At 71.3% G+C, this 57,671-nt stretch carries 47 protein-coding genes and 2 pseudogenes (1 of these 49 running past the window's edge); 28 read left to right on the top strand and 21 right to left on the bottom strand.

Features of this window, described 5'->3' with window-relative positions:
- The 3 genes from AB0G35_RS24405 to AB0G35_RS24415 form a co-directional block, all read right to left on the bottom strand.
- Positions 1-806: antibiotic biosynthesis monooxygenase (locus AB0G35_RS24405; RefSeq protein ID WP_360953248.1), on the bottom strand; the 806-nt coding region annotated here is incomplete at its 3' end.
- 155 nt (positions 807-961) lie between these two features.
- Entirely contained in the window at positions 962-3,337 is a 2,376-nt protein-coding gene (locus tag AB0G35_RS24410) for a collagenase (protein ID WP_360953251.1), read from the bottom strand.
- 192 nt (positions 3,338-3,529) lie between these two features.
- On the bottom strand, positions 3,530-4,495 hold the full coding sequence (locus tag AB0G35_RS24415; protein ID WP_360953254.1) for a LysR family transcriptional regulator: 966 nt from the start codon (positions 4,493-4,495) through the stop codon (positions 3,530-3,532).
- Positions 4,496-4,597: 102 nt separating this feature from the next.
- Here AB0G35_RS24415 and AB0G35_RS24420 point away from each other — a divergent pair, with 102 nt between their 5' ends.
- Positions 4,598-5,806: a M6 family metalloprotease domain-containing protein gene (locus AB0G35_RS24420; protein WP_360953257.1), complete on the top strand. Its 1,209-nt coding sequence runs from the start codon at positions 4,598-4,600 to the stop codon at positions 5,804-5,806.
- 76 nt (positions 5,807-5,882) lie between these two features.
- On the opposite strand, the gene AB0G35_RS24425 is transcribed toward AB0G35_RS24420, so the two are convergent.
- Genes AB0G35_RS24425 through AB0G35_RS24445 form a run of 5 tightly spaced genes read right to left on the bottom strand, consistent with a single transcriptional unit; the run spans position 5,883 to position 11,671 of the window.
- On the bottom strand, positions 5,883-6,911 hold the full coding sequence (locus AB0G35_RS24425; protein ID WP_360953260.1) for an ABC transporter ATP-binding protein: 1,029 nt from the start codon (positions 6,909-6,911) through the stop codon (positions 5,883-5,885).
- Positions 6,908-7,972: an ABC transporter ATP-binding protein gene (locus AB0G35_RS24430; RefSeq protein ID WP_360953263.1), complete on the bottom strand. Its 1,065-nt coding sequence runs from the start codon at positions 7,970-7,972 to the stop codon at positions 6,908-6,910. Before AB0G35_RS24430 ends, AB0G35_RS24425 begins: the two co-directional genes overlap by 4 nt.
- The gene (locus AB0G35_RS24435) at positions 7,972-8,958 is read right to left on the bottom strand and encodes an ABC transporter permease (protein ID WP_360953266.1); all 987 of its coding nucleotides are present in this window, start codon (positions 8,956-8,958) and stop codon (positions 7,972-7,974) included. Before AB0G35_RS24435 ends, AB0G35_RS24430 begins: the two co-directional genes overlap by 1 nt.
- Entirely contained in the window at positions 8,955-9,908 is a 954-nt protein-coding gene (locus AB0G35_RS24440) for an ABC transporter permease (protein ID WP_360953269.1), read from the bottom strand. The genes AB0G35_RS24435 and AB0G35_RS24440 overlap by 4 nt, the downstream gene beginning before the upstream one ends.
- 17 nt (positions 9,909-9,925) lie before the next feature.
- Complete coding sequence (locus AB0G35_RS24445; protein ID WP_360953272.1) at positions 9,926-11,671, bottom strand: ABC transporter substrate-binding protein; 1,746 nt, start codon at positions 11,669-11,671, stop codon at positions 9,926-9,928.
- Between the two features lie 185 nt (positions 11,672-11,856).
- Here AB0G35_RS24445 and AB0G35_RS24450 point away from each other — a divergent pair, with 185 nt between their 5' ends.
- From AB0G35_RS24450 to AB0G35_RS24495, 10 genes are all read left to right on the top strand, one after another.
- Entirely contained in the window at positions 11,857-13,227 is a 1,371-nt protein-coding gene (locus AB0G35_RS24450; protein ID WP_360953275.1) for an aminopeptidase P family protein, read from the top strand.
- A 102-nt stretch (positions 13,228-13,329) separates the two neighbouring features.
- Positions 13,330-14,487 (top strand): FAD-binding oxidoreductase, encoded by a 1,158-nt coding sequence (locus AB0G35_RS24455; RefSeq protein ID WP_360953278.1) that lies wholly within the window; start codon positions 13,330-13,332, stop codon positions 14,485-14,487.
- Positions 14,488-14,547: 60 nt separating this feature from the next.
- Complete coding sequence (locus AB0G35_RS24460; RefSeq protein ID WP_360953281.1) at positions 14,548-14,868, top strand: (2Fe-2S)-binding protein; 321 nt, start codon at positions 14,548-14,550, stop codon at positions 14,866-14,868.
- The gene (locus tag AB0G35_RS24465; RefSeq protein WP_360953284.1) at positions 14,849-16,354 is read left to right on the top strand and encodes an NAD(P)/FAD-dependent oxidoreductase; all 1,506 of its coding nucleotides are present in this window, start codon (positions 14,849-14,851) and stop codon (positions 16,352-16,354) included. The genes AB0G35_RS24460 and AB0G35_RS24465 overlap by 20 nt, the downstream gene beginning before the upstream one ends.
- An 89-nt stretch (positions 16,355-16,443) precedes the next feature.
- Positions 16,444-17,364 carry a dihydrodipicolinate synthase family protein gene (locus AB0G35_RS24470; protein WP_360953287.1) on the top strand — a complete coding sequence of 307 codons (921 nt, stop codon included), beginning with the start codon at positions 16,444-16,446 and terminating at the stop codon, positions 17,362-17,364.
- Positions 17,365-17,377: 13 nt separating this feature from the next.
- On the top strand, positions 17,378-18,382 hold the full coding sequence (locus AB0G35_RS24475; protein WP_360953290.1) for a proline racemase family protein: 1,005 nt from the start codon (positions 17,378-17,380) through the stop codon (positions 18,380-18,382).
- Positions 18,379-19,761 carry an aldehyde dehydrogenase family protein gene (locus AB0G35_RS24480; RefSeq protein ID WP_360953293.1) on the top strand — a complete coding sequence of 461 codons (1,383 nt, stop codon included), beginning with the start codon at positions 18,379-18,381 and terminating at the stop codon, positions 19,759-19,761. Before AB0G35_RS24475 ends, AB0G35_RS24480 begins: the two co-directional genes overlap by 4 nt.
- 83 nt (positions 19,762-19,844) lie before the next feature.
- Entirely contained in the window at positions 19,845-20,561 is a 717-nt protein-coding gene (locus AB0G35_RS24485; protein ID WP_360953296.1) for a GntR family transcriptional regulator, read from the top strand.
- 139 nt (positions 20,562-20,700) lie between these two features.
- The gene (locus AB0G35_RS24490; protein ID WP_360953299.1) at positions 20,701-21,966 is read left to right on the top strand and encodes an alpha/beta fold hydrolase; all 1,266 of its coding nucleotides are present in this window, start codon (positions 20,701-20,703) and stop codon (positions 21,964-21,966) included.
- Positions 21,967-22,135: 169 nt separating this feature from the next.
- On the top strand, positions 22,136-23,341 hold the full coding sequence (locus AB0G35_RS24495) for a hypothetical protein (protein ID WP_360953302.1): 1,206 nt from the start codon (positions 22,136-22,138) through the stop codon (positions 23,339-23,341).
- Here the strand turns inward: AB0G35_RS24495 and AB0G35_RS24500 are convergent.
- Positions 23,325-24,141: pseudogene (locus tag AB0G35_RS24500) on the bottom strand (sigma factor). The gene AB0G35_RS24495 and the pseudogene AB0G35_RS24500 overlap by 17 nt on opposite strands.
- A 222-nt stretch (positions 24,142-24,363) precedes the next feature.
- Here AB0G35_RS24500 and AB0G35_RS24505 point away from each other — a divergent pair.
- Positions 24,364-24,695: pseudogene (locus tag AB0G35_RS24505) on the top strand (NAD(P)H-dependent oxidoreductase); the annotation flags it as partial.
- 153 nt (positions 24,696-24,848) lie between these two features.
- On the opposite strand, the gene AB0G35_RS24510 reads toward AB0G35_RS24505, so the two are convergent.
- Positions 24,849-25,307, bottom strand: a complete 459-nt coding sequence (locus AB0G35_RS24510; RefSeq protein WP_360953305.1) for a nucleoside deaminase — start codon at positions 25,305-25,307, stop codon at positions 24,849-24,851.
- An 89-nt stretch (positions 25,308-25,396) separates the two neighbouring features.
- Here AB0G35_RS24510 and AB0G35_RS24515 point away from each other — a divergent pair, with 89 nt between their 5' ends.
- The 3 genes from AB0G35_RS24515 (at position 25,397) to AB0G35_RS24525 (ending at position 28,422) form a co-directional block, all read left to right on the top strand.
- Positions 25,397-25,849: a hypothetical protein gene (locus tag AB0G35_RS24515; protein WP_360953308.1), complete on the top strand. Its 453-nt coding sequence runs from the start codon at positions 25,397-25,399 to the stop codon at positions 25,847-25,849.
- 204 nt (positions 25,850-26,053) lie between these two features.
- Positions 26,054-26,629 carry a TIGR03086 family metal-binding protein gene (locus AB0G35_RS24520; protein WP_360953311.1) on the top strand — a complete coding sequence of 192 codons (576 nt, stop codon included), beginning with the start codon at positions 26,054-26,056 and terminating at the stop codon, positions 26,627-26,629.
- A gap of 242 nt (positions 26,630-26,871) precedes the next feature.
- Positions 26,872-28,422, top strand: a complete 1,551-nt coding sequence (locus AB0G35_RS24525; RefSeq protein WP_360953314.1) for a serine/threonine-protein kinase — start codon at positions 26,872-26,874, stop codon at positions 28,420-28,422.
- A 61-nt stretch (positions 28,423-28,483) separates the two neighbouring features.
- Here the strand turns inward: AB0G35_RS24525 and AB0G35_RS24530 are convergent, their stop codons facing one another.
- The 8 genes from AB0G35_RS24530 to AB0G35_RS24565 are packed head-to-tail and all read right to left on the bottom strand — an operon-like array spanning position 28,484 to position 37,311.
- Complete coding sequence (locus AB0G35_RS24530; RefSeq protein WP_360953317.1) at positions 28,484-29,932, bottom strand: amino acid adenylation domain-containing protein; 1,449 nt, start codon at positions 29,930-29,932, stop codon at positions 28,484-28,486.
- Positions 29,929-31,056 carry an acyl-CoA dehydrogenase family protein gene (locus AB0G35_RS24535; protein WP_360953320.1) on the bottom strand — a complete coding sequence of 376 codons (1,128 nt, stop codon included), beginning with the start codon at positions 31,054-31,056 and terminating at the stop codon, positions 29,929-29,931. The genes AB0G35_RS24530 and AB0G35_RS24535 overlap by 4 nt, the downstream gene beginning before the upstream one ends.
- Before the next feature lie 33 nt (positions 31,057-31,089).
- Positions 31,090-32,334, bottom strand: a complete 1,245-nt coding sequence (locus AB0G35_RS24540; protein ID WP_360953323.1) for an LLM class flavin-dependent oxidoreductase — start codon at positions 32,332-32,334, stop codon at positions 31,090-31,092.
- A gap of 36 nt (positions 32,335-32,370) precedes the next feature.
- Positions 32,371-33,783, bottom strand: coding sequence for an aldehyde dehydrogenase family protein (locus AB0G35_RS24545; protein ID WP_360953326.1), 1,413 nt, complete (start codon positions 33,781-33,783; stop codon positions 32,371-32,373).
- Positions 33,784-33,785: 2 nt separating this feature from the next.
- Positions 33,786-34,901, bottom strand: coding sequence for a phenazine biosynthesis protein (locus AB0G35_RS24550; protein ID WP_360953329.1), 1,116 nt, complete (start codon positions 34,899-34,901; stop codon positions 33,786-33,788).
- A 10-nt stretch (positions 34,902-34,911) separates the two neighbouring features.
- Complete coding sequence (locus AB0G35_RS24555) at positions 34,912-35,718, bottom strand: alpha/beta fold hydrolase (protein ID WP_360953332.1); 807 nt, start codon at positions 35,716-35,718, stop codon at positions 34,912-34,914.
- Positions 35,718-37,034 (bottom strand): NAD(P)/FAD-dependent oxidoreductase, encoded by a 1,317-nt coding sequence (locus AB0G35_RS24560; RefSeq protein ID WP_360953334.1) that lies wholly within the window; start codon positions 37,032-37,034, stop codon positions 35,718-35,720. The genes AB0G35_RS24555 and AB0G35_RS24560 overlap by 1 nt, the downstream gene beginning before the upstream one ends.
- 10 nt (positions 37,035-37,044) lie before the next feature.
- Positions 37,045-37,311: a phosphopantetheine-binding protein gene (locus tag AB0G35_RS24565; protein WP_360953337.1), complete on the bottom strand. Its 267-nt coding sequence runs from the start codon at positions 37,309-37,311 to the stop codon at positions 37,045-37,047.
- Between the two features lie 236 nt (positions 37,312-37,547).
- On the opposite strand from AB0G35_RS24565, the gene AB0G35_RS24570 reads away from it, so the two are divergent.
- The 12 genes from AB0G35_RS24570 to AB0G35_RS24625 all read left to right on the top strand — a co-directional run bounded on the left by AB0G35_RS24570 (position 37,548) and on the right by AB0G35_RS24625 (position 52,288).
- Complete coding sequence (locus tag AB0G35_RS24570) at positions 37,548-38,897, top strand: NAD(P)/FAD-dependent oxidoreductase (protein ID WP_360953340.1); 1,350 nt, start codon at positions 37,548-37,550, stop codon at positions 38,895-38,897.
- Positions 38,898-38,923: 26 nt separating this feature from the next.
- Complete coding sequence (locus tag AB0G35_RS24575; RefSeq protein ID WP_360953343.1) at positions 38,924-40,576, top strand: MFS transporter; 1,653 nt, start codon at positions 38,924-38,926, stop codon at positions 40,574-40,576.
- A 228-nt stretch (positions 40,577-40,804) separates the two neighbouring features.
- Positions 40,805-41,002, top strand: a complete 198-nt coding sequence (locus AB0G35_RS24580) for a 4-oxalocrotonate tautomerase family protein (RefSeq protein ID WP_030413313.1) — start codon at positions 40,805-40,807, stop codon at positions 41,000-41,002.
- A 140-nt stretch (positions 41,003-41,142) separates the two neighbouring features.
- On the top strand, positions 41,143-42,582 hold the full coding sequence (locus tag AB0G35_RS24585; RefSeq protein WP_360953347.1) for an FAD-binding protein: 1,440 nt from the start codon (positions 41,143-41,145) through the stop codon (positions 42,580-42,582).
- Positions 42,583-42,621: 39 nt separating this feature from the next.
- Complete coding sequence (locus AB0G35_RS24590; protein WP_360953350.1) at positions 42,622-43,938, top strand: multidrug effflux MFS transporter; 1,317 nt, start codon at positions 42,622-42,624, stop codon at positions 43,936-43,938.
- A 186-nt stretch (positions 43,939-44,124) separates the two neighbouring features.
- Positions 44,125-45,063 (top strand): LysR family transcriptional regulator, encoded by a 939-nt coding sequence (locus tag AB0G35_RS24595; protein ID WP_360953353.1) that lies wholly within the window; start codon positions 44,125-44,127, stop codon positions 45,061-45,063.
- Positions 45,064-45,412: 349 nt separating this feature from the next.
- Positions 45,413-46,345 (top strand): hypothetical protein, encoded by a 933-nt coding sequence (locus tag AB0G35_RS24600; protein ID WP_360953356.1) that lies wholly within the window; start codon positions 45,413-45,415, stop codon positions 46,343-46,345.
- A gap of 26 nt (positions 46,346-46,371) precedes the next feature.
- Positions 46,372-47,208 (top strand): alpha/beta hydrolase, encoded by an 837-nt coding sequence (locus AB0G35_RS24605; protein ID WP_360953359.1) that lies wholly within the window; start codon positions 46,372-46,374, stop codon positions 47,206-47,208.
- A complete protein-coding gene (locus AB0G35_RS24610) occupies positions 47,205-49,418 on the top strand; it encodes an isocitrate/isopropylmalate family dehydrogenase (RefSeq protein WP_360953362.1) in 2,214 nt (737 codons plus the stop codon). The genes AB0G35_RS24605 and AB0G35_RS24610 overlap by 4 nt, the downstream gene beginning before the upstream one ends.
- Positions 49,415-50,107 (top strand): RraA family protein, encoded by a 693-nt coding sequence (locus tag AB0G35_RS24615; protein ID WP_360953365.1) that lies wholly within the window; start codon positions 49,415-49,417, stop codon positions 50,105-50,107. The genes AB0G35_RS24610 and AB0G35_RS24615 overlap by 4 nt, the downstream gene beginning before the upstream one ends.
- Entirely contained in the window at positions 50,094-50,981 is an 888-nt protein-coding gene (locus AB0G35_RS24620; protein ID WP_360953368.1) for a DUF6282 family protein, read from the top strand. The genes AB0G35_RS24615 and AB0G35_RS24620 overlap by 14 nt, the downstream gene beginning before the upstream one ends.
- A complete protein-coding gene (locus tag AB0G35_RS24625) occupies positions 50,978-52,288 on the top strand; it encodes a cation:proton antiporter (protein WP_360953371.1) in 1,311 nt (436 codons plus the stop codon). The genes AB0G35_RS24620 and AB0G35_RS24625 overlap by 4 nt, the downstream gene beginning before the upstream one ends.
- Before the next feature lie 51 nt (positions 52,289-52,339).
- On the opposite strand, the gene AB0G35_RS24630 is transcribed toward AB0G35_RS24625, so the two are convergent.
- Both AB0G35_RS24630 and AB0G35_RS24635 read right to left on the bottom strand, forming a co-directional pair.
- Complete coding sequence (locus AB0G35_RS24630) at positions 52,340-52,666, bottom strand: hypothetical protein (RefSeq protein ID WP_360953374.1); 327 nt, start codon at positions 52,664-52,666, stop codon at positions 52,340-52,342.
- Between the two features lie 623 nt (positions 52,667-53,289).
- Positions 53,290-53,823: a DUF1648 domain-containing protein gene (locus AB0G35_RS24635; RefSeq protein WP_360953377.1), complete on the bottom strand. Its 534-nt coding sequence runs from the start codon at positions 53,821-53,823 to the stop codon at positions 53,290-53,292.
- Between the two features lie 1,137 nt (positions 53,824-54,960).
- On the opposite strand from AB0G35_RS24635, the gene AB0G35_RS24640 reads away from it, so the two are divergent.
- Positions 54,961-56,178: a hypothetical protein gene (locus AB0G35_RS24640; RefSeq protein WP_360953380.1), complete on the top strand. Its 1,218-nt coding sequence runs from the start codon at positions 54,961-54,963 to the stop codon at positions 56,176-56,178.
- Positions 56,179-56,357: 179 nt separating this feature from the next.
- Here the strand turns inward: AB0G35_RS24640 and AB0G35_RS24645 are convergent, their stop codons facing one another.
- Positions 56,358-57,671, bottom strand: partial view of a tetratricopeptide repeat protein gene (locus AB0G35_RS24645; RefSeq protein ID WP_360953383.1) — the 3' portion only. 2,895 nt of this gene lie beyond the right edge of the window; 1,314 of the gene's 4,209 nt are visible here — the last part of the coding sequence; the start codon falls outside the window, past its right edge — the gene reads right to left on this strand; the stop codon is at positions 56,358-56,360.

The raw sequence follows: 57,671 nt of genomic DNA on the forward strand, positions 1-57,671 counted from the left end.
ATGTTTCCGATGAACAGGCCGAGGTAGCCCGGTACGCCGAGGCCGGTGAGCTCGTCCCCGATCGTCAGGTTGAGCACCATCACCGTCGGATAGAGCGCCAGGAGCACGGTCATGGCCTGTTTCCAGTTGGGCGGGGCGCCGCCCTGTGCACCCCGGTCGAACTGGAACCAACCGCTGAACGCCGAGCTGACCTTGCGCACGTCGTACGAGGAGAAGTAGGCGTCTCCCTCCTCCAACAGCTTTTTGCGCTGATCGGATCCGAGCCAGTCGTCGAGGTGTTCCCGGGAGTCGAACCGGAAGACGACCACCCAGTGCTCCTGGACGCCCTCCACCGGCCGGAACAGCTCGGAACCCATGAAGCCCGGCGCCTTCTCCTGCGCTTTGAGCGTCTTCTCCTGCCAGTTCAGAAATCCCTGCTCGCATCCGGGCTTCACGTCGTGGGAGATGACGGCGGTGACCATCTCCGGGGTCACCTGGGCGGTCGTGCCGCCCCGGAGCACCTCCTGTGTGGGGGGCCCGTCGAAGAGCCCGCGGGCTTCGTCGAGCAGGTCCCGGCGCCGGTCCGAAGCCAGCCAGGTGGTGAGGTGGTCCATACCGGAGAAGCGGAATACGGCCACCCATTCGTTCTTCTCGCCTGCGCCGGGCGGGTAGACCTCGGCGCCCACGAAACCCTCGAAGCCGCGAGCGGCCTGGTTCGTCCGGTCCTGCCAGCGCCGGTACTCGTCGGTGCGGCCCGCACGCACCTTCTGCGAGGTCACGACGGTGGCAGTGTCGGCCGCGGCACCGCGGCTTGCACGGGCGCTCACCTGGAATAGCCTAGTAATAAGCGATTTACCGGGCAAATGGGGCTTGGCTGCCGGGATGCTTGCCGGGCAGGGCCGCCCGTGCGCGCCCGGGCTGGGGAGGGGCGCGCACGGACGGCATCACGGGTGCGGGTGCGGGTGCGGGTGCCGCGGCCGGGTCAGCTACGCAGGGGGCCTTCGCAGTGGAAGTCGGACGTGCCCGCGCGCCGGTCGGACCAGATGTCGACCTCGCCGAAGGTGCAGTTCATGTCGGTGAGGTTGTTGTCGCCGCCCGCGGCCCGGTCGAGCAGGAAGTAGTCGACCGTCTCGGACATGTCCTTGAAGATGCGGCCCGGGTCGTTCGCGTCGTTCAGGCGCGCGGTGATGCGCCCCGCACAGCTGAACCGAGGCCGCTCCTGCCCGCCCGTGGCGCGGCAGTCGGGCGCGGCCCCGGTCGTGGCCTTGAAGGAGTCGCGCACCTGCTCGGCGGTGCCGTCGCGCAGCTCGCCGAGGGCCACGTACCGGGTGTCGGGCACGAACAGGTCGTCGACGTGGGCGATCTGCCGGTCCAGGAAGGCGTCGTACGCCTGCTGCAGGCCGCCGTCCCGGCCGAGCCGGTCGCGCCAGGCGTCGAAGGCGGCCGGGTCGTCGGCCCGCAGGTGCCGGTACATCTCCCGTAGCAGTGCCGGGCGTTCGGTCCACAGGAACTCGAAGAAGGTGCCCGCGTAGTTGTAGAAGCGGAAGCCGTCGCCGTCGTAGGTGGCGTGCAGCAGTTGGTACACGCTCATGCGGGGGCCGCCGTTCGCGGTGTCCGCGATGATGCCCTTCACGAGCGACTTGCGGACCTTGATGCCGTCGTCCCGGGTGGCGCCGTCGAAGAACTCCGCGGTGCCCTCGTCCATCGCCGTCGTCCGGTCGCCCTCGTACCACCGGCCCTCGCCGAAGGAGCCGGGTACCGCCCAGCGGCCGTTGAGGTAGTGCGTGTACTCGTGCCGGAAGAGCTCCTCCAGCGTCAGCGTGGAGTCCTGGGGAACGCGGCGCTGGTAGGTGTAGAAGGTCGCGCCCTTCTCGATGTAGATGCCGCCGTTGCTGGTGCTCAGGCCGGTCAGCAGCGGCTGGAAGTTCTCGTAGTCGGCGCGGGAGGCGTACAGGACGATGTGCAGGGTGGAGTTGGTGTCTCCCGCCAGCGGCTCTTCGGTGCCGACGACCCGGTGGAACTGCGCCTTGACCTGCTTGCTCGCGTAGTAGAGCTGGTCCACGGTGCCCCGCGCGAGCGCCGTGCGCACGTGCATGCCGTCCTGCGCGCCGTCCTTGTCGTACGTGTAGGTGTTCGGGAAGAGCCGGCGCTCGATGTCCTCGCGGCACACCTTGTACGGGGCGCAGGCGTCGAACTCCACCAGCCAGGTCGCGGCCTTGGCCCACGGCGCGCTGCGGTCGCCGAACGTGCGGGCGGTGGTGTTCAGGAGTGCGCCGAGACCGCGGACGACCTCGTCGCGCAGCGCGTCGATCTGCCCGAAGCGGCCGTACTCGCTGACCGCGTCGCGCGCCACCCACGCGTTCGGTCCGTCCTTGAGGTGGGCGTACGCGCCGAACGCCTTGAAGGCGGCGCGGTAGCCGGGGTTCGCGGCGGCCGCGGCGCGGAAGGCGGTGTCCTGGTTGCCGGGGTAGATGCCCAGGTAGTTGAGGGAGAGGGCGGCGAGGGCCGCGCCGCCCCAGGAGGCGTCCTGGGCGGTGTTCGTGTGCCGGGCGTCCATGGCCGTCAACACCTTCTGCACCAGCGGGAGTTGATGCTGGCGCAGACCCGGTGCGCTCGCCGCGTACAGCGCCTCGCGCAGGGTCTCGGCGTTGCTGCGGGTCGCCTCGAAGGTGTGGGCGGCCGAGCCGAAGGTGTCGACGGCCCGGCGCACGGCGTCCAGCGTCGCCGGGTCGGCGAGGTCGACCTCCCGGTGGGAGAAGGCCTGGTACGCGACCGCGTGGAGGTAGGTGAACATCTCCAGCAGGTGGGTGCCGTTCCGGCCGTCGTGCGCGGCGGCGAGTTGCTGGATGCGGTGCGCGACGGCCTGGATGTGGTTCTTCGACATGACGGGCGCGAGGCGCTGGTCCCAGGTCCAGATCAGGGTGCGCAGACAGCCGTCGGCGGTGACCTCGGGGGCGGCGAGGAACTCGGCGAACCGGTCCGGGGAAAGGCCCGTGACGCCGTCGAGGGTGCAGGGCACGGTGGTCTTGCCGATCGTGGCGTGCGGTGTCCGGGCCTTCGTCCCCGCCTTCGCCTTGGGCGTGTGCGGGCCGGGAACACGGGAGTTGCCGAGCCCGCCGGGGCCCGGTATCCGGGCGGCCGAGGGCTTGGGTGCCCGGGCCAGGTGGTCGACCCGGTCGTGCGGGGTGGGCGGGGGAGCCGTCGCGCCGGAGAAGGCGGCCGCATGCGGGGCCGCGGCGGTGGTGCGCGGGGCGGAGGAGGGGGTGGCCGGGTATCCGGTCCCGGCCGCCGTGACGCAGAGCGTCACCGCTGTCGCGGCCGTGAGCAGGGATCTGTGAAGGGTTCTGGAAGGGAACACGGAAGCTCTCCTGTGTGGGGGCTGAGGCGTGCGCACGGAGCCGCGGTGCTCGCGGGCCCTGATGCCCTGCCGGGTGCCGACCGTGAGAGGCATGCGCACGTCATGTGATGCGTAACGTAGTAATGTGAAATTGCACTGACAACCCCTTTGCCGGGATGTATTCCAGCGAAATCCCCTTTTCTGCCGGGAAGTTCAGACCAAGGGGTGCGCCGCGCCCGGGTGCCGTTGCCGCCAGCGCGCGTACGCCGGACTGTCGGCGCAGGCGCTCAGGTAGCCGTCGCGCACCCGTCGCAGGATCGCCTCGCCGTGCCGGGCGAGCGGGCCGTCGCGGTGCCAGGCCAGCACATGGCGGTACCACAGGGGACTGCCGGCCAGCGGACGCACGGCCACCCCCGGCACCTCGATGAAGGTGGCCTGGCAGAGGCTCACCGCCAGGCCGGCGCGGACGATCTCGATCAACTGCCGGCCCTCCGCCTCGTACGGCACCCGGGGCTGACGGTCGGTCAGCGCGAAGACGGACGACCAGTACTCACGGGTGCGGTCGCTGTCCGGGCGGGGCGCCGCCCAGTCCTCCGCGGCAAGCCCGGAAAGACTCACCTCCTCCTGGTCCGCAAGGGGGTGGCCGGCCGGCAGCAGGGCGAAGACCGGTTCCGTGACGAGCGGGTGCAGCAGCACGCCCTCGCGGGGCGGCGGCTCCTGGCCGGGATGGTCGCCGAGGACAGCGGCCTCCAGGCGGCCGGCGCAGAGGTCGTCCAGCAGCGGGGCGGGCGCGTACTGGCCGCGCGCGGTCACCTCCGCGGCCGGCAGCAACTCCCGCACCGCCAGCAGGAGATGGCCGAGCAGCGGGGCACCCACCGAGCCGACGCGGATCCGGGCGGGCGCCGCGGCGCGCCGGGTGGCCCGGTCGGTGTCGGCGAGGAGCTGGTCGACGCCCGGCAGGATCGCGCGGGCGCGGGCCAGCACCAGGTCGCCCAGCGGGGTGGGCGCCGAGCCCGCCCGCCGGCGCTCGAACAGTGCGCCGCCCAGGAGGGTTTCGATGCGCCGCAGCTGGGCGCTCAGGCCCGGCTGGGTCATCCCCAGCGACGCGGCGGCCCGGGTGAGGCTGCCGGCCTCGGCGATCGCGCACACCACCCGTAGATGCCGTATCTCCAGATCCATGGCGCGGATGTTATGGAGCGGCGGGAGCTTCCCGACAGGGTGCGCCGGCCCTCACTCTCATGTGACATCGCACACCACACCCCCATGGAAAGGTGCCCGATCATGAAGGCGCTGCACCCTGCCCGCCGGAGGCCCGCACCGCTGCTCGCGGCAGCGCTCGCCGGGCTCCTCCTGCCCCTCACCGGAGCCCCGCACGCCGAGGCGTCCCCCGCGCGCCACCCGGCGGCCGGCGCCCGTGACTGCGCGCTGCCGGGCACCACCGGATGGACGGACGAAGGGCATGACACCGACCGCTCCGTGTTCCAGCGCCCCACCGGGACCCGCAAGGTCGGCATGATCTTCGTGGACTTCCCGGACGCCCCCGCCACCGAGTCCCCGGCCGATGACGCGGCCCGGATCACGCCCGGCGCGGACTGGCTGTGGCAGGCGTCGTACGGCAAGGCGTGGCTCGCCGTCTCCCAGCACCGGCACTGGGTACGGATGCCCCGCAACTCCACCGACTACGGTTTCGCGCGCGGCCTCAGCCACGAGGCGCACGAGGCCTACATCAAGGACGCCGTCACCGCCGCCGACCCGGACGTGGACTTCGCCGCGTACGACATGGTGTACGTCGTCCCGACGAAGAACGCCTCGGCCATCTCCTTCACCCCCACCTATGTGTACGAGCCGGGCACGGCCGGTGTCGTCGCCGACGGAAAGCGCCTCAAGTGGGCCGTCACCTTCGGCCAGGACATGTGGCACTGGGGGCCCGAACTGGTCGGCCACGAAACCGCGCACACCTTCGGACTGCCCGACCTGTACGCCTTCGACCCCGGCGACGACGGCCACCGCTTCGTGGGTGGCTGGGACGTCATGGGCCTGATCAGCGGGGCCGGACCGCAGTACTTCGCCTGGCAGTCGTGGAAGCTCGGCTGGACCGCCGACAGCCAGGTGGTCTGCCGGGCCACGGCGGGCAGCGACACCGTCCGCCTCACCGCCGCCGAGTACGGCAGCGGCACGAAGATGGCCGTCGTCCGCACCGGCCCGACGTCGGCCTACGTGGTCGAGTCCCGGCGGGCGGCCCGCGCGGACACCGGGCTGTGTGCGACCGGCGCGCTCGTCTACAAGGTCGACTCCTCCGTCGAGACCGGCAAGGGCCCCGTCCAGGTCATCGACGCCAAGCCCGATGCCACCCCCGCGCAAGGCTGCCGGCCCTTGGACGACGCACCGTACGGACCCGGCGAGTCGTTCACCGACCCGGCCGCGGGGGTGCGGATCGACGTGCGGGAGGCGGGCGCCTACGGGGACACGGTGCGCCTCACCAAGTCGTAAGTGCCCCCACAACGAAGGGAAGCCGGGCCCTGGCGCGCCGGAGCGGGCGCCAGGGCCCGGCCGTGCCTGCGGACGGTCAGACCGCCTCGGGGAAGTGGCAGGCGACCCGGCGCGCCGTCCCGGACCGCTCCGGACCGCCGAGGACCGGGGCCTCGGTCCGGCAGACCGCCTGCGCCTTGGGGCAGCGCGGATGGAAGGTGCAGCCGGGCGGGGGCGCCGCCGGGCTCGGAGAGTCGCCGAGCAGGGTGATGCGCTCCCGGGCCCGTTCGGCGACCGGGTCGGGCAGCGGTACGGCGGACAGCAGGGCCCGCGTGTAGGGGTGCGCGGGAGCCGAGTAGACCTGCTCCTTGGGGCCGATCTCGACGATGCGGCCCAGGTACATCACGGCGACCCGGTCGCAGACCCGTTTGACCACGGACAGGTCGTGCGCGATGAAGAGGTAGGCGAGTCCGAGTTCGCGCTGGAGGCGGTCCATGAGGTTGACGATCTGCGCCTGTACGGAGACGTCGAGGGCCGAGACCGGTTCGTCCGCGACGACCAGGCGGGGGCCGGTGGCCAACGCCCGGGCGATGCCGATGCGTTGGGCCTGGCCGCCGGAGAACTCGTGCGGATACCGGTCGAGGTGCTCGGGGATGAGCCCGACCAGCTGCAGCAGATCGGTGGCCCGGTGCCGGGCGTCGACCGCCGAACCGCCCTGCGCCAGCAGGGGTTCGGCGATGATCCTGGCCACGGTCTGGCGCGGGTTGAGGGAGGCGTGCGGGTCCTGGAAGACCATCTGGAAGTGGCGGCGCAGCGGGTGCAGCTCCCGCTGGCCGAGGTGGCTGATGTCGCGGCCGTCGAACGTGATCGAGCCGCTCGTAGGCTCCAGGAGCCGCACGATCATCCGGCCGGTGGTGGACTTGCCGCACCCCGACTCCCCGACCAGACCGAGGGTTTCGCCCGCCGCCACATCGAAGCTGACGCCGTCGACGGCCCGGACGGGAGCCCTGCGGCCGCCCCGCTTCCCGGGGAAGGTCCTTGTCACCTCGCGTACGGACAGCAGCGGGGTCACGGCCTGGGAGGGGGAGCCGGCGGCCGGGGGCGGGAACGTGCGGGGCGTCGTCATGACGTGACCTTTCGGATCTGGTCCGGGCCCTCGGGCCGCGGGCTTCCGGTGACGCCGGGCGGGGTGGCCGGGCCGAGCGGCAGATGGCAGGCCACCGCGTGTCCGCCCGAGGAGACCAGCCGGGGCCGGTGCCGGGTGCAGCGCTCCCGGCCCGTCCGGTCGGCCGCCGCCGCCCGCGGGCAGCGGGGCGCGAACGCACAGCCCGGCGTGGGGGCGAGCAGCGAGGGCGGGCTGCCGGGGATCGCGCGCAACGGGGCGTCGTCGGCGTCGTCGAGCCGGGGGAGGGAATCGAGCAGACCGCGCGTGTAGGGGTGGGCCGGGGCGGCGAACAGCGCCTCCACCGGCGCCTGTTCGGCCGCCTGCCCGCCGTACATGACCAGCACCTCGTGGGCCACGCGGGCGACGACCCCGAGGTCATGGGTGATCAGGACGACGGCGAGCGCGCGTTCCTCCTGGAGCCGGGCGAGCAGCTCCAGGATCTGGGCCTGGACGGTGACGTCCAGGGCGGTGGTGGGCTCGTCCGCGATGAGCAGGTCGGGTTCGCAGACGAGGGCCATGGCGATCATCACCCGCTGCCGCATGCCGCCGGAGAACTGGTGCGGGTACTCGCCCGCCCGGCGCTCCGGCTCCGGTATCCCGACCTCGGCGAGCATCTCCACGGCCCGCCGTCGGGCGGCGGCGCGGCGGGAGCCGAAGTGCACCCGGTGGTGCTCGGCTATCTGCTCGCCGACCGTGTAGTACGGGTGGAGGCTGGAGAGCGGGTCCTGGAAGACCATCGCCATCCGGCGGCCGCGGAGCCGGCTCAGCTCGCGCTCGGGGAGCCCGACCAGCTCCCGGCCCTCCAGGGCGATCGAACCGCTGACCTCGGCGCCGGTGTGCAGGCCCAGCACGGCCAGCGAGGTGACCGACTTGCCGGAGCCGGACTCGCCGACGATGCCGAGGGTACGGCCGCGGTGGACGTCGAAGGACAGCGAGTCGACGGCACGTACGGGGCCGTCCTTGGTGGCGAAGGTCACCGCCAAGTCCCTTACGGACAGCAGGGGTTCGGTGGCGGTGGCCATCACAGCCTCACTCGGGGGTCGACGACGGCGTACAGGAGGTCGACGGCCAGGTTGGCGACGACGATGAAGGTGGCGGCGAGCAGGGTCACGCCGAGGATCACCGGCTGGTCACCGGTGGTCAGGGCGCCGTAGAAGAGCCGTCCGATGCCGGGGAGGCCGAAGAGCGACTCGGTGATCACCGCGCCGGCGAGCAGCCCGCCCAGGTCCATCCCGAAGAGGGTGAGCAGAGGCGTCATCCCCGCCCGCAGTCCGTGCTTGACGACCACGGAGCGGCGCGGCAGGCCCTTGGCGCGGGCCGTGCGGATGTACGGCTCCGCCATCGTCTCGATCATCGAACTGCGGCTCTGGCGTGCGTACATGGCGGCATACAGGACGGCGAGCGCCAGCCAGGGCAGCAGCAGGTTCGACGCCCAGCGCGCGGGGTCGTCGGCGAAGGAGACGTAGCGGGGGTACGGGAGCAGGCCGGCCACCCGGATGAGGCCGTAGATCAGCATCATCGACGTGAAGTAGACCGGCAGCGAGGCGGCGCCGGCCGCCCCGACCATCAGGGCGCGGTCGACGAGCGTGTCCTTGCGGAGGGCCGCGACCACCCCGGCGCTCAGGCCGAGCACCAGCCACAGCACGGCCGCACCCACGGCGAGGGACGCGGACACCGGCAGCCGGTCCACGAGGAGGTCCCAGACGGCCTCGCTGTTCTCGTACGAGTAGCCCAGGCAGGGGAAGTCGCAGTGCAGGGTGTACCGGCCGCTGCCCATCGTGCGGCCGGTGAAGATCCCGGAGACGAAGTCCCAGAACTGCCGCCATACGGGCTCGTCGAGCCCCATGTGCGCGCGGATCGCCTCCAGGCGCTCGGTGCTGCACGACTTGCCGCAGGCCGCGGCGGCCGGGTCGGAGGGCAGGACGTAGAAGAGGGTGAAGGTGACCGCGGCGACGGCGACCAGCACTCCCACGACGGCGGCCAGGCGCCGCAGCGTGTAGAGGATCATGTGCGGCTTCCCCTCGGGTCGAGGACGTCGCGCAGGGCGTCGCCGAGCAGTGTGAACGCCAGGACGGTCAGGAACAGACAGGCGCTCGGGATGACGAAGTACATGGGGTCGGTGTCGTAGAAGGAGACGCTCTCGGCGATCATCTGGCCCCAGGAGGGGGTGGGCGGGCGCACCCCCACGCCGAGGTAACTCAGGGCCGCCTCGGTGGCGATCATCCCCGGGACGATGAGGGTGGTGTACGCGATGACGGGCCCGGCGACGCCCGGGAGGACGTCGCGGGTGAGGATCCGCCAGGAGCCGGAGCCGCCGACGCGGGCGGCGTCGACGTACTCGCGGTGCTTGAGGGAGAGGGTCTGACCGCGCACCACGCGGGCGATGCCGGGCCAGCCGAAGAGGCCGATGACGGCCGTCATCAGCAGGATCCGGTTGACGTCCTTGGCGACCGACATCATCGCGATCATGAAGATGAGGGAGGGAAAGGACATGGTGAGGTCGATCAGGCGGGAGAGCAGGGCGTCGGTACGGCCGCCGAAGTAGCCGGCCGCGATCCCGGCCGCCGTCCCGGTGACCACGACGATCGCGGTGGCCGTGAGGGCGATCAGCAGCGAGACCCGGGCGCCGTGCACGACCCGGGCGAACAGGTCCCGCCCGGTGACCGGTTCGACGCCCAGCCAGTGCTCGGCGGAGATCCCGCCGAGCGGTCCGAGGGGCGTGCCGCCGAGGTACGGATCCACGGCGGACTTGTCGAACGCGTCGGGCGGCCAGCCGCCGAGCGCGCTCAGCAGCGGGGCCGCGGCCGCCATGACCAGGAACAGGCCGATGATGACGAGGGAGACCTTCACGGAGGCGCGGCGCCGCAGTGCGCGACGGACCAGCTGACCGGGGCGGCCGGTCGCGGCGGACAGGGCGGCCGCCTCCGGGGCGAGCGGCTCGGGTGCGGGGGAGGACATGAGGGGCTCGCTCCTCCTCAAGCCCGGCTCTTGGCGGGGTCTTTGAGGCCGACGGAGGCGTAGTCCAGCTGGCCGCCGAAGGAGGTCTGGCCGTAGGCGCCGGCGATGTTGCCGCCGAGCACCAGGGGCCAGCGGCGCACCAGGACCGGGACGGCGGGGGCCTTCTTGAGGATCTCGCCGTCGAGGTGCCGCCACGCCCGGTCGGCCCGTCGGGCGTCGGTCATCGCGGCGATCTCGTCCATCCGCCGCATGGTCGGCCGGTCGCGGAAGAGCGAGTGGTTGCCGGAGTTGCCCTTCTCCTTGATGTACCGGCCGTCGAACACGAACGGCAGGAACGTCGAGCCGGAGGGGTAGTCGGGGCACCATCCGGTCAGGACCAGATCGGTGCGGTTCTTGGTGTCGCCGATGGTGGCGTAGAACGCGGACGGGTCGACGGTGTTGACGGCGACCTTGATGCCGGCCTTGGCCAGGGACTGCTGGACGGCCTCGGCCCGTCCCTTGTCGCCGGAGGACACGGTGATCTCCGTCGAGAAGCCGTCGGGCTTGCCCGCCTCCTTCAGCAGCGCCCTGGCCTTCGCGAGGTCTCCGGTGGCGGGGATCTTGAGGGTGTCGGGCTGCTTGCCGCCGAAGAGGGAGGCCGGCATGTAGGCGGTGGACAGGTCGTTGAAGGCCGGGCCGCCGGACGCGGTCAGCACCGAGTCCCTGTCGAGGGCGTACTGCACCGCCTGACGCACCCGCACATCGGTGAAGGGCGCCCGCCCGGTGTGCATCTGCACCATGTCCGTGCAGTTCGTGGACTCGGCCAGCAGGCGCGCTCTGACGTCGGCGCGCGGCAGCACCTTGGCCGCGCTCTCCGGGCGCAGTGCGGACCAGGGGACGGCGGAGGCGTCCGGGCCCCACCCGGCGATGAGCCGGTCGTCGATCTGGTTGGCCTTCAGGCCCATCTCCACGACCAGCCGGTCCGGATACGCCTTGCGCACCGGGTCGGTCTTCGCGTCCCAGTGCGGATTGCGGACCAGCACGAGCCGCTTGCCCCGCCCGTACGACTCGATCTTGTACGGCCCCGAGGAGAACGGCCGGTTGTCGTAGCGCGGTCCGTTGTCGCGGGTCCGGGGGACGGGTGCGAAGGTCGGCATCACGGTGACATCGGGGAACTCCGCGAAGGGCTTGCGCAGTTCGAAGACGATGGTGTGGTCGTCCGGCGTCTTCACGGAGGCGAGGTGCTTGCCGTCCGCGGGTCCGTTGTAGCCCTGGGCGCCGGCGAGGTAGCGGGCCGCGTAGTCGGCGCCGCCGGGCAGGTCGGGGGAGAAGGACCGCTCCACGTCGTACTTGATGTCCTGTGCGGTGACGGGTGTGCCGTCCTCGTATTTGACGCCCTTTTTGAGGTGGAAGGTCCAGGTCCTGGCGCCGTGGGACGGGGTGCCGAGGTCGGTGGCGAGGTCGGGGACGAGGGTGCCGCCCGCGGGGCCGGGCGCCGCCCGGTAGGTCACCAGGGTGCGGTAGAGCAGGCGGGTTCCGAAGTCCATGTCGTTCATGACCCAGTTGCGGGCCGGGTCGAGATGGGTGAAGTCCTGGTTGGACAGGACGGTGAGGGTGCCGCCGCGCTTCGGGGTGCCGCCGACGACCTTGCCCTGGTTGGCGAGGGCGGGGTTCTTGCCGCGGCCCCTGCCGTCCGCGGAGTCCTGGCCGCCGGCGCAGCCGGCCGTGCCGAGGGTGAGGGCCGTCGCCAGGGAGAGGGCGGCGGCTCGGGTGCGCTTGTTCATCAGTGGTCACCACTCCGTGAACAGTCGGACAGCCGTCAGGCTGGAAGGTGACCCGTAAAATAGTAATGTGAAATTGCACTGACAAGGTGTCGGCCGCCCCGTTACCCAGCTGTGCCCGAGGCGAACTGCCCCCAGGGGCGGCGCGTTTGCTCTGCCACTCGTTCTGCGACCGAGGAGGAGAACCCATGACGGAAGCTGTTCCCACCGCCCCGCGCACCGTCAGCCATGACCTGCCCGTCACGCCGGAGTTGGAACGGTTCCTGGCGAGCGGCTGGGCGGCGACGCCGCTGCCGGACGCCCTCCGGCTGCCCGCCGCCGAGGTCACCCCCGCCCGCCGGCAGCGCCTCTCCGCCCGCTTCCCCGGCGAACGGCTGATCGTCCCGGCTGGTGAACTCACGGTCCGTTCCAACGACTGCGACCACCGCTTCCGCCCGCACAGCGCCTACGCCTGGCTCACCGGCCTGACCGGCGAGGACCAGGCCGGGCACGTGTTGGTCCTGGAGCCGGACGGACCGCACCGGCACGAAGCGGTGCTCTACCTCCGGCCCCGCTCCCCGCGCACCGACAGCGGCTTCTGCCGGGACCGGCGCTACGGCGAGTTCTGGGTCGGCCGCCGCCCCGACCTCGCAGAGGCCGAGCGCATGACCGGCGTCCGCTGCGTCCACCTGGACGGCCTCGGTGCCCTGCCGCCGGGCCGCAACGCCGCCACGGACCGCCAACTCGCCTCCGTACTCAGCGAGTTGCGGCTCATCAAGGACGCCTGGGAGGTCGCGCAGCTGCAGCTCGCCGTCGACCACACGACCGCCGGGTTCGAGGACGTCGTCCGCAGCCTGCCGCGCGCCCTCGCCCATCCGCGCGGCGAGCGCTGGATCGAGGGGGTCTTCGGGCTGCGGGCCCGCGCCGAGGGCAACGGCACGGGGTACGAGACGATCGCGGCCAGTGGCGCCCACGCCTGCGTCCTGCACTGGATACGCAACGACGGCCCCCTGGACGCCCGCCAGTTGCTCCTGCTGGACGCCGGCGTGGAGACCGACACCCTCTACACCGCCGACATCACCCGCACCCTGCCGCTCTCCGGGCGCTTCTCCCCGGTGCAGCGGCAGGTGTACGAGCTGGTCCTCGCGGCCCAGGAGGCGGGCATCGCCGCCCTGAGGCCGGGGGCGCGGTTCCGTGACTTCCACCACGCGGCGATGCGGGTGATCGCGGAGGGGCTCACCGAATGGGGTGTCCTGAAGAGCCCGGAAGGGGACTTCCATCGCCGCTACACCCTCTGCAGCAGCGGGCACATGCTCGGGCTCGACGTGCACGACTGCGCCCAGGCCCGGGCCGAGGCCTATCTCGACGGAGTGCTGGCGGAAGGGCAGGTGCTGACGGTCGAGCCGGGGCTCTACCTCCAGCCGGACGACGAGACGCTCCCGCCCGGCCTGCGCGGCATCGGCGTACGGATCGAGGACGACCTGGTGATCACGGCGGACGGGGCCCGGTTGATGTCGGGCGCCCTGCCGCGGACGCCGGAGGCCGTGGAGACCTGGATGGGGGAGCTGGCGGAGGGCTGAGGTCACCGGCCGCGCGAGGGCGTTACGGGCCGCGGACAGGGGAATTGACGCGAGGACGGGAGATCTCTTGGCAACGCTGGTGCAATGTGAAATATTACTGACGTGCCCACGAGAAACTCTCCGGATCTCATCGTCATCGGTGCGGGCGTGGTCGGCGCCGCCTGCGCCTACTACGCGGCCCGGCGGGGTCTGAGCGTCACCGTGCTCGACCGCGGCTCCGTCGCCGGCGGCACCACGGGCGCCGGCGAAGGCAACCTCCTGGTCTCCGACAAGGAACCCGGCCCCGAGCTCGAACTCGCCCTGTATTCCACGCAGTTGTGGCGGGAACTGGCCGAGATGCTCCCGGCGCGGGTCGAGTACGAGGCCAAGGGCGGCCTCGTCGTCGCCTCCGCCGAGACGGGCCTGGCCGCGCTGCGGGAATTCGCCGCACGGCAGGCGGCGGCCGGGGTCACGACGGAAGTCGTGCCGGGCGGGCGGCTCCGCGAGCTGGAGCCGCACCTCGCCCCCGGCCTCGCCGGCGGCGTCCACTACCCGCAGGACGCCCAGGTGCAGCCCGCCCTCGCCGCCGCCCACCTGCTGCGCGCGGCCGGCGACCGGGTGTGCCTCCGACTCGGCGAGGAGGTCACCGCGATCCTCACCGGTGCCCACGGTGAGGTGCGGGGAGTACGGACGCCTTCCGGCGAGCTCCGGGCCCCCTACGTCGTGAACGCGGCGGGGACATGGGGCGGCGAGGTGGCCCGGCTCGCCGGCGTGGCGCTGCCGGTGCGGCCCCGGCGCGGCTTTGTGCTGGTCACCGAGCCGCTGCCGCGCCTGGTGCGGCGCAAGGTGTACGCCGCGGACTACGTCGCCGACGTCGCCAGTGACTCGGCGGCCCTGCAGACCTCCGCCGTCGTCGAGGGCACCCCCGCGGGCCCGGTGCTGATCGGCGCGAGCCGGGAGCGGGTGGGATTCGACCGCTCGCTGTCCGTGGCGGCACTGCGCCGCCTCGCCGGGCAGGCCGTACGGCTCTTCCCGGCCCTCGCCGCCGTACGGGCCGTGCGGACCTACGCGGGCTTCCGCCCCTACCTGCCCGACCACCTGCCCGCGATCGGACCCGACCCGCGCCGGCCGGGACTGCTGCACGCCTGCGGCCACGAAGGAGCGGGCATCGGCCTCGCCCCGGCCACCGGACGGATCATCGCGGAGGCCCTGGCGGACGGCGAACTCCCGGTGGACATCACACCGTTCAGGCCCGACCGGTTCGACGGGGGAGAGGCCTGATGACCGCTTCCCCCGCCCCTCGCCGACCCCGCACCGACCTCCCGCGAAAGGAGCCGCGCCATGGCGCGTGACCGCAGCCCCGCCGAGCTCGTCGGCGCGGTGCCCGACACCGCCTTCGAGATCACCTTCGACGGCCGCCCGATCACCGCGCTGCCCGGCCAGTCCCTGGCCGCCGCGCTGTGGGCCGCCGGCATCCTCGCCTGGCGCACCACCCGCGTCGGCGGCCGGCCGCGCGGCGCCTTCTGCGGCATCGGGCACTGCTTCGACTGCCTGGCCACCGTCAACGGGGAACCCAACCGCCGGGCCTGCCTGGTCCCGGCGCGGCCCGGCGACGCCGTCACGACCCAGGAGGGACACGGCCGTGCCGAACTCGCCGTCTGAGGACCCGGAGTACGACCTCGCGGTGATCGGGGCCGGCGCCGCGGGCCTCGCCGGTGCCGTCACCGCCGCCGAACTCGGCCTGTCCGTCGCCCTCTTGGACACGGCCTCGGACCCGGGCGGACAGTTCTACCGGCACCCCGCCCCGGCCCTCGGCGCCACCCGCCCCGAGGCCTTGCACCACGACTGGTCCACCTTCACCGGTCTGCGCCGCCGCCTGGCCGACAGCGGCGCGACCCCGCTCGCCGGTCACCACGTCTGGACCGTCGTCCGCGCCGAGCCCGAGGGCCTGTGGGACGTGCACGCCGTCACCGGAGCGGACGGCAACGGCGAGCGCCCGGTCCGGGTCCGGGCCCGTGCGGTGCTGCTCGCGACCGGTGCCTACGAGCGTCAACTGCCCTTCCCCGGCTGGACGTTGCCGGGCGTGGTGGGTGCCGGGGGAGCGCAGGCGATGCTGAAGTCCGGCCTGGTGCTGCCCGGGCGGCATGTCGTGGTGGCGGGCAGCGGTCCGCTGCTGCTGGCCGTCGCCGCCTCGCTCGCCAAGGCGGGGGCCCGCGTCCCGGCGGTGATCGAGGCGTCCGGCTACCTCGGCTACGCCCGCCACCCCCGCGTCCTCGCCGCCAACGCACCCAAGATGGCCGAGGCGGCGGTGCACGGCACGGCCCTGCTGCGGCACGGGGTGCGGCTGCGCACCCGCAGCGCGGTGACCCAGGTGCACGGGGCCGACCGGGTGGAGGCCGTCACGGTCTCCCGGCTCGACCGCGACTGGCGGCCCGTACGGGGGTCCGGTCGCCGGATCGTGTGCGATGCCCTCGCGGTCGGCTTCGGCCTCGTCCCGCAACTGGAACTCGCCACCGGCCTGGGCTGTGCCACCCGGCGCACCCGGGACGGCAGCCACGCCCTCGACCTCGACGCACAGCAGGAGACCTCGGTCCCCGGCATCTGGGCGGCGGGCGAGACGGGCGGCATCGGCGGCGTTCAACTCGCCTGCGTGGAGGGCGAGATGGCGGGCATCGCGATCGCGGCCCGGCTGGGCGGGCGGCCCGCGCTCACCGCGAGCGGGCGGGTCCGTGCACTGCGCCGCCGGCGCGACCGGATGCGCGCCTTCGCTTCCGTGATGGCCGCGGCACACGCGCCCGGCGCCGGATGGAGCCGGTGGCTCGACGACAGCACGGACGTGTGCCGCTGCGAGGAGGTCCCCGCCGGCCGCATCCGGGAGGCGGTCACCGACTACGGCGCCCGGGACGCCCGCACCGTCAAACTGCTCACCCGCGCCGGTATGGGCTGGTGCCAGGGCCGGATGTGCGGGACCGCCGTGGCCTGCCTGGCCGCGGAGGGACCGGGGGCAGAGCCGCCACCGTCGCCGGAGCGCCGGCCGCTGGCCGTACCGGTCCGGCTGGACGTGCTCGGCGCCCTCGCCGAGACGGCCGTATCGGAGGCCGGCGGGCCGGAGGAGAGCGACGATCCGGAGGAGGGCGCCGGTGCCTGACGGACGCCCCGACCCCACGGGCACCACCCACCGCTTCATGCAATGTCACACGCCACGGTAAGTACCGTATGTCACAGAAGGGTTCGTTCATGACCGCCACCTCCACCGCCACGACCTGGAGCGCCGAACGCCCCTGGCGCGGCATCATGGTCGCCACCGCCCTCCCCCTGCGCGCGGACCGCTCCGTCGACCACGACGCCTACGCCGACCACGTCCGCCGGCTCCTCGACAACGGCTGCGACGGCGTCGTCCCCAACGGCTCCCTGGGCGAGTACCAGACCCTGACCGACGAGGAACGAGCCCGGGTGGTGCGCACCGCCGTCGCGGCCGCCGGCGACGGCGCGCGCGTGATGCCCGGAGTGTCCGCGTACGGCAGCGCCGAGGCGCGCCGCTGGGCCGAGCAGGCCGCCGAAGAGGGCTGCGGCAGCGTCCTGCTGCTGCCGCCCAACGCCTACCGCGCCGACGAGTCCGCCGTACGGGCCCACTACGCCGAAGTGGCCCGGGCCGGCCTGCCGATCGTGGGCTACAACAACCCCATCGACACCAAGGTCGACCTGACCCCCGCGCTCCTCGCCCGCCTCCACGGCGAGGGCAGCATCGTGGCGGTCAAGGAGTTCACCGGCGATGTGCGCCGCGCCTACGAGCTGGCGGAACTCGCCCCCGATCTGGACCTGTTGATCGGCGCGGACGACGTACTCCTGGAGCTCGCGCTGGCCGGCGCGGTCGGCTGGATCGCCGGATACCCCAACGCCTTCCCCGCCGCCTGCGCCGAGCTCTACCGCGCCGCCGTGGCCCACGACCTGGACACCGCGCTGCCGCTGTACCGGTCCCTGCACGCCCTGCTGCGGTGGGACTCCAGGACCGAGTTCGTCCAGGCCATCAAGCTGTCCATGGACATCGTCGGCCGCCACGGAGGCCCCACCCGGCCGCCCCGCCTGCCGCTGTCCGGCGCCGTCGAGGCCGAGGTGCGGGCGGCCACCGAGAAGGCCGTCGCCGCCGGCCACCGCTGACCAGGAGGAGACCATGCGCACCCGCCACGTCTTCCACGCCGTCGACTCCCACACCGAAGGCATGCCCACCCGTGTGATCACCGGCGGCGTCGGGGTGATCCCCGGCACCACCATGGCCGAGCGCCGGCTGCACTTCATCGAGCACCTGGACCACCTGCGCACCCTGCTCATGTACGAGCCGCGGGGCCACGCCTCCATGAGCGGCGCCGTCCTCCAGCCCCCGACCCGGCCGGACGCCGACTACGGCGTGCTGTTCATCGAGGTCTCCGGCCTCCTGCCGATGTGCGGACACGGCACCATCGGGGTCGCCACCGTCCTCGTCGAGACCGGCATGGTCGAGGTCACCGAGCCCGTGACCACCGTCCGCCTCGACACCCCGGCCGGCTTGGTCAGCGTCGACGTGCAGGTCGAGGACGGACGGGCCAAGGCCGTCACCCTCACCAACGTGCCCGCCTTCAGCGTCGGCCTCGACCTCACCGCGGACGTCCCGGGCCACGGCACGGTGACGTACGACCTCGCCTTCGGCGGGAACTTCTACGCCTTCGTCGACCTCGACGCGCTGGGCCTGCCGTTCGACCGCGCCCGCAAGGACGACCTGCTCGCCGCCGGGCTCGCCCTCATGGACGCGATCAACGCCTCGCCCGACCGGCCCGTCCACCCGGTCCGGCCGGAGATCGCGGGCGTCAAGCACGTCTACCTCGCCGCCCCGGGCTCGGACGCCCGGCACTCCCGGCACGCCATGGCCATCCACCCCGGCTGGTTCGACCGCTCGCCGTGCGGCACCGGCACCAGCGCCAGGATGGCCCAGCTGCACGCCCGCGGTGCCCTGCCCCTGCACCGCGACTTCGTCAACGAGTCCTTCATCGGCACCCGCTTCACCGGACGGCTGGTCGAAGAGACGGAGACCGGCGGAGTGCCCGCCGTCGTACCGCGCATCACCGGGCGGGCCTGGATCACCGGCACCGCCCAGTACTTCCTGGACCCCGACGACCCCTTCCCCGGAGGTTTCCTCCTGTGAGCACCGCCCTGGCCCCGGTTGTCTCCCGCAACCCGGCCGACCCCTCCGACGTGGTCGTGGAGACCGCCGCGCCCGGCGCGTTCGCCGCCGCCGACGCCGTCGAACGCGCCCGCACCGCACAGCCCGGCTGGCTGCTCGGCGGCGCGGCCGCCCGCTCGGCGGCCCTCGGCGCGATCGCCGTCGCCGTCGAGGCGGCCGCGGACGAACTGACCGCGCTCGCCGTACGCGAGGCGGGCAAACCCGTCACCGAAGCCCGCGCCGAGGTGGCCCGCGCCGCCGCGATCTGGCGCTACTACGCCCAGGCCCCGTACGACCCCGCCGGCGCCGTCCACGAGACGGCCGGCGGCCCCGGGCTGCTGCTCACCCGCCGCCGTCCGCACGGCGTCGCCGGCCTGATCACCCCCTGGAACTTCCCGTTCGCGATCCCCACCTGGAAGGCGGCCCCCGCGCTCGCGGCCGGCAATGCCGTCGTCCTCAAACCCGCCCCCGAAGCCACCGCCTGTGCGCTGCGCCTGGCCGAGATCGTGCAACAGGCCCTGCCGCCCGGGGTGTTCACGGTGCTGCCCGGCGGTGCCACCGAGGGGGACGCCGTCGTTTCGGCCGCCGACGTCATCTCCTTCACCGGCTCCACCGCGGTCGGCCGGGCCGTCGCACGGACCGCCACCGCCCGGGGCGTCCCCGTACAGGTGGAGATGGGCGGGCTGAACGCGGCGATCGTCCTGCCGGACGCCGACATCGACACCGCGGCCGCCCACATCGCCGCCGCGATCGCCGGATACGCCGGCCAGAAGTGCACCGCCACCAGCCGCGTGATCGCGGTCGGCGCGGCCCTCGCGCCGCTGCGCGAGGCGCTGGCCGCACACCTGCGGGCCCTGCCGGTGGGCGCCCCCACCGACCCCGCCACCGTCTGCGGCCCCCTCATCGACGAGCAGGCCCGCAACCGGGTCGTCGAGGCCCGCCGGGGACTGCCCGCCCTCGTGGGCACCCCCGCGCCCGTCCCGAGTGACGGCTGGTACGCGGCGCCGGCCCTGCTGGAGAACGTCCCCCCGGACCACCCGCTCCTGCGGGAAGAAACCTTCGGCCCGATCGCCGTACTGCTCCCCGCCGACGACCTGGACGGGGCGGTGCGAATGACCAACTCCGTGCCGTACGGCCTGGTCACCTCGGTGCACACGGCGTCCCTCGACACGGCACTGCACGGACTCGACCGGCTCGACACCGGCATGATCCGGATCAACGCCCCTTCCACCGGCGTCGACTTCCACCTGCCGTTCGGCGGCACCAAGGCATCCAGCCACGGACCACGCGAACAGGGCCGCGCCGCCCTGGACTTCTACACCTCGGCCCGCACCTACACCCTCGCCCCCGCACACCGGTAGCCACCTGCGAAAACAACGTGACATTGTACGCTGGTGATCCGCTCGGCCACGAGGGACAAGGGCACGAAGGGAAACACCACGACATGGGCCACCTCACGCAGCGCAATCTCAACACCACCAGGGAGCGCCTGCGCGACCAGGTCGCCCACCACCTGCGGGCGGCCCTGATCTCGGGCGAACTCCGACCCGGCGAGGTCTACTCGGCACCCGGCCTCGCGGAGGACTTCGGCATCTCCGCGACGCCGGTGCGCGAGGCGATGCTCGACCTGGCCCGCGAAGGCCTGGTCGAGCCCGTCCGCAACAAGGGGTTCCGGGTCACCGAGGTCAACGAGCGCGACCTCGACCAGTACACCGAGATCCGCACCCTCATCGAGGTCCCCATGATCGGCCGCATCACGCGCAGCGCGTCCCGCGAGGAGCTGGAGGCGCTGCGCCCGGTCGCCGAGGAGATCGTGCGTGCCGCCCGCGAGCACGACCTCATCGGCTACCTCGACGCCGACCGCCAGTTCCACCTCTCCCTCCTCGCGCTGGCCGGCAACGACCGGCTCGTGGAGACCGTCAGCGACCTGCGCAAGCGGTCCCGCCTGTACGGCCTGACCGCCCTGGACGAACGCGACCAGCTGCTCCCCTCGGCCGAGGAACACATCGAACTCCTCGACCTGATGGTGGCCGGGAACGCCAAGGCCGCAGAGAAGTGCATGGCCCGCCACCTGGGCCATGTGCGGTCCCTGTGGGCGGAGAGCGGACAGCGGCGCGTGCCCGCCCGGCGCGGCGGTGCCGTCCGCCCGAACTCCCGCTGACGGACGGACGACGCCCGGGGCGGGCGGGGCGTGCACAACACGGCGTTATGGCCGAGCGGGAGTTCCCCCGGCGCGGCGGTGACCACAGACTGTCCCACGCCGGTAACACCACACCTCACCCACGCGCCCCGGAAGGCCCATGAACCCCGCGTACGCCACCGTCGACCACACCTTCACGGTCCCCCTGGACCACGCCGCCCCCGGTGGCGAGACCCTCCGCATATTCGCCCGCGAGATCACCGACCGCTCCCGCACCGGCGAGGAACTGCCCTGGCTGCTGTACCTGCAGGGCGGCCCGGGCGGCAAGTCACCCCGCCCGTCGGGGAGTTCGCCCGGCTGGCTGGCCCACGCGCTGACCACGCACCGCGTCCTCCTCCTCGACCAGAGGGGCACCGGCCGCTCCACCCCGGTCACCGCACGGTCCGCCGCGCGCTTCCGCGATCCGGCCCGACTCGCCGCCTACCTGGGCCACTTCAGAGCGGACTCGATCGTCGCCGACGCCGAGCTGATCCGCCGCACGCTCGGCGGTGGACGCCCCTGGGAGACACTCGGCCAGAGCTACGGCGGCTTCCTCACCCTCACCTACCTCTCCCAGGCCCCGGAAGGACTCCGGGCCTGCTACGTCGCCGGCGGCCTCCCCGGCCTCACGGCCACCGCCGACGACGTGTACGCCCGCACCTACCCGCGGGTGCGCGACCGGGTCCACGAGTTCTACGCCCGCTATCCGGACGACGCCCGATGCCTGCGCCAGGTGGCCGATCTGCTCACCGCGCAGGACGTACGGCTGCCCGACGGGGACCGGCTCACCGTCCGCCGGCTGCGCACCCTCGGCCTGGTGCTCGGCATGGGCGACGGATTCGAGCGCCTGCACTGGCTGCTCGACGAAGCGCTGGACGATCACGGCGGACTGAGCGACACCTTCCGCTACCAGGTGATGGGCCTCACCGGCTTCACCGACAACCCGCTCTTCGCCGTCCTCCAGGAAACCCTCTACGGCCAGGGCGCCGGCCCCACCGGCTGGGCGGCCTCCCGCGCCCTCACCGCCTTCCCCGAATTCACCGAGGCCGCTGACCCCCTGCTGTTCACCGGCGAAATGATCTACCCCTGGATGTTCGACGACATCCGCGGTCTGCGCCCCTTCGCGCAGGCCGCCGACCTTCTCGCCCGGCGTACCGACTGGCCGCCCCTGTACGACCCGGACCGCCTCGCCGCCAACCAGGTCCCGCTCGCCGCGGTCGTCTACCACGACGACATGTACGTGGACGCGGGACTGTCCCTGGACACCGCCCGCACGATCGGCGCCGCGCGCGCCTGGGTCACCAACGAGTGGGAACACGACGGGCTCGCCGCCTCCGGAGACCGGGTCCTCGCCCGCCTGATGGACCTGGCCGCGGGCCGCGCCTGAGACGAGCCCTTCGCGGGCCCCGGCGAGGACGCAGGCGGACGACCCTGCGTCGATGCTCCGGCCACTCTGCGAAGTTCCACCGCTGTGACGGAACCGTGGCGTTGATCAGCTCATCTCACAGGACGTCCCGATAGAGGACTTCTGGGTAGTAAACGCGATTGGTTCAGTTATGCGGGAATTCAGCCGAAGGGGCGTACTCGGACTCGGTGCAGGCGCGGCAGCGGCGCTGTCCGTCGCGGGCTGCTCCACCTCCGGGTCGTCGGACTCCGACAAGGTCGGGACCAAGCCCGGAAAGGGGCCGCAGGCCAAGCCGATAGGCGACGGCTCGACCGCCTACACCGGAAAACAGCCCCATCAGCCGCCCAGGCCGGAGCGGCTGGAGCCGGGGCAGAAGCCGCCGCAGTTCGTGGTGTTCTCCTGGGACGGTGCGGGGGAGGTCGGCAACGGTCTCTTCCCGCGGTTCCGCAAACTCGCCCGCGACCACAACGCGTCGATGACCTTCTTCCTCTCCGGGATCTATGTGCTGCCGGAGGCGAAGCGACGCCTGTACCGGCCGCCGAACAACCCGGTCGGCGCGTCCGACATCGACTTCCTCACCGAGGACCACATCCGGGCGACGCTGAAGAACCTGCGCGCGGCCTGGCTGGAGGGCCACGAGATAGGCACCCATTTCAACGGGCACTTCGGCGGTGAGGGCCGGGGCTCGGTCAAGTACTGGACGCCCGCGCAGTGGGAGTCCGAGATCGAGCAGGCCATGTCCTTCGTCACCAAGTGGCGCACCAACACCGGCTTCACCGACCTCGAACCGCTCCCGTTCGACTATGCCAAGGAGCTCGTCGGCAGCCGCACCCCTCAACTGCTCGGCCAGGAGAACCTGCTGCCCACCGCCCGCAAGCTCGGCTGGCGCTACGACGCCAGCTCGCCCGGCGGCCTCCAGATCTGGCCCACCAAAAAGCAGGGGCTGTGGGACTTCCCGCTGCAGCAGATGCCGTTCCCCGGACACTCCTTCCCCGTCCTGTCGATGGACTACAACATCGCGGCCAACCAGTCGCCGAAGAACGTCACCCACGGCCCGCCGGCCAACTACCCGGGCTGGCGCAAGCAGGCCACCGAGGCCTACATCGCCGGCTTCCGGCGGGCCTACGAGACCAACCGGGCGCCCTTCTTCATCGGCAACCACTTCGAGCAGTGGAACGGCGGCATCTACATGGACGCCGTCGAGGAGGCGCTCAAGCACATGGCCGACGACAAGCACAAGGACGTCCGGCTGGTCTCCTTCCGCCAGCTCTGCGACTGGCTCGACGCCCAGGACCCCAAGATCCTCGCCGACCTGCGCCGACTCGGGGTCGGCCAGCCGTTCACCGGACGCGGCTGACGAAGCGGTCACCGATCGCCCACCACGACGGGCCGGGGTCGTCGGCGCTGCTCGCACCCTCGTCGAGCGGCTGTCGGCCCGTCGTCCAGGACCGCAGCTTCTCGGGGTTGAGCACTGCCCAGATGCGGCTGATCCGGTCGCCCGTGACGTCGAACGCCATCACCGATACGGTGGCGCCCGCCAGTTGAGCCACCAGTCCGGGCTGCCCGTTGACCGTACGCTCCACGAGCGTCACGGCGGCCGCCCCGTCGGCCCGGTCGGCGAAGAAACGAGCGACCTGCTCGGCGCCGCGGACCGGGTCGAGCGCGGCGGTGACGAGTCCGCCGCCGTCGCCGGTCGCCGTGGCGTCGGGGGCCAGCAGACCGAGGAGGGCGTCGATGTCCTTGGCCTCCCAGGCCTGCTTGAAGGCCCTGACGACGACGGCGCGCCGGGCCGCCGGGACCGCGTCGGCCTGCGACGCCACGTCGGGCGCCGATCCACTCCGTACGGTCGGGCAGCGGCTCAGGGATCCATTCGCCCACGTAGCGCTCGCGCCTGGCCCGCGCCGACCCGAGCTGGTCGAGGCAGATCCGGCTGGCGACGGTCGTCAGCCAGGCACCGGGGGAGTCGATGGCCGCCTGCTGTGGTGGGGACATGGCGTACCAGCGGGCGTAGGTCTCCTGAACGACGTCCTCGGCATCGGCCAGTGAGCCCAGCAGCCGGTACGCGAGGTTGGTCAGCTGACGACGCTCGTTCATGACCGCGCTCAGGCCCGGATCGGGCCGGCCCTGTCCCGGTGTGGACTCGGACGGGTGGTTCATCGGTGTCACCGGCTCCCTTGGACGCTTGGCCTCACCCCTTACGACGAGGCGGGGCGGCGAACTGTGAGGCCGGAACGTCACCTCACATCCCGCGGGGCTGTCTCGTCGTACCGATCGGACCGCATCCGATCAGGCCGCGCCCGATCAGTCCGACCTGATCGGACCGGCGCCGAGCGGACCGGCACGCGACCAGACCCACCCCGCACACGAAGGAAACCGCTCATGGAACCCGTGAACGTGGCGATCATCTACTACAGCTCCACCGCACCGTACATACCTTGGCGCAAGCCGCCGTCGAGGGCGCGGAGAAGGCCGGCGCCACCGTGCGCCTGCGCAAGGTCGCCGAAACGGCCCCACCGGAGGCGGCCGGCGCCAGGCCGGAGTGGGCGCGGCACCTGGAGGACACCGCCGACGTCGCCGAGGCCGGTCACGACGACCTGGAGTGGGCCGACGCGGTGCTGTTCGGCACGCCCACCCGCTTCGGCAACCCGGCCAGCCAGCTCCGGGCGTTCATCGACACCACCGGCCCCCTGTGGTTCCAGGGCAAGCTCGCGGGGGCGGCATCATCGTGCCCCCGCTCTGGCATGCGGCAAGGCTAGGGGCAGGGCCGAGGTGCGTCAGACCTCCGCCTTCGCCGTCGCCTGTGAGAAGGCGGGCGCCGCTTCCACCGGCTCCCGCTTGACGGGCCGGCACCTTTGCGAGGACCTCTAAGGCCCCGACTCCCCGATGTCCTCCAGCCAGAGTTCCGGTCTGGCCGTGACGAAGTCGCGCATCAGCTCCACGCATTCGGCGTCGTCGAGCACCACGATCCGCACACCGTGCTCCGCGAGCCATGCCTGACCGCCCTCGAAGGACCGGGCCTCCCCGATCACCACACGCGAGATGCCGAACTGACGCACGAGTCCGGAGCAGTACCAGCAGGGGGCGAGCGTCGTGACCATGGTCGTCCCGCGGTACGTACGCTGCCGTCCGGCTGCCCGGAAAGCGGCCGTCTCGGCGTGCATGGAGGGATCACCGTCCTGCACGCGCCGGTTTCGCCCCCTCCCGAGCAGGGTGCCGTCCGCGCCGTACAGCGCGGCCCCGATCGGGACGCCGCCCTCTTCCAGACCGGCGCGGGCCTCCTCCAAAGCGACGTCGAGCAGGGCCCGTTCCCGAATGAGATCCATGCCCCCATTGTGCTCTTCGAGAGTTTCGTGCTCAATGGAGCCAGCTGCTGAAGGGGGACAGCGCTGTGCGATACCCGAGCGGACGTCTGATGTCCTGGCTCTTCCAAGGCACTTACCGGGGCCACCATCTGCCCCTGCACCTCGCCGCCATCCGGCGGCTCGAACCACGCAAGGAAGAGGTCTACGAGCATGAGTACCTGTACTCATGCCTCAGCGTCCTCGACGCCAAGGCCCAGGTCCTGCTCGGCTATGACGCGCTCCTCATGGCCGCCGCCTCCATCGTGCTCTCCGTCGTCCCGGACGGGACGTCCACCGGCAAGGCGCTGATCGTCGCGGCGCTCGCGACGAGTGGCGCGTCTTCCGTGCTCTGCCTCCCGGTCGTCTGGGTTCAGTGGACGGACACGGACGAGTTCGAACGGGCGGAGGACTCCTTCAAGCGCCTGCTCATGACCAGGAATCGGCGCACGATCTGCTACCGGCTGGCCTGGGTGATAGCCCACCTCGCCGCCGTGCTCCTGATCGTGGGGACGCCGCTCCAGTAGCCGCACGCGTGCGGACGGAGCCCTCCGGCCTGGGGAATCGCCGTCGCGGCAGGGCCCCGCGGGCCGGCAGGAGCACCCGGATGGACGGCAGCCGCGCCGCTTTCGTACCGCACCCGCGAAAACTTGACGGTAGATGTCAGGTATCCCCCGCAGAGTGTCCCCATCGGCCCGCACGCCGTCCGGGCCCGTACGAGAGGTGCGTCCATGAACGCGTTCGACCCCCGCCCCCAGTTCCTCCACGCCCTGGACCAGTTGGAGAAGCTGGTGAGCGGCCTCGACCCCGCCCTGCTCGGCCGTCCGACCCCCTGTGACGCCTACGACCTGCGGGCACTGCTGAGCCACACCGTCGGCGCGATCCACCGGATCGCCTACATCGGCGAGGGCGGCCGCGGAGGGGACGTGCCCGCGACGGCCGGAGTCATCGCCGACACCGACTGGGCCGGCGCACTCGGCCGGGCCCGCGCCCGCGCGGCAGCGGCTTGGGCGGACGACGACAAGCTCGACCGGGAGGTCGAGGTTCCGTGGGGTGCGGCCACGGGCCGGAACGCCCTGAGCGGCTATGTGATGGAGACCGTCACCCACACCTGGGACATCGCCCAGGTCATCGCCCCCGACGCGGAGTTGGACCAGGAGCTGGGCCACCTGGCCTTCAGCATCGCCCAGAAAGTCCTGCCCGCCGAACCGCGCGGTGGTGAGATGCCCTTCGCCGCGGTCCGTCCCGTCCCGGACGACGCCGAAATCCACCGCCGCCTGGCCGGCTGGCTCGGCCGCGCCGTCTGACCCTCCCGGTCCGGCACCGGACGAAGGGAGGCCGCGATGCGGCGACGCACCGTCGCCGCATCGCACCACCTCACCCGCACTCGACTTCTCCCGCCCCGCGGCCTGCCGGTGGGCACCGATCGCCGTGCCGAGGCACGAAAGGTCGCTGGCATGGCCATGCGATTCGCTACGCGGAGTACGCGCTAGGGTGCTTCCGCAATCTGTTCGGTGTGCTCAGGCGTGCGGGAAAAGAAGGTCTTACGGTGTCCGAGCTGGGGCGTCTCATAGCCGGTCGGTACCGGCTGGTGGAGCGGGTGGGCCGCGGGGGCATGGGCACCGTGTGGCGGGCCGAGGACCAACTGCTCGCGCGGCACGTCGCCCTGAAGAAGCTGCACGTTCCGCCGCATCTGCACGACGACGAGATCCAGCGGCTGTACGAGCGCACCCGCCGCGAGGCCCGCAGCGCCGCCCGGATCGCCCACCCCAATGTGATCGTGGTGCACGACGTCGTCGACGACGAGGGGCTCCCCTGCATCGTCATGGAGTACATCCCGTCGGTCACGCTGAGTGACGTCCTGAAGCGGGAGGGCGCGCTGCCACCCGACGAGGCGGCCCGGATCGGCAGCAGCATGGCCGCCGCCCTGCGCGCCGCGCACGACGCCGGAGTGCTGCACCGGGACGTCAAACCCGCCAACGTGCTGCTGGGAAACGACGGACGCATCGTCCTCACCGACTTCGGGATCGCCGTGGAGTCGGGGACGCCCTCGCTGACCAGGACCGGTGAGCTGGTCGGGTCGATCCAGTACCTCGCGCCGGAACGCCTCCGGAGCGGGATCGCCGAGCCCGGCCCCGCCTGCGACCTCTGGTCCCTCGGCGTGACCCTGTACCTGGCGGTCGAAGGGCGCCACCCCTTCCACCGCGAGACCGCGATCGAGACGGCGTACGCCATTGCCGCCGACACCTACGAACCCCCGCACCGGGCCGGGGACCTGACCCCGGTGATCGAGGGGCTGCTGGTGAAGCAACCCGGCCAGCGCATGGACGCACACGAGGCCGCACGCCTCCTGAGCCGAGCTGCCCGGGCCGGGACCGTCCCCCTCACGTCACCCACGCGGCCGGAGCACGAGCAGGCAGGCGAGGCCGTGGGCGACGCCGCGACGCCCGCACGAGAGGACCGGCCCGGCCGGCGCGGCCGCCGCACGGCGCAGTGGGTCGTCGCGACGGTGGCGGTCGTCGCCACCGTGACCGCCGGCGTACTGCTGTGGCCGAAGTCCACCTCCAAGGCTTCCGCAAGCGCCCAGCCCTCCACGACCGACGCCCGCAGTCGTCCTGGGGGCCACCCGAGCCCCAGCCCCTCCGCGCCGCCACCACTGCCCGCCGGATACCACCTGGCCAAGGCAGGGCAGGGCTTCTCGGTCCCCATACGGAACGGCTGGACCCCCAAGAACGTACCCGGCGGCGAAATCGCCTACGTCGACCCGACCGGGATGGTCGGCCTGCGGGTCGACGTCGTCGAGTTCGCGGGCACCGATCCGCTCCAGCACTGGCGCGATACCGAAGAGGCCCAGACCCGGCGCGACAACCCGGGCTATGAGCGGGTCCGGATGTCCCCCACGACGTTCCGCGGACGGCGCGCGGCGTACTGGGAGTTCACCTTCAACGGCCGGCTGCGGGAGTTCCGGGCGGTGGAGCTGGCCTTCAGCGGCACCGACGGCACGCAGTACGTGGTCTACCTCTCCGCGCCGAACGCGCAGTGGAGCCAGTACCGTCCGGTCTTCGACACCGCCGTCAAGGGAATCCGCCTCCGCGCATAGCCCCCGGACCGGCACCCCCCATCCCGCACCCCCCGTCCCGCACCCCGGATCGCTCGGGGAGTCAGCTCGTCAGGCGTTGGCGCAGTTGGTGGCGGTCGAGTTTGCCACGGGTGTTGCGCGGAAGGGCGGGGAGGGAGTGGACGGCGTCGACGGTGATCGAGCGGGGGAGCCGGGTGGCGCAGTGGCGCTTGAGGGCGAGGAGGGAGGGCGGGGTGGGGCCCGCCGCGACGACGAAGGCGGTCAGACGGGTGTCGAGAGCATCGCCGGTGGTGACGGCCGCCGCCTCCCACACCTGGGGATGGGTGGTGAGGGCTGCTTCGATCTCGGCGAGGTGCATCCGGATGCCGTGGATCTTGACCGTGTCGTCGAGCCGGCCGAGGTAGTGGAGGTTGCCCTCCTCGTCGAGGCGTACGCGGTCGCCGGTGCGGTACCAGCCGTGGTGCGGGGGGCGGTTCCAGTAGCCGAGCATGACGGTGGGGCCCGCGATGGCGAGTTCGTCGTCGGGGGAGAGGATCGCGAAGGTGTTGGCGGAGGTGGGGCGCCCGATGGGTACGGGGCCGGGCGGGGTGCCGTCGTACGGGGGGAGCTCGTACGCCGTGCAGGCGTTGGTTTCGGTGGGCCCGTAGAGGTTGAGGAAGCGTTTGCCGGGCCAGTGGCGGCGCAGGCGGTGGAGGTGGTCGGGCGGGAAGACCTCGCCGGCGAAGAGGACCGCGCGCAAGTGGGGGAGCGGGCGGTCCAGGAGCCCGCCGTCGCGCATCATCAGCATCAGGGCGGAGGGCACCGAGTACCAGATGGTGAGGCGCCGGTCGGCGAGCAGGGACGCCAGTGTCCGGGGGGAGTAGGAGAGGTCCGGCGGGATGAGGTGGACCGAGGCACCGGCGGCGAAGGCGGTGTAGAGATCCAGGACGGACAGGTCGAAGTTGAGCGGGGCGTGGTTGGCGAACCGGTCGGCAGGCGTGGGAACGAGGGTTTCGGTCGCCCAGTCGATGAATGCCAGGGCGTTGCGGTGGCTGAGGCAGACGCCCTTGGGGCGGCCGGTGGAGCCTGAGGTGTAGAGGACGTACGCGGGGGACTGGGGCGTAAGGCGCGGGCGAGGGTAGGCGTCCGGCGTGCCGCGGGAGGCCCGCGGGCCGTCCAGGAGCAGGGGAGTGGACAGGTGGGCGAGGGCCGGTGCGCGGTCAGGGGTGGTGATGAGCGCGGCGGGGTCGCAGTCCTGGATGATCTGCTCGGCGCGACGGGCGGGGTTGTGCGGATCGATGGGGACGTAGACGGCGCCGAGCCGGAGGGCGGCCTGGGTGGCGGCGACGGCGCGTACGGTTTTGTCGGTCCAGAGGGCGACACGATCGCCCGCGGTGACGCCGAGGGCGGCGAGGTCGCCCGCCCACGCGTCTGCCAGCGCGTCGAGTGCGGCGTAGGTGAGGGTGGTGGCGGCGTCGGCGACCGCGGGGGCGTCGGGGGTCCGGCGGGCCGCTTCGGTCACCAGGTCGTGGAGGAGAAGGGGGCGCCTCACAGTCCCAGCCCCTTGGCGATCAGCTCGCGTTGGATGTCGGAGGTGCCGGAGAAGGTGCGGGCCGGCACCGCGTCGCTGAGCGCGCGCTCGATGTCCGTACGGGTCGAGAAGGCGGCGCCGCCGAAGAGCTGAGCGGCGTCCAGGGCGGTCTGGAGGGCGCTTTCGGCGGTGTGGAGCTTGGCGAGCGCGATGTCGAGCGGAGTGTCCTCGCCGCGGTCCATGAGCCAGCAGGTGCGGTAGAGGAGGAGACGGGCGGTCTCCAGCCGGAGCTTCATCTCGGCGATGCGGTGGGAGACGGCTTGGTTGGCGGCGAGTGGCGCGTTGAACTGCCGTCTGCTGCTGGCATGTTGGACGGACGTGTCGAGGAGGCGGGACATCTGTCCCAGGTACGCGGCGAAAAGGCAGCTGCGTTCCCAGCGCATGGACGACTGGAAGATGGCGGCGCCCTGTCCGGGCTTCCCGACGACACGGGTGGCGGGTACCACCGCGTCGGTGAAGGTGACGGTCCCTGCCGGGCAGCTGGTCAGTGCCGGTTTGGCGAAGGGAGCGCCGATGGTGACGCCGGGGGTGTCGCGGTCCACGGCGAAGCAGGTGACGCCGAGGAAGCCGAAGGCCGGGTCGGTGACCGCGTAGACGAGGAGGAGGTCGGCGACCGGGGCGTTGCTGACGAAGGACTTGGTGCCGTTGAGGACGTAGGAGTGGGAGTCACGCCGCCGGGCGGTGGTGGTGAGCGCGGTGACGTCCGAACCGGCCCCCTCCTCCGTGATCGCGTTGGCTCCGATCAGCTCGCCGGCGGCCAGCCGCGGGAGCAGTTCCGTGCGCAGGGCGGCATCGGCGTGTTCGGCGAGCGGCATGGCCGTGGCGAAGAGGTGGGCGAGGACGGAGAAGAGCAGGCCCATGTCGGCACAGCCGTGACCGGCCGCCTCGACGGCGCGGGCGGTGGTCACGGCGTCGTAGCCCTGCCCGCCCAGTTCCTCCGGGATCGACAGGCCGGTGAGGCCCAGGCCGGCGCACGCCCGCCAGCGGTCCCGGAAGGGGAGGGTGCCGGTGGCGTCGAGGGCCCGGGCGCCGGTCAGCATGCGGTCGTACGCCGCCTGGTGACGGTCGTTCCAGGAGAAGTCCATGGGCGGTTCCCATCCGGGTCGGGCGGAAGGCGGTCAGCGGTACTGGGAGATGACGTGTTCGCCGAAGAGGCGGAGGTGCTTCTTCGTCTCCTCCAGCGGCATCAGTCCCTGCTCCACGTACAGGCCGAACCAGCTGAGTTCCCCGCCGTTGCCGTAGCAGGAGGCGACGTCGGCGACCTGCTCGCGGACCTGCTCGGGCGTGCCGCCGAGCGCGTACCGGGAGTCGAACATCCGCTGCACCGTCCACTCGCTCTTCGGCAGCATCTGGCCGGGGAACTTCTCGTCGTCCTCGGCCAGCCGGAAGGCCTCCCAGAAGCCGAAGTCGCCCAGATATTCGTTGAAGGCGGCGTAGGTGGTGCGCTCGGTGATCTCGTACAACTCCTCGGCGGTGTCGGCGAAGTGCAGTGAGCGGATGGCACCGACCCCCTCGCCCAGCTTGAGGTCGCGGCCGTGTTCGGCGGCGGTCTCCTGGTAGGCGCGGCACAGCTCGACGAACTTCTCCGGACGCGGGCCGAGGATCCAGGGCGTGATGTCCTCGCGGGCGGTGTAGCGGATGGTCTTCTCGCTGAGGGAGAAGGGCTGCATCAGCGGCGGGTGCGGCTGCTGGTACGGGGCGGGGACGACGGAGACGCGGCGGATGACACCGTTCTCGTCGAGCTCACCGGGGGCGCCGTACTTCTTGGTCCACTCCTGGGCGGGCCAACGGGTGATGCCCTGCTCGTAGGGGAACGGCACCTGGTAGTACTCACCGTTGTAGTCGATCGTCTCCTGGGTCCAGGCCATCTTGACGATCTTCATGTACTCCTCGTACACGGCGCGGTTGTGATCGTCGGCCTCGGAGCCGTCCATCGGGGTGCCGCGCACCCGGGTGTGCTGGCCCATCACATTGAGCCAGCGGTCCTGGAAGCCGCGCGCGAAGCCGCCGTAGACGCGCCCCTTGGTGAGGTGGTCCAGCATCGCCATCTCTTCGGCCACGCGGAGCGGGTCCCACGAGGGCAGCACCAGACCGAGCGGGCTGAACTTGATGCGCTCGGTACGGGCGGCGAGGTCTGCGTACAGCAGCAGCGGGGCGACGGAGATCTCGAACCCCTCGGAGTGGAAGTGGTGCTCGGTGGTGGAGAGCACGTCGAAGCCGACCTCGTCCGCGAGCTGCGCGATCTCGCGGACCTCGGTGAGCATCTCCTGGTACTTCTCGTTGTTCCGGCCGATGGGACGCAGGCGTTCGCGCTCCTCGAAGGTGGCCGGGATGGTCGGGGTGATGAACAGCAGGAACTTCATGGGCGTGATGCTCAGCTTCCGGGAGAGGCGGGTCGGTCAAGGGACGACGGTGGTCGCGGTCATCAGGAATTCCGCGAGGTGACCGTCGTGCGGCAGGCCGGGGACGTAGGTGCTGGTCGGGCGGGTGCCGAGGAAGACGTTGCGGATGGTGGGGTCGGCGATGGCCGAGGAGAGCAGCCCGGAGTCCGTGGTGAGGGCCATCAGCGCGAGGCTGTGCCGCAGGGGGCCGAGGCCGTCGCGGCGGGTCCACGGCGCCACCCATACGCAGGGGAAGGGCATCTCCGCGCCGAGCACGGGGTCGTACGGGTCGGTCACGAGGTGGACGGAGGGGCGCAGCGCGGCGCTGCCGTCGCCGAGATCGGCGACCAGGTCCGCCGCACCGAGCGTGCGCCCCGCGCCGACCAGCGGTTCGGCTTGCGACGCCCGCCGCGCGAGGTGGTCGCGCAGCGCGTGGGCGCGGGACAGCGGGGTGACCGGCAGGACCGCGTCGGGGTGTTCGGGCGGCAGGGCCGGGAGACCGGCGAGCCGCTCGGCCAGTGCCTGGGCCAGCGGGCGCGGATCGCCCTCGACCAGCAGCGCGGTCGCGTTGACGCAGCCCAGACCGCCGCCGGAGAGGAGGGAGGCGGCGATCACCTCCAGGTGTTCTCTGCCGTCCACGCCCTCGGTCACCAGGATCTTGGAGCGGCCGGGGCCCTGGGGGAAGACGGTCTCGTCCCCCCGGTAGCGGCTGACGACCTCGTCGCCCCCGAAGACCACGGCCCGGTCGGCGAGCCCGACCAGTGCATCGCCGATCTCGTGGCCGCCGGGGAGCAGTGCGCACTGCGCGGGGTGCAGGCCCGCCGCGCGCAGCGCGTGGATCAGCCGGGCCGGCGTGTACGGGTCGCGGCGTGAGGGACGGACGACGACGCGGTAGCCGAGGGCGAGCGCGGTGAGCCATTCCAGGTGCGGCCCGGGGTGGTTGCCCGGCGCCAGGACGGCGAGGACGTCGCCCTTGCGGGTCCACACGGCACCGGGGGCCGCGGCGGACGCCCCGTCGCTCCAGGGGTAGCCGGCGGCGACCGCGTGCGGCCGCTGGCCGGCCGCGGCCTCCGCGATGGCCGCGGCGCCGGTCTCGAAGAGGCCGAGGGCAAAGCGCGGGGTGCTGAGCGGAAGCCCGGTCGTACGGGCCACGGCGTGGCAGTAGTCGTCGGGGGTCTCGCCCTCCAGGATGGCGGTGGCGAAGAGCAGGCCGGCGGTGGCGATCACTTCCCGGACGTCCTCGGGCACCGGAGGGGCGGCCCGGCGCATCGCCTCGATGGTGCGGGCCACGGCGAGCCGCGGCACCATCGCCAGCTCGGCGACCGGCCGGCCGGCGACATCGGTGAGGGTCTCCCGTCGGGTCGGTGCGTAACTCCCGGAAAGGACGAGGGCGTTGAGGACGCGGAGGGGTGTACGGGTGTCGAGGGACATGCTCAGTACACGCCCTCGATGATCTCGGTGTCCGGCTCGGCGTACGGCGCCACATCGGCGACCGCGTCGGCGGGATGGCCGGGCACCGGGGCGATGCGGGTGGCGAAGTCCCGTTCGAGGTTGTTGGGCAGCAGGGTCTCGCGGGTGAGGGTGTGCGCGAGGACCCGGCCACGGGCGCCGTAGGGCACCCTCTCCCGGCCGGAGGCGGGATCAACGATCTCCATGAGGAAACCGGTGTAGCAGGGGACGAACACCGCGCTGCCGTCGTCGTACGGGCCCGCCGCGGCAGCGTCTTGAGCGGTCGGGGCGTACTCCGGAGAGACGCCGGTGACCGTGTTCCCGTAGGCGCCGCGCAGCAGCACCTCGGGGAAGACCTCGTGGCGCAGGATGTCACGGGTGTCGCGGTCCATCGATGCGCCGCTCCACAAGATGGTGTGCACGCTGCGGTTGATCAGTTCCACCGCGCGGGGCGACTGCGCGAGGACCTCCAGCAGCGGCGGGGTGCAGAACATCACGTCGATGGTCTGGGTCGTCAGCAGGTCCATGACCTGGGAGACCAGATGCTCGATGTAGCCCTGGGCCTCCTTGGCCCGGCCGCTGCGCAGCAACTCCTTGACCCAGCGCGGATCGAGGTCGATGTGCAGGGGTACGGCCGAGCGCAGCGCGGTCAGTTCGCGCAGGACGTGGCCGACGGCGTGCGGGCCGGTCGGCGCGATCAGCAGCCAGTTGCCGCCGTGCGGGACCTGCTCGCGGTCGAGGAACGAGGACCACCAGCCGGCCTGCCGACGGAACTCCGCGAAGTCGACGATGCGCCGCGGCCGGCCGGTGGTACCGCCGGTCTCGAAGACCCGCATCGGGCCGCTGCCCGCCAGGCCCTTGGGCACGAGGTCGCCGACCGGGACGGTACGCATCCGGTCGGTGACGTCGGGAAGCAGCGCCAGGTCGGCCAGCGTGGTGATGTCGGCGCGCGGATCGAACGACCACGTCCGGGCCGCCTCCAGCCAGAAACGGGAGCCGGTGGCCGGATCGAAGTGCCAGTCCATCGCGGCCTTGACCAGGTCGTCCGCGCGGAAGTCGGGCCCTGCGGGGACGAGCGGGGCGGGGTGGTGGGCGTCCATGGCATGTCCTTCACGAGGTGGGGGCCGACGCTCGCACCGGAGTACTGACGTCGGCGTCGAGGTCGGCGAAGAGGGCGCGGAGCGCCGGCTCCGGGTCCCGCTCGGCGAAGAAGTGGCCGCCGGGCGGATCGTCGTACAGATGGCGGCGGTACGCACCGGGCGCCGCCTCCCGGGACCAGGCGGCGAGCCCGCCGGGCGTGGTGAGCGGGTCCCGGGCCCAGCCGAAGACCGATACCCGGCAGCTGAGCGGCTGCGCGCGCTCCGGCCGGTACTCCTCGGCCATGGCGATGTCCGCACGCAGCGCCCGTACCAGCAGCGGGGCCAGCTCCCGGTGCGCCAGCAGGGCCTGCGGGACCGCGCCGAACTCGCCTACCCGCGTGAGGAGTTCGTGATCCTCCAGGTCGCGGAAGAAGGGCAGCGCGCGCGGTGCCCAGGGCGCGTCGTACGCGGCGACGGCCAGGGCGTACGGTGCGGCGCCCCAGCGTTCCCGCCAGGCGCGGGCGAGGGCGAACGCCAGGCAGCCGCCGAGGCTGTACCCGAACAGCACGAGCCGTCCGGCCCGTGCGGGCGGGGGGATCTGGTCGCACAGCCGCTCGGTGACGTACGACAGGTCGCGCGTCACCGGCTCGTCGCCGCGCAGCAGTCCGTGGCCCGGCAGGTCGGCCGCCAGGAGCCGGACGGACGCGGGGAGATGGGGCAGCCAGCCCTCGTAGGTGCGTGATGTGCCGCCCGCGTACGGAAGGCAGACCAGGGTGGTGGCCGCGCCCGTGTCGCCGGACCGGGGCCGCTGTGCGCCCAGGGCTCTGAGCGCCGGCATCAGAAGCGCGGCGCCGACGCCGGGGCGCGCAGTGTGCCGAGGTGCCGGTGCCAGAGGTGGTCCGGGTTGTTCTCCACCGTCTCGATGACCTCGCGCATCGCGGCGAGGACCGGTGGCTGGTCGGTGTTGTAGACGTTGCCCTGGAGCAGGCGCAGGACGTCGAGGCGGTAGCGGGGGTCCTGGACGAAGGCGGTGAAGAGGATGTTGAGCCGGTAGTAGAGGGTGATGAAGGTGTACCAATTGGTCAGCCCGCACCGCTGCTTGGCCTCGTACTCCGCGAAGCGGGGGCGGGTGAAGTCCCCGGCCGCGGCGGCGGCGATGACGTCCTGGGACAGCAGTCGCGCGCCGTGCATGGCGATGCCGACGCCGCTGGAGAAGATCGGGTCGACGAACCGGGCGGCGTCGCCGACCAGGGCCCACCCGTCGCCGGCGATCTGCCGCATGGCGTAGCTGAAGTCGCCGTCGACCGTCAGCGGGCGGACGGGCGTGCAGGTGCGCAGCGCCGCGGCCAGATCGGGGCGGTGGTCCAGCGCGCCCCAGAAGAACTTCTCGCGGTCGCCGCCGGCCTGCCGCAGCCGGCTCTTGCGGGAGACCACGCCGACACTGGTGACGGTGTCGGTGATCGGGATCTGCCAGACCCAGCTGTCCTCGGCCGGCAGGAAGTGCACGAAGAGGTAGTCGGTCAGCTCGGTGCGGCCGGCGATGCCCTCGCGGTCCAGCCCGGTGAACCAGCCGTGCACGGCGTACTGGTCGAAGGTCGGGTCGGTGACCTTCAGGCCCAGCTGGCGGCCGAGTACGGTGCCGCGCCCGCTGGCGTCGATCACCATCCGTACCGTGGCCGTGCTCGTGCCGGCGCCCGAGGCGTGCACGATCCGCTGGGTGTCGCCGTCGAACTCCACCCGGCGGACCCGGGTGCCCTCGAAGACCTTGGCGCCCAGGCCGGCGCTGTGCTCCAGCAGCAGTCGGTCGAAGCGGCCCCGGTCCACGTGGTAGGTGTACGTCTGGCCGCCCCACAGCTCCTCGTCCTCGGCGAAGGCCAGGTCGGCGACGTCGAAGGCGTCGGTGGCGCGGGCGCCGGTGGGGGAGGTCCAGGCGGCACCGTACTTCTTGGGGAAGCCCGCCGCGTCGACCTTCGCCAGGGCGCCGAGGTCCTGCAGTACCGGCGTGGTGGCCGGAACCAGCGATTCCCCCACATGCGGGCGCGGGAACTCCTCGCCCTCGAATACCGCTACCGAGAGTCCGGCCCGGGCCAAATAGGAAGCAGCCGTGGAACCGCCCGGACCGCCGCCGATGATTCCGATGTCAAAGTCCGTCACGCTGACCTCCTCAGGCCCGCACCTGAGCGTCCGACAATTCCACGAGCAGTGCCGCGATATTGTCGATCGTCGCGAAATTGGAACCCACCACCTGGTCATGCGGAATGGAAATACCCAGGGTCGCCTGAATATGGCCGATCAGCTGGACGGTGGTGAGCGAGGTGAGGATTCCCCACTCCAGGAGCGGCGCGTCGAGCGCGATCTCTTCCTGCGGGGAGCCCAGAACCTCCTTCTGGAGGTACTCCCGGACGACGGTGACCGCCTCGTTCTTGGTCATCGTGGTGCATCTCTCCTGTAGCCGGCGCCATTCGGACCTCGCTAGCTGACCACAGCGAAACGCTGGGAACCACACCCGATTCGCAATGGGTCCGATCACGTTCCCTGATCGGTTCCCGGCCCATTTACCGGCGAGTGCGCACGGCGCCGCGCATTTTTCTGAACCTCTTTCCGGTAATGGTTGGTGAACGGCTGGACCGGCTGCTAGCTTTCGGCCAACCCGCGAAAGGACTCACTGTGTCTGATTCTCTGTATGACGTCGGAATCATCGGTGGCGGCCCTGCCGGGGCCACCATGGCTGCTTATCTCGCACAGGCCGGCCTGTCCTGCGTCATACTCGAAGCAGAGCATTTTCCGCGCCCGCACGTAGGCGAATCCCTGGTGCCGGCCACCACGCCGGTACTCGCGGAGACGGGTGCCCTGGAGAAGGTGGAGAAGGCGGGCTTCCCGCGCAAGTACGGAGCCGCCTGGACCGCCGCCGTGGACGACTCGGTCCCGCACCTCGGTTTCCGGGGGCTGCACCGCGGATTCCGGTTGGCGGACGTCCAGTTCAGCGAGCGGGACCAGCCCGGGGTCCACCAGGACCACACCTACCACGTGGACCGGGGGCTCTTCGACGAGCTGCTGCTGGACCACGCCTCCGAACTCGGCGCGGTGGTCCGCCAGGGCGCCCGCGTGCAGCGTGTGGACCTCGACGGTGACATCAAGCGGATCACGTTCCGAACCGAGAGCGCCGAGTCGACCGTACGCGCGCGGATGATCGTGGACGCCAGCGGCCGCGGCACGTTCCTCGGCCGGAAGCTGAAGCTGAAGGAGCCGGACCCGGTCTTCAACCAGTACGCGATCCACACCTGGTTCGAGGGCCTGGACCGGCAAGCGGTCAGCGGTACCGATGACCGCGCGGACTACATCTTCATCCACTTCCTGCCCCTCACCGACACCTGGGTGTGGCAGATCCCCATCACCGACACCGTCACCAGCATCGGCGTGGTCACGCAGAAGGCCCGTTTCAAGGAAGCGGCGGCCGACGACCTGGAGACGTTCTTCTGGGACTCCATCGACTCCCGCCCCGAACTGGGCCGCGCCCTGCGGGCGGCCGAGCGGGTACGCCCCTTCAAGTCCGAGGGCGACTACAGCTACGCGATGCGTGAACTCTGCGGCGACGGCTGGCTGTTGGTGGGTGATGCCGCCCGGTTCGTCGACCCGATCTTCTCCAGCGGCGTCAGCGTCGCGCTCAACAGCGCCCGGCTGGCCGCCCGCGACATCATCGCGGCCCACCGCGCCGGCGACTTCGCCCGGGAGCGGTTCGCGACGTACGAGGGCAAGCTGCGCAAGGCCGTCCGCAACTGGTACGAGTTCATCTCCATCTACTACCGGCTCAACATCCTCTTCACCGCCTTCGTGCAGGACCCCCGCTACCGCGTCGACGTCCTGAAGATGCTCCAGGGCGACGTCTACGACGCCGAGGAGCCGGCCGCGCTCGCCAAGATGCGCGAGGTCCTGCGCGAGGTCGAGTCCGACCCCCAGCACCTGTGGCACCGGCACCTGGGGTCGGTGCGAGCCACCTCGCCCTCGACGGGCGCTTGAGAAGCGCGGGAAGGCGGACCGTACTCATGGCCCCCAACACCCTGGACACCCCCTCCGCCGGCGACCGCGGAACGGGTATCGCCCGGCCCTGGTGGTTCTGGACCGGTGTGATCCTCTCGTGCGCCGGGATCGCCCTGCACCTGCCCATGTTCTTCGCCATGCGCACGATGCACTACCGCATGGCCGGCATGGCGATGGACGGTTCGCCCGCCATGACGGCCGGCATGGCCCTGCTGATCGTGGGCCTGGTGGCGGCCGTCATCGGCCTGGTCCACAGGGCGCCCTCGGCCGATGCCGCCGCGGCGGCCGGCCGCTATCACGTGGCCCCGGGGCCGCAGCAGCGGCTCACTCCGGCCCACCGGCGGCTCATCGCCGCGTTGTCCCTCGCACTGATCATCGATGTGATGAAGCCCGCCACGCTCGCGTTCATCATCCCCGGCATGCGCGAGGAATACGGGATCGGTGCCCCGGAAGCGGCGGCGCTGCCGGTCGTGGCACTGACCGGCACCATCGTCGGTTCCCTGGTCTGGGGCTGGCTCGCCGACCGCCTCGGTCGCCGTGCCACGATCCTGCTGTCCTCGCTGATGTTCATCACGACCACCGTCTGCGCCGTGATGCCCAGCTTCGAGTGGAACCTCGTCATGTGCCTGGTGATGGGCGCCGCGGCGGGCGGGCTGCTGCCCATCGCCTACGCGCTGATGGCGGAGTCGGTACCGGCCCGACAGCGCAGCGTCGTCATGGTGCTCCAAGCCGGTCTGGTCACCGTCGCCGCCTACTTCTTCACCAGCGCGCTCGCCGCCGCCCTGATCCCGGTCTTCGGCTGGCGCATCATGTGGCTGACGCACTTCCCGTTCGCCGTCGTCATCCTCCTGGTCAACCGGTGGATCCCCGAGTCGCCCCGCTTCCTGGTCCGGTACGGGAGGGTCGCCGAGGCCGAACGGATCGTCGCCGACTACCAGATGGTGTTGGTGAGGGAGGAGGGGAAGCAGGCCCCGAACCCGACCCCCCAACAGGGCACCGTCTCGGCCCTCTTCGGCCGCCGGGTGCTGGTGAAAACCCTGGTCGCCGGCGGGTACGCCCTCTCCTGGGGCATCGTCAACTGGGGCTTCATGACCTTCCTGCCCACGCTCCTGGGCACGTCCTCCGGCGGCCTGGTCCTGCCGCTCTCCTCACTGCTGGCCGTTCCCGGCACGGTGGCGGTCGCCTGGCTCTACGCCCGCTGGAGCAGCCGCCGCACCATGGTGCTCTCCGGCGTGGTCACCGTGCTGGCACTGCTGTGCCTGGCCGTCGCCGACCGGGCCGGCAGCGGTCCGGCCACTTTCGGACCGCTTGCGCTGCTGCTCATCGGCACCGGGGGAGCAGTGGCAACGCTGGCTCCCTACGCCGCCGAGATCTACCCCACCAACGTGCGGGGAGCGGCCAGCGGTTTCACTGCGGCGTGCACCAAGGCCGGCGGGCTGTTCGCGCCGCCGTTGCTCGGACTGCTGCTCGCGCACTACCCGGGGATGCGCGTCATCGCCCTGGTCGCCGCCGCGCCGATGGCCCTGGCGACCGTCGCCGTCGCGCTCAAGGGCCGGGAGACCGCGGGCCGGGAGCTGGACGGGGAGATGCCGAAGGCGACGCCCGTTGCCGTCGGCCGGGTAGCGGACGACCGTGGCGCGTCGGCGGGAATTGCCTGAACGCCGTGAGCCGCGCCGTCTCCTGACGCCGGCTCCCGCGGCGGAGAGCGAGGGGCCGGGCCGGCAGCGGGCCGCCCGCACGCATCACGATCCGTGATCGGTGCCAGATCGGATTGCGTCTTGGACGGCCTTCGGCCCGGTGCTGGACTTGGAGCACGGAGGTTCCCCGGCCGGTGGCCGGGGCCGTCAGTCCGTCATCTCACCCGCGACAACCCATCGGAGAACACCATGCCCCTCATCCATGTGCAGCAGACCCCCGGCAAGACCGCCGAGCAGAAGGCCGAGCTGGTGCGCGAGCTGACCGACGCCTACGTGAAGGCCACCGGCAGCAAGCCGGAGAGCGTGTGGGTGACCGTGCAGGAGATCGCCACCGACAGCTGGTCGATCGGTGGCGACACGCTCGCCGCCCGTGCCGCCAAGCGCTGACCCCCGCGGGCGGGCCGTAGGCAGCTCACCACGTCCAGAGGCCCCCACAGCCGCCGTTCCCGGGCCGGGCAACCCCCGGTTCCGGCCCGGGAACGGCACCGGCCGCCTGCCCCCGCCTGAACAGGAGATGATGAGCCGCCGTGAGCGACGCGCTTGACACCGCCGTACCGCCCGTCGACGCCTCGACCGGTGCCACCGCTCCACTGGATCTCCTGGTCGTGGGATGCGGTGCGGGCGGCCTGGCGACCGCGGTCAGCTTCGCAGAGAACGCCCCGGGCAGCCGGGTCCTGGTCCTGGAGCGCTCCAGCCGCTACAACCGCGGTGGCAACACCACGTGGACCAGCTCCTTCTTCCGGCTCACGGCGGACGGCAAGCCCGCCGCGGACTTCGAGAGCCGGATGCACGAGCTGAGCGAGGGACAGTCGGACGCCGAGTACATCGCGGCACTGGGCCGGCACGCGGAGCCCACCGTGCGATGGCTCGCCGACGGTCACGGGGTGGACTTCGAGACCCGGCCCACCTACTTCGTCCCCGCAGGCGGGCCGCGGCTGATGCCTGCCGGCGGGGGCGCCGGCCTGGTGGACAAGCTCGCCACGTCGCTGGAGCGGCTGGGCGGGTCGATCGCCTACGGCACCCGCGCCACCATGCTGAGCACCGACGAGTGCGGTGCGGTCAACGGCGTACGCGTCGAGGAGGGCGGCACATCGCGGCATATCGCCGCCCGGAGGGTCGTCCTGGCCTGCGGTGGGTTCCAGGGGAACCCGGAGCTGATGGAGCGTCATATCGGGCCGGGCGGAGGTGCGTTGCGGCCGGTCGCCCCAGGCGGCAGAAGCAACCGGGGCGAAGGCATCGAGATGGCCGTGGCGGTGGGCGCCGCCCGCAGCGGCCAGTACGACCGCTTCCACGGCGAGCCCGTGGACCCCCGCAGCCACCAGGCGCAGGCACTGGTGATGGCCTACCCCTACGGGATCCTGGTCAACGCGGACGGGCGGCGCTTCCTGGACGAGGGGGCGGACACCCCGGACAACACCTTCGGGGAGGTCGCCTACCGGATCTGGCGGGAGGCGCGGCAGTCCGCCTACCTGATCTGTGATGCGAAGTTGCTGGACGTCGAGGGCCATGAGCGGTCGCTGCTGACCGACAAGGACCCGATCACCGCGCCCAGCATCGACGAGCTGGCCCGCAGACTGGACATCGCACCCGATGAACTGAGCTGGACCGTCGACCGGTTCAACGACGCCTGCCGGCCGACGCCGTACGACCCGACGCGGCCGGACGGCAAGCGCACCGTCGGTCTCGTGCCGCCGAAGTCCAACTGGGCCAGAAGGCTGGACACCGCTCCCTTCATGGCCTGGCCGGTGCACTGCGCCATCACGTTCACCTTCGGCGGGCTGCGTACCGACGTCCGCTCCCGGGTGCTCACCGACGAGGGTGAGCCCCTCGCCGGCCTGTACGCCGTCGGCGAGACCGCCGGTCTCTACTACGGCAGCTATCCGGGGGCCACCTCCGTGCTGCGGGCGCTGACGTTCGGCCGGCTGGCCGGCGCAGAGATCGCCCGGGCGCAGGTCGCCACCGGGTGAATCCGCCTGCGACTTCCCTTTGAACCTGAGGAACCTGTCATGAAGACCGCATCAACACGCACCCCCTACGCGCTGTTGCTCGCTGTCCTGTGTTCGCTGAACGCCGGGGGCCTGTTCGCCTCGGACATCAACCTGCCGGGCGTGCCGGCCACCGCGCACGCCTTCCACACCCCGGTCGCGTCCGTCCAGTGGACGTTCAGCGCGTTCATGATCGGCATCGCGGTCTCGCAGGCGGTCTACGGGCCGATCTCGGACGCGTACGGACGCAAGCGCGTCATCGTCCCCGGGCTCGGCCTGTTCGTCGTGGCTTCCCTGGTGTGCGCGGCGGCCCCCACCGTCGAGGTGTTCGGCGCCGGACGTCTCCTCCAGGCGCTCGGGGCCGGCTCCGGCATGGTGCTGGGCCGGGCCGTGATCAGCGATCTGTACGAGGAGAAGGACGCGGCCCGGATGTTCGCCACGGTCATGCCGATCGTGGGTGTCTCCCCGTCCATCGCCCCGCTGGTCGGCGGCTATCTGACCACCTACGTCTCCTGGCGCGCGGCGTTCGTGGTGACCGCGCTGATCGGCGTGGTGACGCTGATCGTCATGATCACCTCCATCCCGGAGAGCCTGCCGCCGGAGCGGCGCAGCAAGCACCTGGGCACCACGCTCAAGGGCTACCCCAAGCTGCTGACCCGCCCGCTGTTCTGGGCCTACACCATCAACCTGGCCGTGGCGTACGGCGGTTACTTCGGCTACCTGGCCGCCTCCCCGCTCGTCTTCCAGAAGATGGGCCTGGCCACCGAGACCACCAGCTACTGCTACATCACCGTCTCGATCGCGTACGTCGCGGGCAACCTCACCTCGCGCACCCTGGTCCGCAAGCGGCCCATCAACCAGCTGCTGTGGGTGGGCCACGGGTTCTTCTTCGTCGGCGCGCTGATGATGCTGGGCCTGGGACTGAGCGGGGCCGGCGCCCCCTGGGGCCTGCTGGTGCTGGTCTTCATGCCCGTGATGACCTACGGCAACGGCTTCCTGTTGCCCCTGTCGATGAGCGCGGGGGTGACCACCTTCCGCTCGACGGCCGGGTCGGCGTCCGGGCTGATGGGTGCGCTCCAGCTGCTCGCCGCCTCGCTGGGCATCTTCCTCTCCAGCCGGCTGCCGGCCGGTGATCTGTTCGCCCTGGGCTGGTTCGTGGTGGTGGCGTCGCTGGTGGGGATCGTGGCCTTCGCGCTGTCCCTGTCGCTGGCGCGGCGGCAGGAGACAGCGGGGCGGGCGGCCGCCGCACGTGCCGTGCCCGTTCCGGTGGCGGAGAACGGTGAAATCCCGAGTGATGAAAAATCTTTCGGGGATTTGCAAAGTACTACCGCGGAGTAACGAAATTCCCGGGGGTCTGCCCGGATAAACCGGAACGGCGGGCTCGCGTTAAGCCCTTGCCGGAGGGGTCCCGCCCGGGGGTGGGACCCCGTTCTGCAGTGTGCAAGAATTCTCCTCGCGGCGATCCCGTGCGGGCAGTTGATTCGGCTTTCAATAAAATGGATCGCCCTTAACCAGGGGGGTCCTGTGGAACTGCGCCAGATTCAATACTTCGTCGCGGTCGCCGAAGAACTGCATTTCGGCAGGGCGGCTGAACGCCTCCACATCGGCCAGCCCGCGGTCAGCCAGCAGGTCCGCCGTCTGGAGCGCGAACTGCGCACCCAGCTCTTCGACCGCTCCAGCCGCACCGTCACGCTCACCTCCGTCGGGCGCGCCCTGCTGCCCGAGGGCCGGGAGCTGCTCAAGGCGCTCGACGCCTTCGCCGCCAAGGCCAAGCGGCTGGCGGCGCAGAGCGAGGCCACCTTCCGGGTCGGTATCAGCTCCGCCCTGGGGCCGCGGCTGGACGACTTCCTGGACGCGCTGCCCGGCCCGGGGGCCGGCACCCGGTTCGAGTTCCAGACCCTGGACACCGCCACCCGCCTGGAAAAGGTGCGCGCCGGACGCCTGGACGCGGCCTTTGTGCGGGGCGTGGACAGCGCCCCTGGCCTGCGGCTTCTTCCTCTCTGGCAGGACCCGCTGGTGGTCGCTCTGGCCACGTCGCACCCGCTCGCCGAGCGCGGCTCCCTCGATCTGGCCGACCTGGCCGGGCTGCCCCTGCGGATAGCCGCGCGGGGTGAGAACCCGGTTCTCCACGACACCGTTTTCACCGCTTGCCGCGGTGCGGGCTACGAGCCGACGCTCGGCCCGCCCTCCACCGGGCTGCAGGACACCCTGGCCGAGATCGGGGCGGGCGCGGCGGGCTGGACGCTGATGTACCCCACGGCGGCGCACACGGTCTCCTCGCGCCGCATCGCGCTGCTTCCGCTCAACGGCAGGCCCATCACGATCGGGATGTTTCTCGCCCTGCGAGAAAGCGCAGATCCGGCCCGGTTGGAATTGCTCACGGAGACCAGCTCCCGGGTGCGTCAGAAGGTCGCGCGGGAGGAGCGGCAGCGCGGCGGCCCGAGCCGAACCCCTGGTTCATGACGAAGCCCCGCGCCGTACACCGCGAAGTCCGGAGCAAGTCGCCAATGGGTGACACCCCGGTTGCTTGGATGCTGATGGGAAATTCTTTACCCTCGCATTAAGGTCGGAAGGAAAACGTGCGGTATGTTTTCGGGCAACGGACTTCCGATTCCGCCTCGCCGAAGCGATATCGCCGGCGATGGCGTGGACAGCCGAAGATGAAGTTCGCTAACGGGGTGACACGGGATTTCCTTAAAAGAATCCCGCAGAGATAAAAGTGTTCTCTCTCATCGGTTCCATCGCGACGCGCCGCGGATCCACGCGCGAACCGTCACCCCGTCAACTGCATTCGCCATACATGGAGGGGAATATGGTGATCAATCTTGACGTTACGTTGCGTGACGGGGGTTACCGCAACAACTTCGACTTCCCGCTGGACTACGCGCTGCACCACGCCCGTGAGAGCGTCGCGGCCGGCGTGGAGTGGATCGAGATCGGGTACCGCAACGGCTCGTTCCAACCCAAGGACGGCCTCGGACCAACCGGCGTGGGCGCCGACGACTACATCCGCGCGGTCGCCGAAGTGGTCCCGCCCGAGCGCCTGTGCATGATCCTGCACCCGAAGAACATCACCGACGACGACCTTCCGCGCATGTACGCGGCAGGCATCCGCCTCCTGCGGTTCTGCCTGCCGGCCGGCGCTCCCGAGGCCGGGCTCACGATGCTCTCAAAGGCCGCGGACCTCGGGTTCACCACCACCGTCAACATCACCCGCGTCAGCCAGCTGGACCGGCGTCGGCTGGTCGAACTCGCCGCCATGTCCGGCGACGCCGGTGCCGATGTGGTCTACCTCGCCGACTCCAACGGCAGCATGCTCCCGCGTGAGGTGTCCCAACTGGTCACTCTGGTCCGGTCGGTGACGGACGCGGCCATCGGCCTGCACGCCCACAACAACCTCGGCCTGGCACTGGCCAACGCCATCGCGGCCGTGGACGCCGGTGCCACCTGGATCGACTCCTCGGTCCTCGGCATGGGCAAGGGGCCGGGCAACCTCATCACCGAGCAGTGGCTGGCCTACCTCGGTCGGCACGGCCAGGGTGAGGGGTACGACCTGGGGCGGATCCTCAGCCTCGCGCACCACTTGGAGGCCGGGTTCGAAGAGGCCCGGCCGTCGCTGCCGCTGCCCGACCTCGTCCTCGGCCACTTCGACCTGTCCGTCGAGGAGCGCGCCAAGCTCCCCGTGGACCGGATCGGCGAAGCCTTCTCGGCGGCTCGCGAACTCACGGCCGCGGGGGCCCAGTGACCTTGCGTCCCCCGAACCCGGGCCCGGTGCGGAACGCCGCACCGGGCCCGGCCCCGGACCCCGCGCCCGCTCCGGAACCGGATCCGGCCCGTACCGTGCTGGGTGCTCCTGATGCGCCGCGCCACGCGGTCGTCCTTGCCCCCGTCATGGCCCGTTGGGACCACGGCGCGTTCTTCCGGCAGGTCGCCGCGCCCCTGATCGCCACCGGACACCGGGTCACGGTCCACGACACCCTGTCCCTGCTGCGCGACGGCGATGACCTCACGGCGCTCGCGAACCGCTGGGCCCACCGCCTCGAACAGGACCATGACACACCGGACGTGCTGGCCGGCAATGCTCTGGGCGGAGCCGTCGTCCAGATCCTGCTCGCCCGCGCATGGGCCCGCCGGGCCAAGATCCTGCTGCTCTCCGGGCCCACCGTCGCCGACGACGGGCTGAACGGCAAGCTGGAGCGGATCGCCGCCGCCGTCGGTGACCAGGGCCTGCCCGTGGCCCTGCGCCTCCTCGAAGAGGTCGTACGCGGCCCTGCGCAGCAGGCGAGCACCGTACCGGAGCCCGTCAGCCATCGTGAGCCCGCTCAACCGCCGTCTCCTGACGAGGAGTTGGCCGGATGGCGGCTGTCGTCCGGCCTTCGCCTGCTGCACGACCTGGACCTCACAAAGACCGTACGCGCCTTCCCCGGGCGGCTGTTGCACGTGTACGGCGAACAGTCCCGCCTCGTCCAGCGTCACCACCTGGCCACCGGCCCGTCCCCCCAGCACCACCGCCTGGGCATCCCGCATGCCGGAATGCGCCCGCACGCAGATCAGCCGGCCCTCACCCGAGACGCCGTGGCCCGCTTCCTGGGAGAGGAACAGACATGAACCGCAAGACCGTCGCAGTCCTGCCCGGCGACGGCATCGGACCGGAAGTCCTGGACGCCGCACTGCCGGTGATCGAGACCCTCGGCCTGCCGATCGACCTGGAATTCGGTGACATCGGCTGGGACTCCTGGCGCACCGGGGGCAACCCGGTGCCCGACCGCACCTGGGACCTGATCGGCCGCAGCGATGCCGTCCTGCTGGGCGCCACCACCAGCAAGCCGCGCCGCGAGGCACTGGCCGAACTCGCCCCCGAACTGCGCGAAAGCGCCCCGCAGTACGTCTCGCCGATCATCCAACTGCGCCAGCGCCTGGACCTGTTCGCCAACCTGCGGCCGGTCGAGAACTACCTCGGTGGCGGCTCCCCGTACCGCTTCTGCGTGGTGCGCGAGAACACCGAGGGCCTGTACGCGGGGCTGGACTGGAACCACGTACCGGACGAGATGTGGCCACTGGTCGCGGAGCATCCCAACGTGCGCCGCAGCGGGCGCCCCGGCGCCACCGCCAGCATCCGCCTGCAGACCTCGCACGGCCTCGACCGCATCCTCCGGTTCGCCTTCGAGACCGCCCGCAACCACGGCTACGAGCGGGTCACCCTCGCCGACAAGCCCAACGTGCTGCGGGCCAGCAGCGCCTACGTCCTGGAACGACTGGAGGCGATCGCCGCCGGCTACCCGGAGATCGCCTACGAAGTCCTCAACGTGGACGCGGTCGCCCTCTGGATGGCCCGCCGGCCCGAACGCTTCGGCGTGATCGTCGCCGAGAACATGTTCGGCGACATCCTCTCCGACCTCGGCGGGGGAGTGATGGGAGGGCTGGGCCTGGCCCCCAGCGCCAACATCGGCGAGAACGGCAACTACTTCGAGCCGGTGCACGGCAGTGCCCCGGCGATGGCCGGCCGGCAGCGGGCCAACCCCGTCGCCGCGTTCCTCACCATCGCCCTCATGCTGGAGCACCTGGGGTTCCAGGACGAGGCCGGCGGCATCCAGGACGCCGTACGCCATGTGACCCGCCGCCGCGACCGGGTCACCTACGACCTGGGCGGTTTTGCCACCACCACCGAAGCGGCCCAAGCGGTCATCGACGCCTGCCGCGAGGTCCCGCACACGCCCACCGCCGCCATCGTCACCGTCGGAGACGAACTGCTCCGCGGCGACCTGGACGACACCAATGCCGCCAACGCCTCGCGGATGCTGGGTGAACGCGGAATTCCGGTCCGGGTGCGCCACACCATCGGCGACGACGAGGCCACCATCGCCGACGCCATCCGCCCCTCCATCGGCCGCGACGACGTCATCGTGGTCATGGGTGGGCTCGGTCCCACCTCCGACGACGTGACCCGTAGCGCGGTGGCCCGCGCACTCGGCCGTCCTCTGGAACACCGCGAGGAGGCCTGGCAGGGCGTGGTGGAACGGCTGACCCGCTTCAGCGTCGCCATCCACGACGACAACCGCCGCCAGGCACTGTTCGCCGAGGGCGCCGAGCTGCTGCCGAACACCAACGGCACGGCCTGGGGCTGCCGCGCAGAGGTCCAGGGCAGCACCGTCATCATGCTCCCCGGGCCGCCCCGCGAATGCCTGCCGATGCTCGCGGACGTGCTGCGGGACGGGCTGACCCACCTCCCCGAGCCGCCCCGGGTGACCACCGTCTTCCGCCGCACCCTCGGCATCATCGAGGCGGACGCCGCCGCCCTGGTCGACGAGCTGGTACGGGAGAGCGGTACGGCGGTCAAGCCCGCCTACCGCTGGCACTACCCGTACGTCGACATCCGGCTCGGCTGCCCGCCGCAGGCCGCCGACGACCTCGCCAAGCGACTGGACACCGCGCTCGCCGACCACATCGTCACGGACCGGGACCGCACCGCCGTACAGGAGCTGGCGACGCTGCTGGACGAGCGCGGGCTCGATCTGGACGTCGACGACCGGCTCACCGAGGGGAACTTCGCCGCCGAGCTGACCCGCGAACGCGACACCAGCGGGGGCGAGGGCCCGGTCCGCGTCACCCTGTCGGGAACCTGGGACGGCGGGGACCGCACCACCTACACCGGTACCGTCGCCCTGACCTGCCTCGTGCGGGACGAGGCCGGAGAGCACGCCGCACACCTGACGGTTCCCAACCGCGGCCCCGAAGTGACCACGTACATCACCCACTTCGCCGCCTGCGCCGTCGCCCGCCACCTCACCGGCCGCCTTCGCACGGAGGAATCCGCATGACCACCGCCACAGACAACCGGACCCTGCGCGAGCGGCTGTCCCGTCTGGACACCGCAGCCCTGTCCGATGCCATGGACAGCCTGCGTACCCCGCCGTGCGTGCTGCCCGGCATCCGGCCGCGCACCCCGGGCACCCTCGCCTGCGGGCCCGCCTTCACCGTCCGGTACCGGCCCCTCGACGACACCACGACCTTCCACAACGCCGCCAACTACATCGACGAGGTACCGGCCGGCTCGGTGGTCGTCGTGGACAACGGCGGCAGCCTGGAGTGCACCAACTGGGGCTCCCTGCTCACCGCCGTCGCCCAGCACCGCGGCATCTCCGGCACGGTCGTGCACGGCTCGGTGCGCGATGTGAAAGAGAGCCGCGCCGCCGGCTATCCGCTGTTCAGCACGGGCGTGACCATGGTCAGTGCCAAGAACAGGGCCGTACTGGACCGCACCGGCGCCGAGGTGGACATCGCCGGTACGCCCGTCGCCCCCGGCGACTGGATCGTCGCCGACGACAACGGCGCGGTGCGCATCCCGGCCGAACTCCTCGACGAGGTGGTCCGCCGCGCCGAGGCCGTGGAGCGTACCGAGTCCCGCATCCGGGAGGCCGCGCTGGGCGGCAGCCGGCTGGAGGAGGCACGCGCCCGCTTCGGGTATGCGCGCCCCTGGGAGGACGGGGACCGGGATGCCGAGCACTGAGCCCACCGCCCACGGCCCGGCGTCCCCGGAAGGCGCCGCCTTCCTCGACGTCCACTACCACGTCGGCCCCGACGCGTTCGTGCGCCGCCACACCGCCGCCACCGCCGGCGCCCGCTACGCCGAACACGGTGGCTGGGTCGTCCTGAAGAACCACCTCGGCTCGACCGCCGCCCAGGCATGGGAGGCCCGGCAGCAGGGCCTTCCGGTCTCCGGCTCCCTCGTGCTCAACGACCTGGCCGGCGGATTCGACCCGCGCGCCGTGGAACAGGCAGTCATCCAGCACGGCCAGGACAGCGGACTGCGGCTGATCGTCCACCTGCCCACCGTCACCGGCCGCACCCATCGAAGCCGGCTGGTCCGAACCGCCTCGCATCCGCTGCTCAAGAACGGACAGCGCCCGCTGACCGTCACCGACGACAGCCGGCGGCTGCGCCCCGAGGTGCGCGAACTGCTGCGCGCCGCCCGCGACCTGCCCGTGGTCATCTCCACGGGCCACGCCGATGGGCACGAGGTGCGGCTCCTGGTCGAGGAGGCCGTCCGGCTGGAGCTGCCCCGCTTGATGCTCAACCAGCCCGCCAACCCGATGACCGGCCTGAGCTGCAAGGACCTGGTCGAGGTGGCCGCCGCCGAGCAGGTCTGGACCGAGCAGACCGCCCTCACCCACCTCCTGGAGTACCAGGGCTGGGCGGACTTCGCCGATGTGCTGTCCGTCCTGCCCAGGACGGTCTACAGCTCCGACCTCGGCCAGCCCTCCCAGATGGACATCGGGCCCTGGCTCACGGCCAGTCAGGAGTGGTTCCACCGGGCGGGGCTCACCCCCGCGCGGATCGACGAGATCACCCGTGCCGCGCCCCTGGAGATGTTGAGCCTGTGACAGCCCCGTCGGTCCTGCCGGCGCTCCTGCTCTCCCTGCCCCTCGTGCTCACCGCATGCTGGGCGGGGGGAGTGGTGGGCCGGCGCCTGGGCCAGCCGCCCGTCATCGGCGAGATCGCCGCCGGCCTGCTCCTCGGCCCCTCCCTGCTCGGCCACGTCTGGCCGGCCGCCTCCGCCGTCCTGTTACCGCCCGCACTCGTACCCGTCCTGGACACCCTGGGCCAACTCGGCCTGCTCTGCTTCATGTTCCTGCTGGGCCGGGAGCTGGATCCGCAGACCGTACGCACCGAGAGCCGCACGGCCGGCACCGTCGCCCTGGCCGGCCTCGCCGTCCCTCTCCTCTGCGGTGCCCTGCTCGCTCTTCCTCTCTACGGCCCGTATGCGCCGAAGGGCGCCGGACGCCTGCCGTTCACGCTCTTCCTCGCCGTGGCCCTGAGCATCACCGCCTTCCCCGTCCTGGCCCGCATCCTCACCGACCGCGGACTGACCGGCACCCGTCTGGGCGCCCTGGCCCTCACCTGCGCCGCCCTCGCCGACGTACTGGCCTGGACGCTCCTGGCCCTCGTCGCGGCCCTGGCCCGCAGCGCCTCGCCCCTGGTCGTGCTGGGGACGTTCGCGCTCACCGTCGCCTTCGCAGCCGCGATGCTGTGTGTCGTACGCCCACTGCTGGCCCGCTTCCTCGCCCGCGCCCGCCCCGGACCCGCTGCCACCCTCGTGCTCCTCCTCGGCGGCCTGTGCCTGTCCGCTCTGGCCACCGACCACCTCGGCATCCACGCGATCTTCGGCGCCTTCCTCTTCGGCGCCGCCACCCCCCGTGACGCGCCGACGCTCCGCCAGGCCACCTGTGGCCTGGCCCAGTTCACGGTTCCCTTCCTCCTTCCCCTCTTCTTCGTCAGCACGGGCCTGCGCACCGACATCGGTACCCTCGGCCCGCACCTGGACCGATGGCTGTTGTGCGCGGCCATCCTGCTCGTGGCCGGCGCAACCAAATGGGGTGGCACCGCACTCGTGGCCCGCACCCGCGGACTGGAGTGGCGGGACGCGCTGGCGCTCGGCGCGCTGATGAACTGCCGCGGCCTGACCGAACTCATCGCGCTGACCACCGGACGGGAACTGGGCCTCCTCAGCCCCGAACTCTTCACCATGCTCGTCCTGGTGGCCCTGAGCGCGACAGCACTCACCGCGCCCGCCCTCACGGCGCTCATGCGTGACCGGGCGCCGGCGCGCGACCGGGAGCCCCGTGCCCCGGACGCCTCGCCCAAGGGGCGCGAGTCGCTGACCCTCCCCGCTTGCCCGCCCGAAACGTGAGCGCGTGCCCGCGAGAGAACCGCCCAGCGACCCAGAGACGCTGACAGCCCGTCAACCTCCCTCGTACACCGCTCCACTGGGCGGCGACCCTCCCGCGAGGACGGCCGTGCCGCCGAGGAGCTGGCCCGCGCCGAGTACCTGGACCGGCTCCTGGCCGGGAATCGCCTCGACCCCGGCCCCTATGTCCACCGTGCCCGCACCTCCCCGGCCGCGGACGACCTGCGCAGCGGGCGACGCCGCGGTGCGCACTCCACCGAGGTGGAGTGGTGTCTGGAGGTCGACCGGTTCGACTTCGCCATGCAGCTGGGACGTGAGGAAGGGACGGCAGTGCTGCGCCCGCTCGGGACTCGACCGGCGCCTGCCGCGCAGCCGGCGCATCCTCGCCGGCTGTATTGAAATTCCGGGGTTCGAGGAGAATACTCAAGAGACCTAGCGGGAAGCTCTAGGAAGTGCGCTGCGTGTGGATGAATCCTCACGCAGCGTTTGTATTCCGCCCGCAGGTTTGCATTTCGCGCAGGTTTGTATCGTGCATGCACCTGACGGCGGCGGGCTAGGAGAGTGCGGCCCCGCAACGCAAGAAGTGGGCCCCCGCCAAACGGGAGCTCACCTCGTAGTTGTCTCGTGAGGTCTGCCGGCCGGCGACAACCCTCAGCGGCCGAATCCGAATCCGCGATCATAGCCGCGACCGCCGCCGAATCCGCGTCCGCCGCCGTAGCCGCGACCGCGCCCGCGCCCGTAGCCCCGTCCGCCGTGGTCGTGGCCCCAACCGCCGTTGAGAGGAAGTGTGCTTCGGATGCTCATCTCTGCCTCCTTTGAGGCCGAATGACGATCCGACCCTCTCAGTTGGACCGCTTCCACGCTACGCCGCGAGTCGAAGTCAAATCAAACGACATGAAGCCCAAAAATTCCGCAAGCCGGGCCTGTGCCCACAGTGGCCCTTCATCGCTCTGCGGATTCGGGTAAAACCTCATAAGGGGTCAAATGAATTCCCGCCCGCGGGCTCACTTCACGGGAATTCGCCAGTCGCGTACCGAGGCCACCACCGTTACACCGGTCCCGGCGAGGAGGGGGAGGACCATCGCGGCGAACAGCCAGCCGGACACCTCCCGGTCGGCCGTGGAGCGCCACAGCACTCCGGAGCCGATCGAGAGCGAGATCCCCGTGCAGGCGTTGAGCACGCACAAGGCCCGGGCGGTGCGCAGCGCCGAGGCGCGGGTGCGTGGCCGGTTGAGCGAGGACCGCACCAGCCCGTTGCTGAACGGCGCGGCCTCCTTCGGCAGCTCGGCCTGCGGCGTCACGCGCAGGGTCAGCTCGGCGCAGGCGGTCAGCAGCACCGTCGCCCCGACGTACACGAACACCAGCACAAACGCGCTGCCGATCGACCGGTCCGTCCACGCGTCCACCCCGTCGACGCCGACGTGCTGAGGTATCCGGCTCGGCAGGTGCGGGTAGCGGACGACGCCCCAGAGGGTCAGTGCGACGATCAGTGCGGCATTGGGAAGTAGCCACAGGCGTACGGGGGATGAGAAGACCATGGAACCAATTGTCCGACGGCGAGGCGTCCTTGATGTGCTTCCCTCCCGTATGGAATGCGCCAATACGTGCCTGTGCCTGGGAGTTCAGAGGCGGTTCAGATGAGGTGCAGCGCCGTCTGCGGCCCGGTAGCGGTGGGCGAGGACGCCGGCCACGGCGCCTTCGCCGACGCCCGCGGCCACGCGTTTGATCGATTGGGCACCCCGTCGCCAGCGATGAAAGGGCCCGGCAGGCTGGCTCCGAGTAAGCAGGGAAGTGGGGGCATCCCGGCGGACAGGAGAGGTGCGGCGCGGCTACCGAGCTGCCCACCCTGTCGGCACAGCCGGAGGGCCTTGACTGCCTCACGCTGTCACACAGGTTCCACGCCCCAACGCCAAGCCTGGGGCATTTGGTGATGGAACGGTCGTCTGTCGGCCGTCGTTTTCTTGCTGAGGGTGGAGTAGCCAGTAGCAGTACCTGAGTATGAGGGTTCTGGCCATGGGCGGTACGTGGTTCTTGGGGAGGTACCGCGCCCTGGGGTGATCCTCGGACCCGGGGAGTACGTCGGACGGCTCCCGTGCTGGCTCAATCGGGCACGCAAGGTGGCCGGATGCTCTCCCTACTCCGGCGGGTGCTGCATTCAGCCGGAGGACGTGCGCGATATCGCCGGATCCGCCCTGGTGCAAGCGGAAGCCCCAGGGGGGCGCCCACCGTCTGGCGCACTCGGAAGGCGTCACATTCGAGGGATTCACGTAGGACGTACGTCGGAGCACCCCCACAGCTTTTCGCCGACCAACCTCTCAATTGCCCAATATGCATAGGCCAGCTGAGTTCCAGTGGCGTGAGGGCGCGCGTCATTGCACGCCCAGATGCAATGCAATGACGACCCTTTGGTCATGAGTAACCACCCTCTTGTGGTCGTGGAGGCCCCGGACCCCCGGGGCCTCCGGGCTGTGCGCGTGCACGGCGAGACCGTCGGCCGGGTCTGGTCGCTGCGTGGCCTTCGAAGACTTCTGCGGCGGGCGGGGCTGCAACCCGGGATCGAGTTCGATGCGGGCCGCGTCCACTGGGTGGCGGACAGGTCGTGTTGGCCCGACCGTCCGTTGCGAAGACGTGGTGCTGGCGCGCTGACGGCTCTGGGGATTCTCTGTTCTGCAGCAGTGCTGTTCTACGTGGGTACCACGGACGCATTCAACGCGCTGGCATACGGCGGGCGTGTTGTGGGCGCTGTCTTCGTTGGCGCAGCCCTGGCGGAAGGCATCGCGCTGCTGGGGGTTTTCGACTACTGGGGTAAGAGAGCTGTGCGCTATTCGGGTGCAGCAGTCCTGGTCGGTGTTGGAACCGTGACCGTGACGAATTTGATGTTTTTGGTCACGCAGGTTCAGGACAGGTCGTACACCCCGTTTCTCTGGCTATGGATTGGCTTGGCATTCTGGGCCTGCTGGTCCCTGTGGGAGCTGACGCGACAGAAGGTGTGGAAGGGGATCCCTCATCCGAGGGGTATCGCACTCAGCGTCCTAGTGTCCGGGGGGATCGGACTTGTCAGCCTCACTTATTCACAGATGTACGTTCCGTACTCCACTCCTGTGAAGACACCCTTCAGTGTATCGTTCGGCATCCCCACTATGAGCGCGGACAAAGCCACCCTTCACGTGCCGGCGCATGTGCAATTCCGGAATGCTGGGTCGGTAAGGATCTATGTGGTGGGCACGATGTGGAAGGTCAGAGGATGGCCCACTCGCTTCACGCGAAAGGGTACGGGAGAGAATACTTGGAAGCGCGAGATCTGGAATTACGATGAAACGCTAAGGCATGTTATTTACGCACCCCTCCGTATGTTGGGTGCAGGGAGATTTGTGTATCCGGGTAGTTGGGCAGACCCCGGTGATGACTTGTCCCAGGATTTCGTTGTGGATGTGCCGCTCCGGTCCGGGATCGGGCGCATCGAGATTGACGCAACTGCCTCTTTCATTCGGGCAGACCGAGGCAAGCTGGGCAACGACTATTCGAATTCGGGGGAAGCTTCTTGGGACACCGAGTCGGAGAACGAGGAGCATCTGCGGGATGCCCCTAGATGGGTTGCCCGTGCGGGCGAAGACTTCTACCGATTCCATTCGAAGGTGTACCACAGTAGTGAGATGCTCAATCTCACGCATGCCACAGACTATGCCACTGCGTGGTGGGTTCTTCCGAAATGGCACGAGGGGGATTCTTTCGCCAAAGCTGATACTGACCCTCAGCTATTTGTGTCCATTTCGCGGGACCCCGAAGGTGAGGAAAGGCTCAGTGACTCCGAACAAGAGCCATATGGTATGAAGACGGACTCGCGATGGGCTGAACGTAGCCTTGATCAACTTTTGAAATCTGCCAAGAAATAGCGTCTTGATCGACCTGCATCCCCTTGGCCGGAAGGGGGCGGGCTCCCGTTCCAAGGCGACTTTCAGCGACGGCTGTTGCCGTGCGATGACCGGCGCGGACTGCGGCGCCTTCGCCATCAACTCGCGTGCGTTCGGGCCAGGTGGATTGGCCGTCGGCTCGGTGGGCCCGGGGGCCGGTTTCATTTCGGCAGCCGGAAGCGCTGTACGTCAGGCGGTCGGGACCGGTTGGCTCGTGGTGTGCGGCGGCGGTCGGGGCGATGCATCGTGGCGTATGTCTGTTCCGCGTCCTTGAGGTAAGCGGTGACCAGTCCCGGGGTCTGCTCGGCCAGGGTGTGCAGAAGGGCGAGGGCTTCGGTGAGGTGCTCCCGGGCTGCTGCCTCCGCAGTTCCGGCCTGGCAGTGGGCTCGGGCCTGCGCGTACAGCGAGACGGCGAGGCGCAGTCGGTGGGCGGTGGGGTCCGAGGACACAAGCCGGCGGCTCAGGGCGACCGCCCGGTCGGTGGCCTGTGCGGCCTCTTCGTAGCGCCCGGACTCCGTCAGACGCAGACCGAGGTGGGCCAGTGACCAGGCCACCTCGTGCTCGTGGACCGCCTGGTCCTGCGCGGCGAGTTCGTCATGGACGCGGACGGCGTCCTGGGTCACGGCGAGGGCCGCCTCATGGTCGGCGGCGCCGGTGGCGAGGTGGTGGCCGTAGACGACCAGCAGGTCCGCCCGGGCGGATTGTGCCTCCTGATCCGTTCCCAGAGGCAGGTCTGCGGCCCGTGCGAGAAGGGTCAGGCCGGCCTCCGGCCGGTCGGTCTCTGCCAGATGCGTGCCCAGGCCGGCCAACGCCGCGCTCAGCAGCCGCTGGCGCACCGGGCCCAGCGCGTCCTCGGGTAGCTCTGCGGCCATGTCGGCGGCCGTGCGCAGGATGTCCTCGGCCTCGGGCTGCCCGTGGAGGTGCCGCTGTGCGCCGAGCGCGCACAGCGCCCATACGAGCAGGGCCCGGTGGGCCGCATCTGTAGGAGGAGAGGCGTCCCAGACCTTGACCGCCTCTTCGGCGACCGGCAACGCCTCGCCGTGGCGGCCCGCCTGCGTCAGCGCATACATCAGGGCCAACAGGGCCTGGGCCAGCATCGGCCGGCGCCCCGCGTCCTCGGCCGCCAACTCCCGGTGGACGGCCACCGCCCTGCCCAGCGGGCCCGCCGCCGCCCCGTACCGTCCCCGGCCGGCGAGAGTGACACCGAGCAGGGTCAGTTCTTCGCCGTAGCAGTTCAGGTGGGCCGCGGGATCCTGCCGCACCAGGGTTTCCCGGACCCGCAGCGTCTCCTGTACTGCGTCCGGTACCTCGTCGGTACGTCCCAGGACGACGAGGAGCAAGTGACGGATGGACAGGGCCGTGACGAGCTTCGGCCCGTAGGCTTCCGGTTCCTTGCGCATCAGCTCCCGGTAGACGTTCACCGACTCCTCGGCGGTGTGCAGGGCCTCCTGTGGCCGGTGCAGGTCGGACAGGCA

This window comes from Streptomyces sp. NPDC021749 (genome assembly GCF_040640655.1).
Classification (GTDB): domain Bacteria; phylum Actinomycetota; class Actinomycetes; order Streptomycetales; family Streptomycetaceae; genus Streptomyces.

Excerpts from the sequence above, each read along its gene's own strand:
- AB0G35_RS24415 (WP_360953254.1), bottom strand. The coding sequence starts at position 4,495 with ATGGATCTGGAGATACGGCATCTACGGGTGGTGTGCGCGATCGCCGAG.
- AB0G35_RS24420 (WP_360953257.1), top strand. The coding sequence starts at position 4,598 with ATGAAGGCGCTGCACCCTGCCCGCCGGAGGCCCGCACCGCTGCTCGCG.
- AB0G35_RS24425 (WP_360953260.1), bottom strand. The coding sequence starts at position 6,911 with ATGACGACGCCCCGCACGTTCCCGCCCCCGGCCGCCGGCTCCCCCTCC.
- AB0G35_RS24430 (WP_360953263.1), bottom strand. The coding sequence starts at position 7,972 with ATGGCCACCGCCACCGAACCCCTGCTGTCCGTAAGGGACTTGGCGGTG.
- AB0G35_RS24435 (WP_360953266.1), bottom strand. The coding sequence starts at position 8,958 with ATGATCCTCTACACGCTGCGGCGCCTGGCCGCCGTCGTGGGAGTGCTG.
- AB0G35_RS24440 (WP_360953269.1), bottom strand. The coding sequence starts at position 9,908 with ATGTCCTCCCCCGCACCCGAGCCGCTCGCCCCGGAGGCGGCCGCCCTG.
- AB0G35_RS24445 (WP_360953272.1), bottom strand. The coding sequence starts at position 11,671 with ATGAACAAGCGCACCCGAGCCGCCGCCCTCTCCCTGGCGACGGCCCTC.
- AB0G35_RS24450 (WP_360953275.1), top strand. The coding sequence starts at position 11,857 with ATGACGGAAGCTGTTCCCACCGCCCCGCGCACCGTCAGCCATGACCTG.
- AB0G35_RS24460 (WP_360953281.1), top strand. The coding sequence starts at position 14,548 with ATGGCGCGTGACCGCAGCCCCGCCGAGCTCGTCGGCGCGGTGCCCGAC.
- AB0G35_RS24470 (WP_360953287.1), top strand. The coding sequence starts at position 16,444 with ATGACCGCCACCTCCACCGCCACGACCTGGAGCGCCGAACGCCCCTGG.
- AB0G35_RS24475 (WP_360953290.1), top strand. The coding sequence starts at position 17,378 with ATGCGCACCCGCCACGTCTTCCACGCCGTCGACTCCCACACCGAAGGC.
- AB0G35_RS24485 (WP_360953296.1), top strand. The coding sequence starts at position 19,845 with ATGGGCCACCTCACGCAGCGCAATCTCAACACCACCAGGGAGCGCCTG.
- AB0G35_RS24490 (WP_360953299.1), top strand. The coding sequence starts at position 20,701 with ATGAACCCCGCGTACGCCACCGTCGACCACACCTTCACGGTCCCCCTG.
- AB0G35_RS24495 (WP_360953302.1), top strand. The coding sequence starts at position 22,136 with ATGCGGGAATTCAGCCGAAGGGGCGTACTCGGACTCGGTGCAGGCGCG.
- AB0G35_RS24510 (WP_360953305.1), bottom strand. The coding sequence starts at position 25,307 with ATGGATCTCATTCGGGAACGGGCCCTGCTCGACGTCGCTTTGGAGGAG.
- AB0G35_RS24515 (WP_360953308.1), top strand. The coding sequence starts at position 25,397 with ATGTCCTGGCTCTTCCAAGGCACTTACCGGGGCCACCATCTGCCCCTG.
- AB0G35_RS24520 (WP_360953311.1), top strand. The coding sequence starts at position 26,054 with ATGAACGCGTTCGACCCCCGCCCCCAGTTCCTCCACGCCCTGGACCAG.
- AB0G35_RS24535 (WP_360953320.1), bottom strand. The coding sequence starts at position 31,056 with ATGGACTTCTCCTGGAACGACCGTCACCAGGCGGCGTACGACCGCATG.
- AB0G35_RS24540 (WP_360953323.1), bottom strand. The coding sequence starts at position 32,334 with ATGAAGTTCCTGCTGTTCATCACCCCGACCATCCCGGCCACCTTCGAG.
- AB0G35_RS24545 (WP_360953326.1), bottom strand. The coding sequence starts at position 33,783 with ATGTCCCTCGACACCCGTACACCCCTCCGCGTCCTCAACGCCCTCGTC.
- AB0G35_RS24550 (WP_360953329.1), bottom strand. The coding sequence starts at position 34,901 with ATGGACGCCCACCACCCCGCCCCGCTCGTCCCCGCAGGGCCCGACTTC.
- AB0G35_RS24555 (WP_360953332.1), bottom strand. The coding sequence starts at position 35,718 with ATGCCGGCGCTCAGAGCCCTGGGCGCACAGCGGCCCCGGTCCGGCGAC.
- AB0G35_RS24565 (WP_360953337.1), bottom strand. The coding sequence starts at position 37,311 with ATGACCAAGAACGAGGCGGTCACCGTCGTCCGGGAGTACCTCCAGAAG.
- AB0G35_RS24575 (WP_360953343.1), top strand. The coding sequence starts at position 38,924 with ATGGCCCCCAACACCCTGGACACCCCCTCCGCCGGCGACCGCGGAACG.
- AB0G35_RS24580 (WP_030413313.1), top strand. The coding sequence starts at position 40,805 with ATGCCCCTCATCCATGTGCAGCAGACCCCCGGCAAGACCGCCGAGCAG.
- AB0G35_RS24590 (WP_360953350.1), top strand. The coding sequence starts at position 42,622 with ATGAAGACCGCATCAACACGCACCCCCTACGCGCTGTTGCTCGCTGTC.
- AB0G35_RS24600 (WP_360953356.1), top strand. The coding sequence starts at position 45,413 with ATGGTGATCAATCTTGACGTTACGTTGCGTGACGGGGGTTACCGCAAC.
- AB0G35_RS24610 (WP_360953362.1), top strand. The coding sequence starts at position 47,205 with ATGAACCGCAAGACCGTCGCAGTCCTGCCCGGCGACGGCATCGGACCG.
- AB0G35_RS24615 (WP_360953365.1), top strand. The coding sequence starts at position 49,415 with ATGACCACCGCCACAGACAACCGGACCCTGCGCGAGCGGCTGTCCCGT.
- AB0G35_RS24620 (WP_360953368.1), top strand. The coding sequence starts at position 50,094 with ATGCCGAGCACTGAGCCCACCGCCCACGGCCCGGCGTCCCCGGAAGGC.
- AB0G35_RS24630 (WP_360953374.1), bottom strand. The coding sequence starts at position 52,666 with ATGCGCCGGCTGCGCGGCAGGCGCCGGTCGAGTCCCGAGCGGGCGCAG.
- AB0G35_RS24635 (WP_360953377.1), bottom strand. The coding sequence starts at position 53,823 with ATGGTCTTCTCATCCCCCGTACGCCTGTGGCTACTTCCCAATGCCGCA.